Here is a 55,934-nt window from a genome sequence, read left to right as displayed (position 1 = left end):
TCGGCGGCCTGCGCCCGGGCGACGCGTTCACCGTCGCCGGCCACCCGCTGACGGTCGCGGCCGTCTCCGGGGACGCCTCCTACAGCCACACCCCGGTCGTCTGGACGACCCTCGCCGACTGGCAGCGGGCCGCGCCCGGCGGCGCCGGGCACGCCACCGTGGTCGCGCTGACCACCGCGAAGGGCGCCGACCTGGGCGCCGCCGACGCCGCCCTCGGCACCGAGACCCGCAGCCGGGACGACGCGCTCGCCGCGATCGGCTCCTACACCTCCGAGAACGGCTCGCTGCAGCTGATGCGGGGCTTCCTGTTCGCCATCTCGGCGCTGGTGATCGGGGCGTTCTTCACGGTCTGGACGATCCAGCGCAGCGGTGACATCGCCGTCCTCAAGGCGCTCGGCGCCTCCACCCGCTACCTGCTGCGCGACGCGCTGGGCCAGGCCGTCGTCCTGCTGCTGCTCGGCACCGCCCTCGGCACGGCCCTCGCCGCCGGCCTCGGAGCGCTGATCGGCTCCGCCGTCCCGTTCGTCCTGGACGCGCCGACCGTGCTGGTGCCCGCCGTCGTCATGATCGCGCTCGGCGCGGTCGGCGCGGCCCTGTCCGTGCGCCGCATCACCTCCGTCGACCCGCTGACCGCCCTGGGGAGTGCCCGATGACCCTCGTTCTCGACCACGTCACCCTCACCTACCCGGACGGCGACGGCCGGCTGACCGCCCTCGACGACGTCTCGCTGACCGTCCCGAAGGGCACCGTCACCGCCGTGGTCGGCCCGTCCGGCTCGGGGAAGTCCAGCCTGCTGGCGGTCGCCGCCACGCTGATCGCCCCGGACTCCGGCCGGGTGGCGGTGGACGGCACGGAGACCACCGGCCTGGACCGCACCGCGCTGACGGCGCTGCGCCGCGACCGGATCGGCATCGTCTTCCAGCAGCCCAACCTGCTGCCCTCGCTCACCGCCGTCGAGCAGCTCCAGGTGATGGCCCACCTGGACGGCCGCGCCCCGCGCACCGCCCTCCCCCGGGCGCTGGAGCTGCTGGACGCCGTCGGCCTGCGCGACCGGGCGGCCCGCCGCCCGCACCAGCTCTCCGGCGGTCAGCGCCAGCGCGTCAACATCGCCCGGGCCCTGATGAACGACCCCACCGTCCTCCTGGTCGACGAGCCCACCAGCGCCCTCGACCACGAACGCGGCGCCGCCGTCCTGGACCTGCTCACCACCCTCACCCACCAGCGCGCCACCGCCACCGTCCTGGTCACCCACGACCGCACCCACCTGACGGCGGTCGACCAGGTGGCCGAGGTCAACGACGGAAGGCTGACGGTATGACCTACTTCTGGGCGGCCAGCACGTCGTCCACCGACAGCTTCACCGATGCTCCGATGGACTCCGGCAGTTCGAACGTCTGCCCGGGGTGATGGACGGCGTGCACCCGGTACTCGCCGTTCTGCGGATCGGTGAGCACCATGATCCGCTGGTTGGTCCGGTCGACAATGAGATACACCGGAACGCCCGCCGAGGCGTACGCGGCGGGCTTCCGCTTCAAGTCATCACTGAGATCGGAGGAGGTCACCTCGACGACCAGGCGGAAGATGGCCGGATCGTAGCTGTTGTGCTCGATCAGCTTGTCGTCACTGTTCGCATCGACGATCGCCAGGTCCGGAATCGCGAAGCCGGATGGGCCGTCGGGCAACCAGATGCCGATGCCCTGGAACACTTCGGTTTCACCGTCGTCCAGTCCTGCTGCGAGAAAGACGCGGTCGAGCCGCTTGACCGACCGGCCGTGCTTCATGTTCGGCGACGGCGTCACGGTGATCTGGCTCCCGATGATCTCGACCCGATAGCCGGCGAACTGCTCGGAGATCAGCTCGGCGACTTCGAGCAGCGTGGGCTGCTCGAACGGTTCTTCCACTGCGGCGGCGGACACGAAATCCTCCTTGCTGCCGATGTCGAGAACACCATCGTAGAAGGCGGTCCCGTTCCACCGCCCAATCTCAGGATCTTCGCCCGAACGGGTGGTTCACCCCTACCGGGCCCGCAGGCGCAGGCCGGTGCGGGGCTCCTCCGCCGCCTCCTGCTGGTCCTCGGCCCACAGGGAGCGGACGTGGCTGAGGTGGCGGGTCATGCAGGACTCGGCGGCCGGGGCGTCGCCGGCGATCATCAGGTCGAGCAGCTCCAGGTGCTCCTCCGCCGAGGAGACCAGCTCGCCGCGCTCGGCGAGGCGGTTGAGGCCGTAGAGGCGGGAGCGCTTGCGCAGGTCGCCGACGACCTCCACCAGGCGGGCGTTGCCGGCCAGGCCGAGCAGGTCGAGGTGGAACTGGCGGTCAGCCTCCAGGTAGCCGATGAGGTCCTGCTTGCCCGCGGCGGCGACGATCGCCTCGGCCTGCGGGCGCAGCGCCTCCAGCTGGTCGGCGTTGGCCGTGCGGGCCACCCGGCCGACGGTGGGGACCTCGATGAGGGCGCGGATCTCGGTGAAGTCGTCGAGGTCGCGCTCGGTGAGCTCGGTGACCCGGAAGCCCTTGTTGCGGACCGCCTCGACCAGGCCCTCGCGGGCGAGGTCGAGCATGGCCTCGCGCACGGGGGTGGCGGAGACGCCGAAGTCGGCGGCCAGGGCGGGCGCGGAGTAGACGACGCCGGGGCGCAGCTCGCCGGAGATGAGGGCGGCCCGCAGGGCGTGGGCGACCTGGTCGCGCAGCCGCTCCTGGACGGAGATCAGGGTGCGGGGTTTGAGGTCGGCCATGGTGTTCCTCCGGTGAGTGCAGAACACCAGCGTACAATGTCACGTTACGTTGAGTGTGCAACATCCCGCGATTCGGACGACCCGTCAGCGCTCGCGACGCACGACGAACCCATGGTTGCAGGGCCGCCGCCCGGTGACAATGGCCGGCGGCCCACTATCCGATACGCCTCAGCCCCGGAGCACCCGGATCAGGCTGGTCGCGCTGGACGCCCCGTACCCGGCCGCGACGCCCCGCCGGAAGAGGTCGGCGAGCGCCCGCGGCAGCGCGCCGTCCACCCCGGAGGACTCCACCGTGTGCAGCACGTGCTCGACACTGGCGAGGCCCATGGTGAGCCGGTCGACATCGCCCTCGTGGTGGCCGGCGGCGATCCGCGGCGCGTAGAAGGCGAGGAAGCCCGGCATCGAGGCGGCGGTCGAGGTGGCGTAGGGCAGGAACTCGTCCGCCGGGATGCCGTTGGCCTCGGCGACGGCGGTGGCGTGCAGGTAGCCGGCCAGCGAGGTCCAGAAGAGGTCCATCTGGATCTGGTAGTACAGCTGGGCGAGCCCGGGGTCGTCGCCGCGGTAGTCGGCGCCGGTCAGCACCTCCAGGGCGGCGCGGTGCCGCCGGAACAGCTCGACCGGGCCGCTGTAGAAGGTGGACGAGCCGGGCTCGCCGATCCCCGACGGCGGCACCTGCACCCCGCCGGTGAGGTGTCCGGCGCCGCGCCCGGCCAGCCACCGGGCGGCCTCGCGGGCCCGGTCGGGGGTGTCGGAGCTGAGGTTGACGACGGTCCGGCCGGCCAGTTCCGCCTCGGCGGCGGTCAGCACGGCGAACACCGCGTCGTAGTCGGTGAGGCTGAGCACGACCAGGTCGTTGGCCGCGACCGCCGCGGCCGCGCTCGGCGCGAGGACGGCGCCGCGGGCGACCAGCTCGGCGGCGCGCCCGGCGCTCCGGTTCCAGACCGTGACGGCGTAACCGGCATCGAGGTAGGCGCCGGCCATGGCCCGGCCCATCGGACCGAGGCCGATCAGCGTGACGGACGGCGTGCTGTGCTGCTGCTGAGGCATGGCGGACATGGGATCCCCTCCGGAGAGTGACTAGAACGAACGCTCTATCCAGGGCGTGACGCTAGCACAGCAATGGAACGAACGCTCTATTCATGTCCGGGCTAGACTCGGCCCGTGAACGCCGTGAACCCCGTGCAGACGCCCACCACCGGCACCCGCGAGCGGATCGTCCGGGCCACCTCCCGGCTGCTCCAGCGCCAGGGGTTCGAGGGCACCGGCGTCAAGCAGATCTCCCGCGAGGCGCAGGCCACCCTCGGCTCCGTCTACCACTTCTTCCCGGGCGGGAAGCAGGAACTGGCCGCCGCGGCGATCCGCCACGGCGACCAGGAGTTCGCCGACCTGCTGCGCGAGGGGCTGGACAGTGCCGACGACCCGGCCGAGGCGGTCGTCGCCTGCACCCGTCTGCTCGCCGAGGCCCTGCGCGCCTCCGACTGGCAGGACGGCTGCCCGATCACCACCACCGCCCTGGAGACGGTCGGCCGGGCCCCGGTCATCGAACAGGCCGTCACCGAGGCCTTCGCCCACTGGCGCGCCCTCGTCGAGGAGAAGCTGCACGGCGCGGGCATCGCCCTGACCGACGCCCGCGAGCTCGCCGCCACCGTCATCAACACCCTGGAGGGCGCCGAACTCGCCGCCCAGGTCGCTCGCAGCGAGGAGCCCCTCCACCTCACCGGCCGTCACCTGGCCCGCCTGATCGACACCTACCGGTAGCGCGCGACCGCAGCGCCCCGGACACACGAAGAAACGGCCGACGCGGCGGGGGATCCCGTCCCACCACGTCGGCCGCTCGTCCGGCCGGTCACTTCGACGACCACCCCCCGTCCAGGGCAATGGGTCCGGGGGCGGTGGGCCGGCGCAGCGCCGAGGCGCCCGCCCACCGTGCGTCGGGCCCCACAGCGGGCCCCGTGCCGGCCGGAGACTCAGCCCGCCTCGCGGCGGTACGCCTCCGCCGCGACCGCGAGGTCCTCCCAGGCCATTCCGACGCTCTTGAAGAAGCGCGGCCGGTCGGCCGGCACCGGCGCCGCGCCGTTCACCAGTTCGGCCAGGTTCCACAGGGTGTCGGCGCCGGTGATGCCCGCCATCAGCAGGTCGCCCGCCTCCCGCAGCGCCACCGCGCGGGCCTCCACGTAGAGCGCGGACCGGGCGACCAGCACCTCGTCCACCTCCCGCGCGTCCACCTCGTGCGAGCCGACCGCCGCCACCGCCGCGTGGTCGGGGACCAGCGCGCCGTCGAACAGCGGGGTGCGCGCGGTGGTGCAGCAGACCACCAGGTCGGCGTCGGCCACGTCGGCCGGGGTGCCGACGGCCGCCGCCACGCCGTGCGCCCGGGCGTACCGGGCCAGCGCCTCGGCGGGCTGCTCGCTGCGGGCGACCACGGTCACCCGGGTCAGCGGGCGGACGGCGAGCAGCGCGTCCAGGTGGCCGTAGGCCTGCGGGCCGGAGCCGAACAGCACCAGGTGCCCGGCCCGCGGCACCGCCAGCCGGTCCAGCGCGACGGCGGTGACCGCGGGGGTGCGCAGCGAGGTGAGCGCGATGCCGTCGAGCAGGGCGAGCGGCTGCAGGGTCGGACCGTCGAGCAGCAGGTAGCTGCCGGTGATCCGGGGCAGCCCGACGGCCGGGTTGGCGGGGGCGACCCCGGCGATCTTCACCCCGGTGTACCGGGCGGAGGCGGCCGGCATCATCAGCAGTTCCCCGGCGGGCACCGGCACGGCCGAGCGGGCCGGCGCGGCCTCCGGGTCCAGCCCGTCGCGCAGCACCCGTTCGATCGCCCCGGCCGCCTCGGCGGGCGTCAGCCCGACGGGGGCCGCGGTGAGGACCTCCGCCGGGCCCGGCGCGGCGGGCTGGAGCGGCTCAGCCGCCGCGCCGGGCGCGTCCGGGGGTGACACGGCGGCCTGCGCCGTCCCCGTTCCCCCGTTCACAGCAGGAACCCCGTGCCCAGGGTGTCCTGCGGGTCGAGCACGAAGCGGTGCTCGCCGGTGCGGTGCGCGGTGCCGGTCACCTCGGTGACCACACCGTCGCCCCACGGGTCGCCGCCGGCCAGCACCCGCCCGCCGAAGACGGTCCCGACGATCGACTCGTGGCGCAGCTCCTGGCCGGGCGCGAGCCGTCCCTCGGCGGCCAGGATCGCCAGCCGGGCCGAGGTGCCGGAGCCGCAGGGCGAGCGGTCGATCTGGCCGTCCGCGAAGACGGTGACGTTGCGCTGGTTCACCCCGCCGTCCTCCGCGGGGAGTTCTTCGTGCAGGACGACCCCGTAGACGCCCGACAGCCGCGGGTCCACCGGGTGGCGCACCGCCGGGGAGCCGGCCAGGGCGGCCCGGATCTCCCGGCCGGCCGCGGTGAGTCCGGGCAGCTGCCCGAGGCTCACCGAGAGGCCGAGCGCGGCGGCCGGCACCGAGACGTAGCAGGCCCCGGAGTGCGCGACGGCCACCTCGACGGTGCCCCGGGAGGTCTCCACCGGCAGCTTCAGCTCGCTCACCCAGGCGGGCACGTTGCGGAACGTCACCCCGGTGGTCCGCCCGGCGGCCCGGTGGACCAGCGCGGTGACCCGGCCGGACGGCACGTCGATCCGCACCCGGGCGACCCCGTAGTCGGGCGCCGCGACGAGGCCGGAGTCGACCGCCCAGGCGCCGAGCGCGATGGTGCCGTGACCGCAGGCGGTCGAGTAGCCGTCCTTGTGCCAGAACAGCACGCCGAGGTCGGCCTCGTCGTCGTCCGCGGGCACCAGGAAGCCGCCGTACATTCCGGCGTGGCCGCGCGGCTCGCGGGTGAGCAGCTGCCGGACGTCGTCCAGCGCGCTCGGCCGGGGCGCGGTCGCGGTGCCGCCGGCGCCGATCGCGATCGCGCGGCGCTCGGCGACGCCGTCACCGGGGATCACCGGCGCTCCGGCGACGACGATCCGGAACGGCTCCCCGGCCGTGTGGTAGTCGACGGTGTCGATGTGCAGGGCCTCGGCGGCGGGCTGCGCCGTCATCAGGCACCCCCGGCCGGCAGCAGGGTGACGGTACGGCCCTGGGTGTAGAAGTCCAGCGCCGCCTGCCCCTGCTCGCGGGCACCGTGGCTGGCGCCCTTGGCGCCGCCGAACGGCAGGTGGAAGTCGACGCCGCTGGACGGCGCGTTGACCCGGATCATGCCCGCGTCCAGCCGGTCGGCGACGGCCAGCGCCGCGTCCAGGTTCCGGGTGTGCACCGAGGCGGCCAGGGTGTACGGGGTGTCGTTGGCGAGCGCGATCGCCTCGTCCAGATCGGCCGCGGCGTGCAGCACGGCGATCGGGCCGAAGAACTCCTCGCGGCGCAGCGGGTGGTCGTCCGGCACCCCGGTGACCAGGGTCGGGTCCAGGAACCAGCCGTCCCGCTCGGGCACGCCGCCGCCGGCCAGCACCTCGGCGCCGGCCTCCCGGGCGGAGGCGACGGCCGCGGTGATCTCGTCCCGGGAGGCCGCGCTGATGACCGGGCCGCAGGCGGTGTCGTCGACCTCGCCGAGCGCCTTGACCAGCGCGGCGCGCAGCGGCTCGTAGGCCGCGCCGACCGCGATGACCCGGCTGGTGGCGGTGCACTTCTGCCCCGCGTAGCCGGCGATCGCCGCGGCGACGTGGGCGGCGGCCTGGTCGATGTCGGCGTCCGGCAGGACGAGCGCGGCGTTCAGCCCGCCGAGTTCGGCCTGCACGGGGATGCCGCGCTCGGTGGCGGTGCGCACGACCTGCCGGCCGACCCCGGTGGAGCCGGTGAAGGAGACCACGTCGGCCGCGGCGACCAGGGTGCCGCCCTCGGCGCCGCCGCCGGGCAGCACGGTGAGGACGTCCTCGGGCAGCCCGGCCCCGGCGATCAGCTCGGCCAGCCGCAGCGCGCAGCCGATCGCCTCCGAGGACGGCTTGAGGACGACGCTGTTGCCGACGGCCAGCGCCGGGGCGGTCTTCCAGCAGGGGATCGCCAGCGGGAAGTTCCAGGGCGTGATCAGCCCGGCGACCCCGTACGGGCGGCGGCGGGTGAGCAGCAGGCCGGGCCCGCCGGCGGTCTCGTGCACCTCGCCGGTGGCCGCGAACGGCGCCTGGGCGTAGTAGCGCCAGATCGCGACGGTGCGGGCGACCTCGCCGCGCGCCTCGGCGATCGGCTTGCCGACCTCGCGCACGACCAGCCCGGCCAGTTCCTCGGCGTGCGCCTCGACCGCCTCGGCGATCCGGGTGAGCACGGCGGAGCGGGCGCCGGCGCCGGCGGCGAGCCAGCCGGGCTGCGCGGCCCGGGCGCGGGCGACGGCGGCCTCGACGGCTTCGGTGCCGGGGCGGGGCGCCTCGGCGACGAGGTCCGCGGGGTCGGCGGGGTTGTACGAACGGATCGTCACTTCGGTCAGCCCTTCGGGGGATACGACGGGGTCGGGACGAGAACGGGGGGGCGGGATGGGGGGACGCGCGCGGCGGGGTCAGAGCAGGAAGCCGGCCGGGAACGGGTCGGCGGGGTCGAGGAAGTACTGGGCGGTGCCGGTGAGCCAGGCCCGTCCGGTGACGGTCGGCACCACCGCGGGGCGCCCGGCCACCTCGGTCTCCTCGACCAGGCGGCCGATGAAGGTGGTCCCGATGAAGGAGTCGTTGCGGAAGTCCCGGTCGAGCGGCAGCTCGCCGCGCGCGTGCAGCTGGGCCATCCGGGCCGAGGTGCCGGTGCCGCAGGGCGAGCGGTCGAACCAGCCGGGGTGGATGGCCATCGCGTGCCGGGAGTGCTCGGCGGTGGAGCCGGGAGCGAGCAGCTGGACGTGGTGGCAGCCGTGGATGGACGGGTCCTCCGGGTGCACCGGGCGGTCCGGGCCGGCGTTGATGGCGTCCATCAGGGCCAGGCCGGCGTCCAGGATGTCCTGCTTGCGCTCCCGCTCGAACGGCAGGCCGAACTCGGCGAGCGGCAGGATCGCGTAGAAGTTGCCGCCGTAGGCGAGGTCGTAGGTCACCGTGCCGTGGCCGGGGACCTCGATCTTGCGCTCCAGCGCCTGCGCGTAGGACGGCACGTTGCGGATGGTGACCGCCTTGGCCGCGCCGTTCTCCACCGCGACGTCCGCGACCACCAGGCCGGCCGGGGTGTCCAGCCGGACGGTGGTGACCGGCTCGACGACCGGCACCATGCCGGTCTCCACCAGCACGGTGGCCACGCCGATGGTGCCGTGGCCGCACATCGGCAGCAGGCCGGAGACCTCGATGTAGAGCACGCCCCAGTCGGCGTCCGGCCGGGTCGGCGGCTGCAGGATGGCGCCGCTCATCGCGGCGTGGCCGCGGGGCTCGTACATCAGCAGCGTCCGGAAGTCGTCCAGGTGCTGCTGGAAGTGCACCCGGCGCTCGGCCATGGTGGCGCCGGGGATGACGCCGAAGCCGCCGGTGACGACCCGGGTGGGCATGCCCTCGGTGTGCGAGTCGACGGCGTGGAAGACGTGACGGCTGCGCATCTGCTGACGCTCCGTGGGGTGGTGGGGTGAGGGTGGGGTGGACGGGTCCGTGCCCCGGCGGGCGGGTGTCCGGTGGGGCCGGCTGCCGCCGCAGCCGGCCGGTCCGGACACCGGAACCACGTCGTACGGGTCAGGCCAGGCCCTCGGCCAGCGCCTTCTCGGTGGCCGCGCGGACGGCCGCCTCGATCTCCGGGGTCAGCGGCAGGCGCGGGGCCCGGGTCGGACCGCCGGGGCGGCCGGCGATGTCCATGGACAGCTTGATCGCCTGGACGAACTCGGTCTTGGAGTCCCAGCGCAGCAGCTGGTGCAGCGCCTTGTACAGCGGCAGCGCGGTGCCCAGGTCGTGGGCGACGGCGGCCTTGTACAGCGCGACGCTCGCCTCGGGCAGCGCGTTCGGGTAGCCGGCGATCCAGCCGACGGCGCCGGCCAGGGCCAGCTCCAGCAGCACGTCGTCGGCGCCGATCAGCAGGTCGAGGCCGGGGGCCAGCTCGGCGATCTCGTACGCCCGGCGGACGTCACCGGTGAACTCCTTGACCGCCACGATCGAGCCCTCGCCGTGCAGTTCGGCGAGCAGCGACGGCACGAGGTCGACCTTGGTGTCGATCGGGTTGTTGTAGGCGACGATCGGCACACCGGCCTTGGCGACCTCGGCGTAGTGGCCGCGGACGGCGTCCCGGTCGGCGCGGTAGGCGTTCGGCGGCAGCAGCAGGACGGAGCCGGCGCCGGCCTCGGCGGCCTGCTCGGCCCAGCGGCGGGACTCGGCGCTGCCGTAGGCGGCGACGCCGGGCATCACCCGGGAGCCGTCGCCGGCCGCCTCGACGGCGACCTCGACGACCTTGGCCCGCTCCTCGGCGGTGAGGGTCTGGTACTCGCCGAGCGAGCCGTTGGGGACGACGCCGTCGCAGCCCGACTCGATCAGCCAGCGGACGTGCTCGGCGTAGGCGTCGTAGTCGACGGAGAGGTCCGGGCGCAGCGGGAGCGTGGTGGCGACCATGATGCCGCGCCAGGGCCGGGTGGTGTCGTGCGGGGTCTGGGACACAGGTGACTCCTTGGTGAGGTGTGACATTTTATTAGGGAGCGCGCAGCGGAGACAAGAGTCCCCGCCGGACGATTTCGGACAGACCCGGCGGGCGGCGCCGGACGGGCCGGACCGTGCGGGCCCGGTCCTCGACCGGCCGGGCCCGCCCGGGGCTCAGTCCTCGCGGTCCGGTTCGGCCGCGAGCTGCCCGAGCGGAACGGGGCAGGAGAACGGCCTGCTGTCCGCGCGGGACTCCTGCGGGACGGCGCCGCCGCCCGCCAGGCAGGCCACCGCCGGACCGCACATCCGGCCCTGACACCAGCCCATCCCGGCCCGGGTCAGCAGCTTGACGGTGCGTGCGTCGCCCGCGCCGAGCTCGTCCACCGCCTCGCGGATCCGCCCGGCCGGGACCTCCTCGCAGCGGCAGACGTCGGTGTCCTCCCGCAGCCACTCGGTCCAGCCGGGGCCGGGCCGGTGGGCGGCGGCCATCAGCTCGGCGAAGGCCCGCAGCCGGGAGCGCCGGCGCAGCAGCGCGGTGCGCACCGGCCGGCCGGCCACCGCGTGCGCGGCCAGCTCGCCCTCGGTGATCGCCAGGTCGGCGCCGCCGACCCCACAGGTCTCGCCGGCCGCCCAGAGCCCGCGGACGGTGGTCCGCAGGCGGGCGTCGACCGCGAGTGCGGCCGTCCCGTCGGGCGTGGTGCGGGTGGCCGCGCCCGACTCGGTGGCCAGCTCGATCTGCGGGACCAGGCCGTGACCGACGGCGAGCGCGTCGCACTCGATCCGCCGCTCACTTCCCGGTACCGGACGCCAGGCGGCGTCCAACCGGGCCACCGTGACGGCGGTGACCCGGTCCGTTCCGTGCGCCTCCACGACCGCGCTGCGCGGGCGCAGCCGCACCCCGTGGCGCAGCAGCGCGGAGCCGTGCCCGGCGCCCTCGACCAGCTTGGCCGGAACGGCGGCCAGCACGCCGGGGCGCCGGGCGTAGCCGAGGTACGCGGTGGCCTCCACCACCGCGGGGACCTCGGCACCGGCGGTGACCAGGGAGGAGGCCGCCGCGAGCAGCAACGGGCCGCTCCCGGCCACCACGATCCGCCGGCCGGGCAGCACCAGACCGGCCTTGAGCATGGCCTGCGCGCCGCCGGCGGTGACCACCCCGGGCAGCGTCCACCCGGGGAAGGGCAGCTGCCGCTCGTACGCGCCGGTGGCGAGCAGGACGGCGGCGGACCGGACGGTGGCCCGGTCGTCGGCGTCCGGGCCGGTGGTGGCGTGCAGACGCCAGTCGCGCTCCCCGGCCCGCTCCAGCGCCCACACCTGGTGGCCGGCCAGCAGGTCGACGCGGCCGGCCGCACGGTGGGCGGCGAGCCGGTCGGCGAGGCCGGTGTAGACGGACCAGCCGTGGTGCAGCCGGTCGGGGCGGGCCGCGCCGAGGCCGGGGGCGGGGTGGCGGTAGTACTGCCCGCCGGTGCTCCGGCCGGCGTCGACCAGGGCGCAGCGCAGCCCGAGGTCGGCGGCGGTCACGGCGGCGGCGAGGCCGGCCGGGCCCGCGCCGACCACCGCGAGGTCGTAGGGGCGCGGACCGCCGGGCAGGGGCTCAGACGTCGAGGTCGGCACGGCCGTGGCCCTCCTGGGTGGTGACGGTGGTGCCGGGCTCGGCCGGCAGCAGGCAGGTGCGCTGGTTGGGCCGCCCGTCGACGGTGGCCAGGCAGTCGAAGCAGGCGCCGATGCCGCAGAACGCCCCGCGCGGCCTGCCGCCGACCCGGGTGGTGCGCCAGGCCAGCACGCCGTCGGCCCACAGGGCGGCGGCGATGGTCTGCCCGGGCAGCGCGGGCACGGGCCGGCCGTCGAAGTCGATGGTGTGCGCGGGCCCGGGTTCGGCCCGGACCAGCTCCGCGGGGGTGCGGCTACGGCGCATGGGTGGGGGTTCTCCGTTCAGCTCATGAGCCGATCGTGGGGTGGTCGGGCCTCGGCCGCAGGGGCTCGGCCGCCGGCCTCGGCGGGAGGCTCAGGCGTCGTCGCCGGCCGGGAAGCGGTCGGCCCGGAACGGCGCGAGGGCCAGGTCGGGCTCCTTGCCGGTGAGCTGCTGGGCGATCAGCAGCCCGGTGGCCGGGGCCAGGCCGATGCCCGCGCCCTCGTGGCCGCAGGCGTGGTACAGCCCGGGCACCCGGGGGTCGGCGCCGATCGCGGGCAGGTGGTCCGGCAGGTAGGGGCGGAAGCCCCGGTAGGCGCGCATCACGCTCACCCCGGCCAGTACCGGGAAGAGCGCGGCCGCCTGGGCGGCCAGCCGGTGCACCACCTCCACCGAGAGCGTCCGGTCGAAGCCGACCCGCTCGCGGCTGGCGCCGATCAGCACCGGCCCGCCGGGCGTGCCCTCGACCACGGCCGAGGTCTGCAGCGCGGCGGAGCCGCTGGCCACGTCGGCCACGTAGTCGGCGGCGTACACCTTGTGCCGCACGATCCGCGGCAGCGGCTCGGTGACCAGCACGAACCCGCGCCGCGGCAGCACCGGGAGGTGGACGCCGGCCAGCGCGGCCAGCTCACCGCCCCAGGTGCCGGCGGCGTTGACCACGGCGGCCGCGTCCAGCCGCCGCCGCTCGGTCTCGACGCCGCGCACGGCGCCGTCGGCCCCGAGCCGCACGGCCCGCACGGCCTCGCCGGTGTGCAGCCGGGCCCCGGCCCGGCGGGCGGCGCGCAGCAGGTGGGCGGCGGCCAGCGCGGGCTGGACCTGGGCGTCCTGGGGGTAGTGGAAGCCGCCGGCCAGGCCGGGCGCGAGGTGCGGCTCCAGCTCGGACAGCCGCTCGCCGGGGATCTCCTCGGCGAGGACGCCGACCGCCGTCTGCCCGGCGGCGAAGGCGCGCAGCGCCTCCTGGCGGGCGGGGGTTCCGGCGACGACCAGGCCGCCCTTCGGCTCGTACTCGACGGCGGCGCCGAACGCGTCGGAGAGTTCGCGCCACAGGCCGGCCGAGTACAGGGCGAGGTCGAGCTCGGGGCCGGGCTCCTTGTCGGAGACCAGCAGGTTGCCCTCGCCGGCGCCGGTGGTGCCGCCGGCGACCGGGCCGCGGTCGACGACGTCGACGGCGAGGCCGGCCCGGGCGGCGTAGTACGCGCAGGCGGCGCCGACGACGCCGGCACCGACCACCACGACGTCGGGGAGTCTCTGGGAGTGGGACACGGCAGTAATATGTCACATGCCATCGATACTGCCAAGACCGCCCGCCCGGAACGGACGAAAGGCACCGAAAAGCCCCGGCCCGCCGCTCGGGAGCGGCGGGCCGGGGCTCGCGGGTTCAGCTCGCCGGCCGGCTCAGGTGATGTCGTCCATCTGCTCGTGACGGGCGGCCGGCACCTGACCGGAGGCGGTCGGCGTGCCCGACGCCTCGATCGCCTCGGCCTCGGCGACCGGCGCCACCGAGAGGTCGACGGGCGAGGCCTCCTCGTCGCTCAGCGCGAGGTCCGGGTTGCGCCGGGCCTTGCGCCGGTCGTTCAGCATCGCCACCCCGACCGCGATGAAGTACAGGCCCCAGATCGGCGCGGCCAGCGCCAGCATGCTCAGCGGATCGGCGCTGGGCGTCGCGAAGGCCGCGAACACGGTGATGCCCATCACCATGCCGCGCCACCAGCCCAGCAGCCGCCTGCCGGTGACGATGCCGACCAGGTTCAGCATGACCAGCAGCAGCGGGAACTCGAAGGCCAGGCCGAAGACCAGCACCAGCCGGGTGGCGATGTCGAAGTAGTCCGCGGGCGGCAGGATCGGCGTGGTCTCCTCGGGGGTGAAGGAGAGCAGCACGTCGACGGTCAGCGGCAGCAGCAGGATCGCCAGCGTCACACCGGCCAGGAACAGCGGCGCGCCGCACGCCATGAAGATGATCGTGTACTTGCGCTCGTGCTTGTGCAGGCCCGGCGCCACGAAGGCCCACAGCTGGTACAGCCAGACGGGGACCGTGGCGACCACACCGGCGGTCAGGGCGACCTTGAGCATCCAGTTGAAGCCCGCGGTCAGACCGATGGTCGAGACCTCCGCACAGCGGCCCGTGGGCGCCGCGAGGAACTCCGGTGTACACCGCTGGATCGGCTTGAGCAGCAGCGTCTCGATCTGCTTGTGGAAGATCAGCGCGATGATCGTGAACACCACGATCGCCAGGACCGACTTGACCACCCGGTTGCGCAGTTCCCGCAGGTGGTCGGCGAGGGCCATCCGTCCCTCGGGATCCTTGGGCGTCTTCGACGCCTTGGTGAGCTTGCTCAACCCCGGTCCTCAACTCGTGCGTCGGGGCCCGCCGGTCGACGGGCCTCCAGTGGTCGCGCGTGCCGCGCGCTCAGCGCGCCCCGCCGTCCGCAGCGGACTGCCCGGTGGGCTGCTCGGTCACCGGGCGGGCGGTCGCGGACGCGCCCGGGGCGGACTGGATGGTCCTCGCCGCAGCGCCGTCGGCCGCCTCCGGGGCGGGCGGGGCCGGGCTGTCGGCGCCGTCGGTGCGCATCGCCTTGGCCTCGCTCTTGAGGATCCGTGCCGACTGGCCGAGCGAACGCGCCAGCTGCGGCAGCCGCTTGGCGCCGAAGAGCACAATGGCAATGACCGCGACCAGGAGGATCGCGGTGAACGAGACCCGCATGCTCGACCACCTTCAGTCTCGGCGGCACCGACCGGCCGCCCGCTGCGGGGATGGTAACCGCTGCGGATGACGCCCTGACGACGGCCGCCCGAACAGGACAGCGGCCCCCGTTCGCGTTCAGGAGCCAACTGAGAGCGTAACGCGCCCCTGCCCCCGAGCAGCAGCCCCCGGTGCCCCCGTTCCGCTTTCCCGGCGGGCGGGACCGGTCAGGAGCGGCCCGCCGCCGAGGCCGCGAGGTCCCCGGCCGCCTCGGCCAGCGCCCGGGAGGCGGCGTCCACGCCCTTGGCCAGCGCCCGCACGTCCAGCCAGAGCCGGACCGCGAGGGCGCCGAGCACCAGCAGGCCGGCGGTGGCGAGGAGGACGGCGGCGACGAGCATCCAGGACATGTCCCCCACCTTAGGCCCTCGTCGCCGGCCCCCCGCTCACCCCTCGGCGGGCACCAGCCGCATGGTCCGCACCCCGGCCCCGGTCAGCGCCGCGACGATCTTCTCGCCGGCGGGCTTGCGCACCGCCGCCCCGCACAGCGGGCACCCGAAGCTGTAGTGCGCCTGCGCCGCCGTGCGGCCGAACGTCAGGCGGAACGCCTCGACCGGCAGCTCCACCTTCTCCCGGCACTCCGAGCAGTACACCTTGAACCTGGTACCCGGCTCCACGGCTCAGACCAGCCCCTCCCCGTAGTGCGCCAGCGCCTCCAGCGCCGCCGCCCGCGCCTGCCCGGCCAGCTCCGGCGGGGAGACGATCCGCCCGTCGCGGCCCAGCCGCAGCGCCAGCGGGCGCAGCTGCGAGGGGTCGGCGCTGCGCAGGGTGATCCGCAGTCCGCCGTCGGGCAGTTCCTCGGCCCGGTCGTGGGTGTAGTACTCGGCGACCCAGCGGCCGCCGGAGGAGACCTCGACGACGACCTCGGGATCGTCGGCGGAGGGGTTGACCAGCCCGCCGGAGAGGTCGCGCGGCTCGCGCTTGGGCGGGTCGGCGGGGACGTCCAGGACCCTGATCTCGGCGACCCGGTCGAGCCGGAACATCCGGTGGTCCTCGGAGGTCCGGCACCAGGCCTCCAGGTAGGTGTGGCCCTCGGTGAGCAGCCGGATCGGGTCGACCTCGCGCTCGGTCATGCCGCCGCGGCCGTGCGAGTAGTAGCGCAGCCAGAGCCGGCGGCCCTCGCTGAGGGCGCGGTCGATGTCGGCGAAGACGTGGCTCTCGGCCTCGAAGGTGACGCCGACCCGGGCGCTGCCCTCGGCGCTCTCCCCCGCCGCGTTCTCGATCTTGGCGACGGCCCGGGTGAGCGCCTCGCGGTCACCGGCCCGCAGGCCGGGCAGGCCGGCCACCGCACGGGCGGCGACGAGCAGCGCGGTCGCCTCGTCGGCGGCCAGCCGCAGCGGCTGGGCGACGTCGTCGACGTTGTGCCACCAGATCCGCTCGCCGTCGGTGTCGATGTCGAGCAGGTCGCCGCCGCGGAAGCTGGTGCCGCACATCGGCAGGACGTTGAGGTCGCCGATCAGTTCGCGCTCGCTGATGCCGAAGGCGCGGGCCACCTCGGCCACCTCGGCGCCGGGGCGCTCGCGCAGATAGGTGACCAGCGAGAGCATCCGCCGGGTCTGGTCGATCGCGTTGCTCATGCCCGCACACCCTCCACCACACTGCCGGCCACCGCGCGCAGCCGGTCGATGACGTCGGCCCGCAGTTCCTCGGGGCCGACCACCAGCACGTCCGGCCCGAACTCGGCGAGGTCGGCGCCGAGCCCGTTGCCGTACGGGATCTCCAGCTCGTCCCAGCTGTCGTCGGCCCGCCGGGTGGTGACCGCCTTGGTGCGCAGCGGGAAGCCCGCGCCGCGGCGGACCCTGACCACGGCGGTCGCGGTGGCGCCCTCGCCGGCGAACTTGGCGACCGTGGCGCGGACGTCGACGTGCTCGGGCACGGTGCCCAGGAAGGCGCCGGAGCGGGCCCGGACCTTGCCGGTGATCCGGCTGAGCCGGAACACCCGGGCGTCCTCGCGGTCGCGGTCCCAGCCGGCCAGGTACCAGTGGCCGCGCCAGCACTCCAGGGCCCAGGGTTCGACGCTGCGCTGCTCGACGGCGGCGGCGCCGGCCTTGCGGTACTCGAAGGTGACCGGGCGGCGGTCGCGGGCGGCGGTGAGCAGCGGTTCGAAGGCGGCCTCGCGGGCCGGGATGCGCGGTTCGAGGGCGGGGCGGCGCTCGGTCTCGGTGAAGGGGATGCCGGCGGCGCGCAGCTTCTGGAGCGCGCCGCTGGCGGCGCCGCTCATCTTGGCCTGCTGCCAGACCCGGGCGGCGAGGGTGAGCGCGGCGGCCTCCTCGGCGTCGAGGGCGATCTCCGGCAGGCGGTTGCGGTCGGCGCGGGCCAGGTAGCCGAGCTCGCCGTCGAGGGCGTTCTCGTCGACGTCGATGACCAGTCCGAGTTCGCGCAGGTCGTCCTTGTCCCGCTCGAACATCCGGTTGAAGGCTTCCTCGCTGCTGTTCTGCCAGGCTTCGCGGTAGGCCTCGATGGACTCCCGCAGCTCCTTCTTGGAGAGCGGACGTCTGGTGTTCATCAGGCACAGGGCGAGATTCATCAGCCGCTCTGCCTTGGCGATCGCCATCGCTGACCCTTCCGGTGTGCCGCGCAGCGCGCGGGGTGCGCCCGCCGGGGCGTCGTGGACCCGGCGGGACGACCGTACCGGTAGCGGTACGCACGGCAAAAGCCGAGTCCGCGAAGACGTGGGGCCGCACCCCGGGGTCGGGGTGCGGCCCTGGTGATCAGCGTCCTCAGACGGAGATCAGGTCGACCACGAAGATCAGGGTCGAGCCCGCCGGGATGAGCGGGCTGGGCGACTGGTTGCCGTAGGCCAGGTGCGGCGGGATGACCAGCTCGCGGCGGCCGCCGACCTTCATGCCGGCGACGCCCTGGTCCCAGCCCTTGATGACCCGGCCGCCGCCGAGCGGGAACTTGAAGGTGGAACCGCGGTTCCAGCTGGCGTCGAACTCCTCGCCGGTCGCATAGGTCACGCCGACGTAGTGGACCTCGACGACCTGGCCGGGCTTGGCCTCCTCGCCGGTGCCGACGGTGATGTCGCGGATCTTCAGCTCGGCCGGCGGGTCGCCGACCGGGAAGTCGATCTCGGGCTTGCTCACTAGTGCCTCATCTCACGGTTGGTTCGTTCCATGACCAAGCAGCGGGCGCCCGCACCCCGGTCCGTTCCCGGACCACGGTACGGGCGCCCGCCGCCCGTCCGGGGCCGGCCACGCGGCCGGCCCCGGAGGTCACACGCACACCATTGTCACCCGAAAGTGGATCAGCCCTGACCCGCATCGAGGATGTCGACGACGAAGACCAGCGTCGAGTTCGGCGGGATGTCGCCCTGCGCCTGGTCCTTGTAGCCGAGCGAGGCCGGGATGACCAGCTCGACCCGGCTGCCGATGGTCTGGCCCTCCAGGCCCTGGTCCCAGCCGGCGATGACCTGGCCGCCGCCGAGCGGGAAGGAGAACGCCTGGCCCTTGCTGAGCGAGGAGTCGAAGACCTTGCCGTCCTTGTACAGCGCGCCGGTGTACTGGACGAGGATCTTCTCGCCCTTCTCGACCTTGCGGCCCTCGCCCTTGATGAGGACGTGGCTCTTGAGCTCGGTCGGGTCGGCCGCGCCGGGCACCGGGGTGATGTCGGCGGGCTTCTTGCCGTTGTCCTTGACCTGCGGGAAGTCCGCGGGCGGCGGGGTCACGGTGCCGCTGACGACGGCGTCGGGGGCGTTGCTGTTGCGGATGTCGATGACGAAGATCAGGTTGTCCTCCGCCCCGATCGACATGCTCGGGTTGCCCTGGGCGCCGAAGGCGGCGGCCGGCGGGGCGACGACCAGCAGCCGGGAACCGGCCTTCTTGCCGATGACGGCCTGGTCGAGCGCCGGGATGAGCGCGTCGGTGCCGGCCTGGAAGATCTGCGGCTTGCCCTTGTCGTCGTACGAGGACGGGATGTCCTTGCCGGTGTTCCAGTCCTTGCCGGTGTAGTCGACGGAGGTCCAGGAGTTCTTCTCGACCTTGGGGCCGTTGCCCTCGGAGAGGACCTTGACCACGAAGCTGCCGTCGGCCTGCTCGGCGGGCACCTCGATGGTGGCCTTGGTGCCGTAGTCGCCGGTGACGTTGGGCAGCACCTTGGCGCTGTCCTTGATCGGCGGGACCGGCGGGACGGTCGGCGTGGCCGGGGCGGACTTGGCGGTGTCCGGCTTGGCGGCGGCGTCGTCCGACGAACCGTCCTTGTTCACCAGGTACAGGGTGACGGCGCTGCCGATGAGCAGCACGCCGAGGACCGTACCGAGGATCACGCCGAGCTTGCCGACGTTGCCCGGGTTCTCGTCGTACCCGGCCTCGGAGGTGTCCTGGCGGCGGACGGTCGAGGCGAAGATCTGCGGGGCCTCGTCGGTCTTCGTCCCCGCGGCCCGCGGCGCCTCCCCGGACCCGCCCCACCCGGCCTGCTGCTTCAGGATCGCCGGAGGAACGATGATCGACTCGCCGTCGCCCGGGAGCGGGCCGCCGGGCCTCGAATCGGCCGGGTCTCCGGCGGAGTTACCGTGCGCGGTGCCGGACCCGCCCGGGCTCGACGCTTTCTCAGACATGACTCCCCATCCATCTCGCCACGAGGTCTTCGAGGTCTACGGCCGGCGTGGTGGCGCCGGGGTGCTGTCGCACTGCCCGCCCGGACCCCGGACGCCGGCGGCGCCTACCACAGTGCGAGGGCAGTATGACAGGTCAGGATGAGGGCGGGCGCTTGCCCGTGCGAGCGCCCGCCCAAGCGTACGGAATCCCCCCGGGCCCGAACCAGCCCGTCCCGGGGATCCCCGGGATCACCGGGGCGTCACACGGCCTCCAGGACGTCCACCACGAACACCAGGGTCGAGTTCGGCGGCACCGAGCCCTGCGCCTGGTCCTTGTAGCCGAGCGACGGCGGCACCACCAGCAGCACCCGGCTGCCGACGTTCTGGCCGACCAGGCCCTTGTCCCAGCCCTCGATGACGCTGCCGGTGCCGATCTGCAGCGCCTGGGCGCCGCCGTGGCTCCAGGAGGAGTCGAACTGCTGGCCGTTGGCCCACAGCACGCCGGTGTACTGCACGACCAGGGTCTGCCCGGACTTGACCTGCTTGCCCTCGCCCTTGATCAGCACGGCCTGCTGGAGGTCGGTCGGCGGGGCCTGCCCGGCCGGCACGGTGATGGTGACGGCGGCCTTGCCGTTGTCCTTGACCTGCGGCAGGTTCGCCGGCGGCGGCGTCATGGCGCCGGACAGCGTGGAGTCCGGCGGCAGGCTCTCGACGATGTCGAGCACGAAGACCACGGTGTCACCGGGGCCGACGCCGAGCTGGGTGGAGCCCTGGGTGCCGAACGCGGCGGCCGGCGGGGCGACGACCAGCAGCCGGCTGCCGACCTTCTTGCCGATCACGCTCTGGTCGAAGGCCGGCACCAGCTGCCCGCTGCCCGCCTGGTAGAGCTGCGGCTTGCCGCCGGAGTCGTAGGAGCTGGGCAGGTCCTTGCCGGTGGTCCAGTCCTTGGCGGTGTAGTTGACCGTCACCCAGTCGCCCTTGTTGACCGCCGAGCGGTCCCCCTCGCTGACGGTGTTCACCACGAACTGCCCGCTGGGCTGCTGGCCCTCGGGGAGGGTGATGGTGGCCTTGCTCCCGAAGCCACCGCCGGACAGCACCGGCATCGGCGAGGCCTCGTTCACCGGGGCGGGCACGGTGGGCGCGGCGGTCGGCGACGCGGTGGGCGTGGCCTGGCCGGCCGGCTTGGTGGAGCTGCTGCAGGCCACCGCCAGCAGCAGGGGCAGGGTGAGAAGCAACCCGGCGGTGCGGCGCACGGCGTTCCTAACTGTCGGTCAAAGTCGGCTCTCCGGACTCCGGCTCCGGACTCGACGGACAGCGTATGCGCAGACGGTGTCCGGTCCCGGTAGGCACCACCGGGACCGGACACCGCGAAGATCACACCGACGGGAGCGCCGTGCGCGCGCCGCTCCCCCGTCCGCGCGCCGGTCACATCCCGGCGATGAGCTTCTCCACCCGCTCGTCGACCGACCGGAACGGGTCCTTGCAGAGCACGGTGCGCTGCGCCTGGTCGTTCAGCTTCAGGTGCACCCAGTCGACGGTGAAGTCGCGGCGCTGCTCCTGCGCCCGGCGGATGAAGTCGCCCCGCAGCCGGGCCCGGGTGGTCTGCGGCGGGATCGACTTCGCCTCGAAGGTCTTGAGGTCGGTGGTCACCCGCTGGGCCTGGTTCTTGCCCTGGAGCAGGTAGAACAGGCCGCGGCGGCGGTGGATGTCGTGGTAGGCGAGGTCGATCTGGGCAACCCGGGGGTTGCTCATGCTCATCTGGTGCTTCTCGCGGTAGCGCTCGATGAGCTTGTACTTCATGATCCAGTCGATCTCGGTGGCGACCCCGTCGAGGCGCTCGGTCCTGACCGCCTCCAGGGTGCGGCCCCACAGGTCGAGGACGCGGGCGATGGTGCCGGTGTTGATGCCCTTGCGGTCGGCGAACTCCAGGGCCTTGGTGTAGTACTCCTCCTGGATGTCGAGCGCGCTGGCCTCGCGGCCGTTGGCGAGCCGGACCTGGTGGGTGCCGGTGAGGTCGTGGCTGACCTCGCGGATGGCCCGGATCGGGTTCTCCAGGGTGAGGTCGCGCATCACCACGCCGGCCTCGATGAGCCGCAGCACCAGGTCGGTGGAGCCCACCTTGAGCAGGGTGGTGGTCTCCGACATGTTGGAGTCCCCGACGATGACGTGCAGCCGGCGGTAGCGCTCGGCGTCGGCGTGCGGCTCGTCGCGGGTGTTGATGATCGGGCGGGAGCGGGTGGTCGCCGAGCTGACGCCCTCCCAGATGTGCTCGGCGCGCTGGCTGACGCAGTAGACCGCGCCGCGCGGGGTCTGCAGCACCTTGCCGGCGCCGCAGATGAGCTGCCGGGTCACCAGGAACGGGATGAGCACGTCGGCCAGCCGGGAGAACTCGCCGTGCCGGGCCACCAGGTAGTTCTCGTGGCAGCCGTAGGAGTTGCCGGCGGAGTCGGTGTTGTTCTTGAAGAGGTAGACGTCCCCCGCGATGCCCTCCTCGTGCAGCCTCCGCTCGGCGTCGACCAGCAGGCCTTCGAGGATGCGTTCGCCCGCCTTGTCGTGCGTCACCAGCTCGACGACGTCGTCGCACTCGGGGGTGGCGTACTCGGGGTGGGAGCCCACGTCGAGGTAGAGGCGGGCACCGTTGCGCAGGAACACGTTGCTGCTGCGGCCCCAGGAGACTACGCGGCGGAAGAGGTAGCGGGCGACCTCGTCCGGGGACAGCCTGCGCTGCCCGCGGAACGTACAGGTGACGCCGTACTCGTTCTCCAGCCCGAAAATTCGGCGGTCCATGGGCCATCCATTCTCTGATGGGAGCTGTCCGAAACCGCCTCCGCGAAAGCCCGTCCGGGCCGCCGCAGGGGCACCGGGGTCCCGTGCGGCCGCCGTCACCGGCCGCCCGCACGGGACCCCGTGGGCACTACTGGTCGGAGTCGCCCGGCGGGGTGACCGCCGGCTTCCCCTTCCCGTCCGTGTCGTCGGAGTCGTCCGACTCGGCGGACTGGTCGCCGTCGAGCAGCCGGGCGAGCTGGCCGCCCAGGATCCGCTTGAACTTGCGCTGCTGGAAGCGCTGGCGGTCCAGGACCGCCACCTCCAGCTGGTCGGGGGTGAGGGCGCGCGGGGTGCCGCCGTTGGGGTCGCGGGCGAGCGAGTCCACGGCGAGCTTGACGGCCTCGGTGAGCGAGAAGCCGGCGCGGTGCCGCTGGCCGAGGTAGTTGCCGATCGAGTCGGCGTTGCCGCCGACCACCACGTAGTTCTTCTCGTCGACGACCGAGCCGTCCGGGGTGAGCCGGTAGATCTGGTCGTCCGCGTCGGTGCGGCCGACCTCGGCGACGATCAGCTCGACCTCGTAGGGCTTCTCGCCGACCGAGGAGAAGATGGTGCCGAGCGTCTGGGCGTAGACGTTGGCCAGGCCCCGGGCGGTGACGTCGGCCCGGTCGTAGGTGTAGCCGCGCAGGTCGGCGTAACGGACGCCGCCGATGCGCAGGTTCTCGAACTCGTTGTACCGGCCGACCGCCGCGAAGGCGATCTTGTCGTAGATCTCGGACACCTTGTGCAGCGCCCGGGAGGTGTTCTCGGCGACGAAGACGATGCCGTCGGCGTAGGTGAGCACGACCACGCTGCGACCGCGCGCGATGCCCTTGCGGGCGTACTCCGCGCGGTCCGCCATGGCCTGCTGGGGGGAGACGTAGAACGGTGTCGACACCGGCGGTCGTCCCTTCCTTCCTCAGTTGATGGCTAGAGCAGCGGGGCCTGCGGCCCGTTGGGCTGGGTCAGGCGCTGGTCGGTGATGGAGACGGCGATCTCGGCGACCTCGGCCTCGGTGAGCCGGCGGAAGCCGTCCTCGGTGATCAGCGAGACGATCGGGAAGATCTTGCGGGCGAGGTCGGGGCCGCCGGTCGCGGAGTCGTCGTCGGCCGCGTCGTAGAGGGCCTGGACGACCATGGTGGAGGCCTGCTGGGCCGTGAGGTCCTCGCGGTGGAGCTTCTTCATCGAGCCGCGGGCGAAGACCGAGCCGGAGCCGGTGGCGGCGAAGCCGCGCTCCTCGGAGCGCCCGCCGGTGACGTCGTAGGTGAAGATCCGGCCGCGGCCGAGGTCGAGGTCGTAGCCGGCGAACATCGGCACCACCGCGAGGCCCTGCATCGCCATGCCGAGGTTGCCCCGGATCATGGTGGTGAGCCGGTTGGCCTTGCCCTCCAGCGAGAGCACGGTGCCCTCGATCTTCTCGTAGTGCTCCAGCTCCAGCTGGAACATCCGGACCATCTCGATCGCGAGGCCGGCGGTGCCGGCGACGCCGACCGCGCTGTACTCGTCCGCGGGGAAGACCTTCTCCATGTCCCGCTGGGCGATGACGTTGCCCATGGTCGCCCGGCGGTCACCGGCGAGGACCACGCCGCCGTCGAAGACCGCGGCCACGATGGTCGTGCCGTGCGGGGCCTCGATGACGCCCTCGGGCAGGCTGCGCCGGCCGGGGATCAGCTCGGGCCGGTGGGCCTCCAGGAAGTCGAGGAACGACGAGGACCCCGGGGTCAGGAAGGCAGCCGGTAGACGCCCGGTGCCACGAGTGTTGGCTTCCACACGATTCCTTCCAGGTAGCTTGAAGCGCGCACTGCCCGCACCCTACCGGCCGGACGATCACTGTCCAGCACGGCGGAGGGCCGGATCGGACGGACGGACGGCTCCCGCCGCCCGTCCGCCGTCGTCGGTCGCGACCGTGAATTCCCGGAATGCCGCCGGGCAGCCGCCCGGAGCCCGACCGGGATTACTGTCCGCCCTTTTGCACGAACTGCCGCACGAAATCCTCGGCGTTCGATTCCAGGACCTCGTCGATTTCGTCCAGAACCGCGTCGACGTCGTCGCTCAGCTTTTCCTGGCGCTCCTTGAGGTCCTCGGAATTCTGCGCTTCCGCGGCCTGCTCCTCGACCTCCTCGGAGGAGCGGTTCGCCCGCTGCTGGCCGCCGCCGGTGTCCTTGCTCGCCATTTACCTCACCCCGCTCGATCGTCTGGCACGGTTTGGTCGTTGCTTGCTGCCCCGACCCTATACACAAGGTGCGACAACCCGCTTCCGGTTTGCCGGTGGAGCTTCCTGTCCAACGCCCGCCGGTACCCCAGATGATTCCCATTCGCCCGGCGTTCACCCGTGGTGATCGGGAACTCACCGGGCTATCCGCCGGACAGCACCCGCAGCAGGTCCTCCGCCGTGCGGCAGCGGTCCAGCAGCTCCTTGACGTGGTTGCGGGTGCCGCGCAGCGGCTCCAGGGTGGGCACCCGCTGGAGCGAGTCCCGGCCCGGCAGGTCGAAGATCACCGAGTCCCAGGACGCCGCCGCGACGTGCTCCGCGTACTGCTCCAGGCAGCGGCCGCGGAAGTAGGCCCGGGTGTCCTCCGGGGGCTTGCTGACGGCCCTGGTGACGTCCTCCTCGGTCACCAGCCGGTCGAAGCGCCCGCGGGCCACCAGGCGGTTGTAGAGGCCCTTGTCGGGCCGCACGTCGCTGTACTGGAGGTCGACCAGTTGCAGCCGCGGGTTGTCCCACTCCAGGGCGTCGCGGCTGCGGTAGCCCTCCAGGATCTCCCGCTTGGCGATCCAGTCCAGCTGGCGGGAGAGCGACATCGGGTCGCGCTCCAGGCGGCCCAGCACGTCCTCCCAGCGGGCCAGCACGTCCACGGTCTGCTCGTCGGCGTCGGTGCCGAAGCGGTCCTCGACGTACTTGCGGGCCAGCTCGAAGTACTCCAGCTGGAGCTGCACGGCGGTGAGCCGGCGGCCGCTGCGCAGCGTGACCAGGTGCTTCAGGGTGGGGTCGTGGGAGACCCGGTGCAGGGTGCGCACCGGCTGGTCGACGGCCAGGTCGGAGGTGATGAAGGCGTCCTCGATCATCGCCAGGACCAGCGAGGTGGTGCCGAGCTTGAGGTAGGTGGAGATCTCGGAGAGGTTGGCGTCCCCGATGATCACGTGGAGCCGGCGGTACTTCTCGGCGTCGGCGTGCGGTTCGTCCCGGGTGTTGATGATCGGCCGTTTGAGGGTGGTCTCCAGGCCGACCTCGACCTCGAAGAAGTCGGCGCGCTGGCTGATCTGGAAGCCGTGGGCGGAGCCGTCCTGCCCGATGCCGACCCGGCCGGCGCCGGTGACCACCTGGCGCGAGACGAAGAACGGGGTGAGGTGGCGCACGATGTCGGCGAACGGGGTGGCCCGCTTCATCAGGTAGTTCTCGTGGGTGCCGTAGGAGGCGCCCTTGTTGTCGGTGTTGTTCTTGTACAGGTGGATGTTCTGCCCGTTGGGCAGCTCCAGCGCGCGCTGTGCGGCGGCCGCCATGATCCGTTCGCCGGCCTTGTCCCAGAGCACGGCGTCGCGCGGGTTGGTCACCTCGGGCGAGCTGTACTCGGGGTGCGCGTGGTCCACGTAGAACCGCGCGCCGTTGGTGAGGATGACGTTGGCGAGGCCGATGTCCTCGTCGGTCAGCTGGCTGGCGTCGGCGACGTCCCGTGCGAGGTCGAAGCCCCGGGCGTCGCGCAGCGGATTCTCCTCCTCGAAGTCCCAGCGGGCCCGCCGTGCCCGGTGCATCGCCGCCGCGTAGGCATTGACGATCTGGGACGAGGTGAGCATGGCGTTGGCGTTGGGGTGCCCGGGCACGGAGATCCCGTACTCGGTCTCGATGCCCATCACGCGCCGTACGGTCATGCGGCCCTCCTTGCCCGGTGCGCCGCCCCCGGCGGGCGGTCCACACTGACGTACCGCTGAACAACACCGACGCCGGCCGTCTGCCCGCGAACGGTGGGTCGAGCCTAGAACGCCTCGCCGACCGGCGGGCCCCGAGACGCGCCGTCCGGCTGCGGGGCCGCGAGGCGCCACAGCCGGACGGGGTGCGTGCGTTCCGGGAGGCCCGGAGCGGTTCGGCTACAGGTACTGCCCGGTGTTGGCGACAGTGTCGATGGAGCGGCCGGACTCGGCGCCCTGCTTCCCCGTGACCAGGGTGCGGATGAAGACGATCCGCTCGCCCTTCTTGCCGGAGATCCGGGCCCAGTCGTCCGGGTTGGTGGTGTTCGGCAGGTCCTCGTTCTCCTTGAACTCGTCCACGCAGGCGTTGAGCAGGTGGGAGACCCGCAGACCGCGCTGGCCGTGGTCGAGGTAGTCCTTGATGGCCATCTTCTTGGCCCGGTCGACGATGTTCTGGATCATCGCGCCGGAGTTGAAGTCCTTGAAGTACAGGACCTCCTTGTCACCGTTGGCGTAGGTGACCTCCAGGAAGCGGTTCTCCTCGGTCTCGGAGTACATCCGCTCCACCACCGACTGGATCATCGCCGCCACCGTGGCCTCAACGGAGCCGTCGTGCTCCTTGACGTCGTCCGGGTGGAAGGGCAGCGAGTCCTTCAGGTACTTGGAGAAGATGTCCTTGGCGGCCTCGGCGTCCGGGCGCTCGATCTTGATCTTGACGTCCAGGCGGCCCGGCCGCAGGATCGCCGGGTCGATCATGTCCTCGCGGTTCGAGGCGCCGATCACGATGACGTTCTCCAGCCCCTCCACGCCGTCGATCTCGGCGAGCAGCTGGGGGACGATGGTGTTCTCGACGTCCGAGCTCACGCCGGAGCCGCGGGTGCGGAAGAGCGACTCCATCTCGTCGAAGAAGACGATGACCGGGGTGCCCTCGCCGGCCTTCTCGCGGGCCCGCTGGAAGACCAGGCGGATCTGCCGCTCGGTCTCGCCGACGTACTTGTTGAGCAGCTCGGGGCCCTTGATGTTGAGGAAGTAGCTCTTCCCCTGGGGGCGGCCGGTGACCTCGGCGACCTTCTTGGCCAGCGAGTTCGCCACGGCCTTGGCGATCAGCGTCTTCCCGCAGCCGGGCGGGCCGTAGAGCAGGACGCCCTTGGGCGGGCGCAGCTCGTACTCCTTGAAGAGCTCGGCGTGCAGGTAGGGCAGCTCGACCGCGTCGCGGATCAGCTCGATCTGGTTGGCCAGGCCGCCGATCTGGCGGTAGTCGATGTCCGGGACCTCTTCGAGGACCAGCTCCTCGACCTCGGCCTTCGGCACGACCTCGTACACGTAGCCGGACCGCGGTTCCAGCAACAGGGCGTCCCCCGCCCGGAGGGTGATCTCGCGCAGCGGTTCGGCGAGGCGCACCACCCGCTCCTCGTCGGTGTGGCCGATGACCAGGGCCCGCTCGCCGTCCTCCAGGACCTCCTTGAGGGTGACGAGGTCGCCGATGCGCTCGAAGGCCATCGCGTCCACGATGTTGAGGGCCTCGTTGAGCATCACTTCCTGGCCGCGCCGCAGCTCGTCGAGGTCGACGTTGGGGCTGACGTTCACGCGGAGCTTGCGGCCGCCGGTGAAGATGTCGGCGGTGCCGTCCTCGTTGGAGCTGAGGAAGACGCCGAATCCCGCCGGGGGCTGTGCCAGCCGGTCCACTTCCTCCTTGAGGGCCACGATCTGGTCGCGGGCCTCACGCAGGGTGGAGGCGAGCCGTTCGTTCTGGGCGGTCACGCCGGCCAGGTTGGTCTGGAGCTCGACGATCCGCTCTTCGAGGATTCTCGAATTGCGCGGCGAGTCGGCGAGCTTGCGGCGCAGCACGGCGATTTCCTGCTCAAGGTACGAGACCTGAGCGGCCTCGTCGGAACCACGAGCGGGCCGGCCGGTGCTGCGGTTGTAGTCGTCATCGTGGGCTGCCACGGTCCTCACCTCCTCCGGGGAGCTGGACGCTTCCAGACCCTACCTGGGACCAGGGGTCCCTAAACCCCTAGATCAAGAAAGATGGAACGGGCGTGTCCGATCTTCGCCCTCGCGTGCTTCCCCTCTGCTAGGGGGATACCCACCGCGCACGGGCCAAAGCGGGCCAGATGTATCGTCGAACGAGTCGATATCCGATCGGGACCGACACCCGGGGTCCGATCGTTGTACGAATGGCGGGAATGCCCCAGGACGGGGCGTCCCGGGACAGAAACGGCGGACAATCATCATGTCGGTGAGCGAGTCGGCGGCTGCCGGGCCGCTGGAGGTGTGGATCGACCAGGATCTGTGCACCGGCGACGGCATCTGCGCGCAGTACGCGCCGGAGGTGTTCGAGCTGGACATCGACGGCCTCGCCTATGTGAAGGGCGAGGACGACGAGTTGCGCCAGCAGCCGGGCGAGACGGTGCCGGTTCCGCTGACGTTGCTTCAGGACGTGGTGGACTCGGTCAAGGACTGCCCGGGCGACTGCATCCACGTGCGCCGGGCCGCGGACGGCGTGGAGGTCTACGGGCCTGACGCCGAGTAGGCGGCGCCGGGTTCGAGCGCCCGGAGGCGGGCGGGCGACCTCAGGTGAGGCTGAGCGGGGCGGCGGTCCGGGAGCTTTCCCAGCCGCCGCCCTTGCGCGTCCAGGTGAGGTCGACCGAGATGTCGGGCGCGAACCGCGGCACGTCGTCGCCGGAGTAGCCCTGGGCGTGGGCGGTGACGGTGCCGTCGGAGCGCAGCGCGAGGCGGCTGACGGTGAGGTTCTCGCGCTCGGAGAGCAGGGTGGCCAGCACGACGGGTCGCCCGCCGGGGCCGGGGCCGAGCAGGTAGACGGCGTCGGGCGGGGTGCCGTTCTCGGCGGCGCAGTGCGCGGCGGCGACGGTGCCGGGGCGGCCGTCGCCGAGGTCGGCGGAGAAACTGACGGCCACGGTCACCGGGAACGGTCCGCAGTCGAGCGGGAGTTCGGCCTTCGCCGGGTCGGGGGCGGCGGCCGCGGGAAGGGCCCTGGGGGTGGCGGGCACCGGCCCGGGGGTACCGCTCGCGGGGCCGGCGGCGAGCGCGGCCACCACCACGGCGGCGCAGCCCGCCACCGTCACGGCCCAGTGCCAGGGGGCGGTGCGCCCGTGCCGGGGGCCGCCGCGGCCCGTGGTGGTCTGCTGTCCAGCCGTCGTCCCGACCGCGGTCTCCACCAGGCGTCCCCTCCAGTGGTGGTCTGTGTGAGCGAGCATCGTCCCACACCCGCGTCACCGGGCGGTGGCGCGGGTGTGCGGGAACGCGGAAGGGGTGGTACGGCGCTGCCGTACCACCCCTCCGGGAGGTGTCTCAGCCGAGGCCGGCCTGCTCGGCGGCCTCGGCGCGGGCGGCCGCCCGGGCGGCGGCGCGCTCCTGCAGGGTGGGCTCGGGGGCCCCGTTGTCGTAGTCCTCGCCGTAGGCGCCCTTGGCCGGGCGGCGGCGGCGCAGCGGCGGCTCGACGCCGTCGGCGAGCCGGCGGGCGGTGAGCAGGAAGCCGGTGTGGCCGATCATCCGGTGGTCCGGGCGGACGGCCAGGCCCTCCAGGTGCCAGGTGCGGACCATGGTCTCCCAGGCCTGCGGTTCGGTGAAGGTGCCGTGCTCGCGCAGTGCCTCGACGGTCCTGGACATCTGCGTGGTGGTGGCCACGTAGCAGCAGATGAGGCCGCCGGGGACGAGCGCATCGGACGCGACGTCCAGGCACTCCCAGGGGGCGAGCATGTCGAGGATGACGCGGTCGACGTCGGTCTCGACGAGGTTGTCCTGGAGGTCGCCGACGGTGAGCTTCCACGCCGGGTGCGGCCCGCCGAAGTAGCGCTCGACGTTGCCCTGCGCGATGTCGGCGAAGTCCTGGCGGCGCTCGTAGGAGGCGAGCATGCCGGTGTCGCCGACGGCGCGCAGCAGGTAGGTGGAGAGCGCGCCGGAGCCGACGCCGGCCTCGACCACGCGGGCGCCGGCGAAGATGTCGGCCATCGCCAGGATCTGCCCCGCGTCCTTGGGGTAGATCACGGCGGCGCCGCGCGGCATGGACAGGACGTAGTCGGGGAGCAGGGGGCGCAGCGCGAGGTACGGGACGTTCCCCGTGGTGCGCACGACCGTGCCCTCGGGGGCGCCGATCAGCTCGTCGTGGGGGAACGCACCCTTGTGGGTGTGGAACTGGTTCCCGGCCTGGAGCGTGAACGTGTAGTGGCGGCCCTTGGGGTCGGTCAGCTGGACCTGGTCCCCGACCTGGAAGGGCCCTCGTCGGCGGGCGGCACCGGTCGGTTCGGACATGCGGACAATCCTAAGGGAAGCGAACCGTCCGCCTGACCAGGTGATCCGCTCAGCGGCCGGTGACGGCGGCGGTCAGCCGCTGTTCGATGTCGGTGAGCGCGGCCACGCCGTAGGTGCGGCCGTCCTCCTCGACGACCAGGTACTCCCCGGCGGGGGTGGCCCGGACGGCGCGCAGCAGGTCCTCGCCGGCCAGGTCGGCGGAGAGCCGCAGCCCGGGTTCGAGGTCACGGGCGAGCGGGCCGACGCTGACCCAGGGGCGGCGGTGCTCGGGGACGGAGCGGACGGCGGCCTCGCGGACGATGGCGATCGGCTCGCCGCGGCCGTCGACGACCACCACGGCGCCGGCCTGGGCCTCGCGGGCGCGGCGCATCGCCTCGCCGAGCGGGGTGTCGGCGGTGACCTCGACGGCCCGGCGGGCGAGGTCACGCAGCCGCAGGCCGGGCAGGACCTCCTTCAGCCGGGCGTTGCGCAGCGCGCCGCCGGCGCCGTTCCAGATGATCGCGGCGAGCACGGCGGCAAGCACGGCGTCGACCAGGGTGTCGGTGCGGCTGCGGTCGAGCGCGCGGGCCGAGCTGATCAGCGGCAGGCCGACCAGGACGGCGAGGGCGAGGGCGCGCCCGGCCCAGGCCGCGGCGACGGTGCCGGCCATCGGCCGGCCGGTGACGCCCCAGACCACGGCGCGCAGCATCCGGCCGCCGTCCAGCGGCAGGCCGGGCAGCAGGTTGAAGGCGGCGACGACGAGGTTGGAGACCATCAGGCCGGTGAGCAGGACGCCGGGGACGGTGGAGAGCTCGACGGCCTGGAGGGCGAGGTAGAAGACGCCGCCGAGGACGAGGGAGAGCAGCGGGCCGACGAAGGCCAGCCAGAACTCCCGCCAGGGGCGTTCGGCCTCCTTCTCGATCTCCGAGACGCCGCCGAAGAACTGGAGCTGGATGCGGCGGACCCCGAGCTTGTAGCGCAGGGCGACCAGGGTGTGGGCGAGCTCGTGGACCAGCACCGAGCCGTAGAAGGCGACGGCGAAGGAGAACGCGACCAGGTAGCGGGCGGCGCCGAGGTCGGGCAGCACCCGGTCGAGCTGGCCGCCGAAGACCCAGGTGATCAGGGCCGCGATGAGGAACCAGGACGGGGTGACGTAGATCGGCACGCCGAAGGGGCGGCCCATCAGGATGCCGCCGCGGGGTTCGGGTTCGCGGGGCGGCGGGGACCCCGGCCGGGTGCCGCCGCCGTGCGGCGGCTGGTCGGAGGTCTGCTGCCCCCTGGAGTCGCTCACCGTGTTCCCTTCGTCGTCGGCCCCCGCAGCGCGCCGCGCGCCGGTGCGCCCACGCTACGTGATCGGGGAGGCCGTCCGGCGTCCGCCCCTCGCCCTCCCCCCTGGGTTCATACCCCGTGGCGACCGCTTTGCGGCAGCAGCGTGGCAGCGGGATGACAGCGCAGGGCAATAGGGTCTGGGGTATGCAGACCGAGACCAGCAGCCCCGCGCCGGCCCCGCCCCGCCCGGCGGCGGCCCCGAGCGGGCTGTCCCCGTCGCGCGCGGGCGACTTCCTCACCTGCCCGCTGTTGTACCGGCTGCGGGTGATCGACCGGCTGCCGGAGCCGCCGAGCCCGGCGGCGACCCGGGGCACCCTGGTGCACGCGGTGCTGGAGCGGCTGTTCGACTCGCCGGCGGCCGAGCGCACGCCGGAGCGGGCGCTCGGGCTGCTGCGCCCGCAGTGGGAGCGGCTGCTGGGCGAGCGCCCCGAGCTGGCCGGGCTGTTCCCGGAGGATCCGGACGGCGCGGCGCTGACCGGCTGGCTGGCGGACGCGGAGAAGCTGGTCGCCCAGTGGTTCCGGCTGGAGGACCCGACCCGGCTGCACCCGGTGGAGCGCGAGCTCTACGTGGAGACGGCGCTGGAGTCGGGGCTGCTGCTGCGCGGCTACATCGACCGGGTGGACGTCGCTCCCACCGGTGAGGTCCGGCTGGTGGACTACAAGACCGGCCGGGCGCCCTCGCGGGACTTCGAGGGCAAGGCGATGTTCCAGATGAAGTTCTACGCGCTGGTGGTCTGGCGCTGGAAGGGCGTGATCCCCAAACGGCTGCAGCTGGTCTACCTGGGCGGCGGCGGGGACGTGGTCAGCTACGACCCGGACGAGGCGGACCTGCTCGCGGTGGAGCGCAAGCTGCTGGCGCTGTGGGAGCGGATCGGCCGGGCGGTGGCCACCGGCGACTTCCCGGCGACCCGCAACCGGCTCTGCGACTGGTGCGACCACCAGGCCAGCTGTCCGGAGTTCGGCGGCACGCCCCCGCCGTACCCGCTGCCGCTGGCGCGTACGTCCGACGAGGTCGATCCCACGGGGGATCCGACGAGCAAGGAGTCGTAGGGTGACGATCCGAGTGCTGCTGGTCGACGACCAGCCGCTGCTGCGCACCGGTTTCCGGATGATCCTGGAGGCCGAGTCCGACCTGGTGGTGGTCGGCGAGGCCGGCGACGGCCAGCAGGCGCTGGACCAGGTGCGGGCCCTGCAGCCCGACGTGGTGCTGATGGACATCCGGATGCCGCGGATGGACGGCGTGGAGGCGACCCGCCGGATCGCCGGTCCGGGGCGCGACGGCCCGGCGAAGGTGCTGGTGCTGACCACCTTCGACCTGGACGAGTACGTGGTGGAGGCGCTGCGCGCGGGGGCGAGCGGCTTCCTGTTGAAGGACGTGCCGGCCGAGGAGCTGGTGCAGGCGATCCGGGTGGTGGCGGACGGCGCGGCGATGCTGGCCCCGTCGATCACCCGCCGGCTGCTGGACATGTACGCCACCAAGCTCCCCTCGGGCGAGGAGGCGCCGCCGCAGGCGCTGAACGCGCTGACCGAGCGGGAACTGGAGGTGCTGAAGCTGGTGGCGCGCGGGCTGTCCAACGCGGAGATCGCGGCGGAGCTGTTCGTCAGCGAGACGACGGTGAAGACGCACGTCGGCCATGTGCTGACCAAGCTGCAGTTGCGCGACCGGGTGCAGGCGGCGGTGTACGCCTACGAGAGCGGCCTGGTGCGCCCGGGCACGCTGTAGGCGGCGACGGCGCGGCCCGTGGGTTCCTCCCGGCCGGGAGGAACCCACGGGCCGCCGTGCCGTGCCGCGCTACTTGCCGGACCGGCCGATCTCCCAGAAACGGAAGAAGCCGGTGGTGTCGACGGTGGACTCCACGCCGGTGATGTTGGAGCGCGAGGTGAAGAACGCCTTGTTCTGGAACAGCGGGACGAGCGGGGCGTTGGTGGCGACGATGCTCTGGATCTGGGCGTAGGCGCCGGTCGCGGCGGCCCGGTCGGTCTGCTTGAGGGTCTCCGGCACCAGCTTCTGGCTGATCTGCGGGTCGTCCCAGCCGTGGTGGTAGGCGCCGCCCTCGACGATCAGCGGGGCGACGTAGTTGTCCGGGTCCGGGTAGTCCGCGAACCAGCCGATCGTGTACAGCTGGTACTTGCCCTCGTTCCAGCCCTTCTTGTAGGTCTCCCAGTCCGGCTCCTGCTGGACGGTGATCTGGAACAGCCCGCCGGCCTCCAGCTGCTTCTTCAGCGCCTCGGGCTCGGCGGCCTCGGCGCGCGAGCGCGACCAGGTGAGGGTGAGCTTGACCGGGGTCTGCACCTTGGCGGCGGTGAGGATCGCCTTGGCCTTGGTGACGTCCTGGTCGCCGTAGCGGTCGAAGAAGGCCGTGTTGTGGCCGGTGACGCCGGCCGGGACCATCGAGTACAGCGGCTGGACGGTGCGCGCGAAGACGTCGCGGGCCAGCGCCTTGCGGTCGATCAGCTGGGCGGCGGCCTGGCGGACGGCGAGGTTGCCGGCGGTGGCGTCCTTGGTGTTGAAGACCAGGTAGCGGGTGTCGTTGCTGTCGCCCTCGACGACGTGCAGGTCGGTCTTGCCGCCCTGCTGGTCGGAGAGGATCTGGGCCGCGGTGTTCGGCTCCAGGCTGTTGTCGGCGAGGTCGACCTCGCCGCTGTCCAGCGCGGACTTGAGGTCGGCCGGCTTGTCGAAGTAGCGCAGGGTGAACTTCTTGTTCCGCAGCTTGGCGTCGCCGGTGTACTTGTCGTTCGGCACGAGCACGACCTTCGCCGGGCCGCCCTTGGCCATCGCCTCGACCGAGTCGATCTTGTACGGGCCGGACCCGATCTGCTTGTCGTTGGGCAGCGCCTTGTCGAGCGGGTAGACCTCCTGGTCGACGATGGCGCCGGCCGGGCCGGCCAGCTTGGCCGGGAGGGTGGCGTCCGGCTGGTTGAGGTGGAAGACCACCTCGCTGTCGTTGGGCGCCTCGACGGACTTGATCGACGACAGCAGCGCCGCCGGGCCGCCCGGGTCGTTGATCTTCAGGGTCCGCTGGACCGAGTGGACCACGTCGGCGGCGGTGAGCGCGTGGCCGTTGGAGAACTTCAGCCCGGTCCTCAGCGTGCAGTGGTACTGGGTGGCGTCCCCGGCGGTGAACTCGCAGGACTGCGCGGCGTCCGGGCTGGGCGCGCTGGAGGCGGCCGGGTAGCTCAGCAGCGACTGGAAGGTGTTGCGCATCAGCAGCCAGGAGCCGGCGTCGTAGGCGGTGGCCGGGTCCAGGGCGGTGGTCAGCGCGGTGGTGCCCATGGTGATGGACTTGTCGCCGTCCCCCTTGACGGCGTTGGTGACCGAGCCGCAGCCGGCCACCGTGGCGGCGACGATTCCGGCACAGCCGAGCACGGCCAGTCGTTCAGCTGAAGTCTTCACGGGTCGCGTCCTTCTGGGTGCGGTCCGGCTGCGACCGCGGGCACGACGGGGGTGCCCGTCAGCGGCGGTGCCTGGGCTCGGGGGTGGAACGAACCCGAGTAGCGTGCCATATCGAACACACACCCCCGGCACCCGCGCAGGTGACGGTTGGGACACGGCCGCGGGGCCCTGGTCAGGCCTGTCCGACGAGTTGTCAGGCAATGCCCGTTTTCTCCCGTGGCGCTCCCCCGGCCCGGCCGCCTCCGTCCGCTTACCGGTGGGTCCTGTCGCTCCGCAATGAGACGACAATCACACTCGCGAGGCCACCAGGGAGCGCAGCAGCTCCAGGTCGACCTGCTCCAGCGAGGAGACCACCAGACGCCCCGGCGCCGGCTCGATCGGCGTCACCGAGGGCACCGCGATCACCGGGCAGCCGGCCGCCTCGGCGGCCCGCACCCCGGTCGGCGCGTCCTCGACCACCACGCAGCGGGCCGGGTCGGCGCCCAGCCGGCGGGCCGCCTCCAGGTACGGGTCCGGGTGCGGCTTGGTGCGCGGCACCTCGTCCCCGGCGACCGAGAACGCGAAGTGCTCGGCGCCCAGCGAGCGCAGCACGATGTCGATGATGTGCCGATGCGAGGCGGACACCAGCGCGGCCGGCACGCCGTGCGCGGCCAGCGTGTTGAGCAGCCGCTCGGCACCCGGCATCAGCGGCACCCCGCCGCCCAGCAGGTCGACGAAGCGCTGGTTGATCAACACGGTCAGGTCGGCCGGCGACAGGTCCACGCCGGTGCTGCTCAGCAGGTGGTCGATCACCCGGGTCATCGGGCCGCCGACCACGTGGGCGCGGTCCTCGGCGCTCAGCTGGTGGCCCAGGTCGGCGAAGAGCGAGAACTCGGCCTGCCACCAGAAGTCCTCGGTGTCGACCAGCGTCCCGTCCATGTCCAGCAGCACCGCCTGGAGGCCCCGGTCGTCGCCGCCGAGGGTCTGGGTGGCGGTGGAGATGGTGGTCATGGCGGGATCCTTCCGTCCGTGCCCGGATCGGCCCCGGGGATGGCACGGGCCGGCCCGCAGGTGAGCGGACCGGCCCGTTCAGGGTCATCAAGAATACGCCCGGGCCGCCCGGATCGGGCGAACGATGCGCGACACGGGCGTTACCGGGCGTTGAAGTACTTCGCCTCGGGGTGGTGGATCACGATCGCGTCGGTGGACTGCTCCGGGTGCAGCTGGAACTCCTCGGAGAGCACCACGCCGATCCGCTCGGGCTTCAGCAGCTCGGCGATCTTGGCGCGGTCCTCCAGCTCCGGGCAGGCCCCGTAGCCCAGCGAGAACCGGGCGCCGCGGTACTTGAGCGCGAACATGTCCCTGACGTCCTGCGGGTCCTCGTCGCCGAAGCCCAGCTCGTAGCGGACCCGGGCGTGCCAGAACTCGGCCAGCGCCTCGGCCAGCTGGACGGACAGGCCGTGCAGCTCCAGGTAGTCGCGGTAGGAGTTGTTCGCGAACAGCTCGTTGGCCGCCTCGGAGATCCGGTTGCCCATGGTGACCACCTGCAGGCCGAGGACGTCGCGCACCCCGGCCTCCTCCGGACGGAAGAAGTCCGCCAGGCACAGCCGGCGCCCGCGCCGCTGGCGCGGGAAGGTGAAGCGGGTCCGCTCGGTGCCGTCCTCGTGGAAGACGATCAGGTCGTCGCCCTTGGAGTTGGCCGGGTAGTAGCCGTAGACCACGGCCGCCTCCAGCCAGCCCTCGGTCTGCAGCCGGTCCAGCCACATCCGCAGCCGCGGGCGGCCCTCGGTCTCCACCAGCTCCTCGTAGGACGGCCCCTCGCCGCTGCGCGCCGCCTTGAGGCCCCACTGGCCCTTGAACAGCGCGTCCTCGTCCAGCCAGGAGGCGTAGTCGGCGAACGGCACGCCCTTGACGATCCGGTCGCCCCAGAACGGCGGCTCGGGCACCCGGTTGTCCACTGCCACGTCGGAGCGGATCTGGCCGAGGTTGACCTCCTCCGGCTCCTCGACCTCCACCCGGGCGTGCCGGCGCTGCTTGAGCTCCGGCAGGACGGCGCCGGGCACGCCGCGCTTGACCGCGATCAGCGCGTCCATCAGCCGCAGGCCCTCGAAGGCGTCCCGGGCGTAGCGGACCTCGCCCTCGTAGATCTCGTGCAGGTCCTGCTCGACGTAGGCGCGGGTCAGCGCCGCGCCGCCGAGGATCACCGGGAACTGCGCCGCCAGCCTGCGCTGGTTCAGCTCCTCCAGGTTCTCCTTCATGATCACGGTGGACTTGACCAGCAGGCCGGACATCCCGATGACGTCCGCGTTGTGCTCCTGCGCGGCGTCCAGGATCGCCGAGACCGGCTGCTTGATGCCCAGGTTGACCACGTTGTAGCCGTTGTTGGACAGGATGATGTCGACCAGGTTCTTGCCGATGTCGTGGACGTCGCCCTTCACGGTGGCCAGCACGATGGTGCCCTTGCCCTCCGCGTCGGACTTCTCCATGTACGGCTCCAGGTGGGCCACCGCGGTCTTCATCACCTCGGCGGACTGCAGCACGAACGGCAGCTGCATCTGGCCGGAGCCGAACAGCTCGCCGACCACCTTCATGCCGGACAGCAGGGTGTCGTTGATGATCTCCAGCGCCGGGCGGGCCGTCAGCGCCTCGTCCAGATCGGCCTCCAGGCCGTTCCGCTCACCGTCGATGATCCGCCGCTGGAGGCGCTCCTCCAGCGGCAGCGCCGCCAGCTCCTCCGCCTTGGACGCCTTGACCGAGGCCGAGGAGACGCCCTCGAACAGCTCCAGCAGGCGCTGCAGCGGGTCGTAGCCCTCCCGGCGGCGGTCGTAGACCAGGTCGAGCGCGGCCTCGCGCTGCTCCTCCGGGATCCGCGAGATCGGCAGGATCTTGGAGGCGTGCACGATCGCCGAGTCCAGGCCGGCCTCCACGCACTCGTGCAGGAAGACCGAGTTGAGGACGACCCTGGCGGCCGGGTTGAGGCCGAAGGAGATGTTGGACAGGCCCAGCGTGGTCTGCACCGCGGGGCGGCGGCGCTTCAGCTCGCGGATCGCCTCGATGGTCTCGATGCCGTCCCGGCGGGACTCCTCCTGGCCGGTGGCCAGGGTGAAGGTCAGGCAGTCGACCAGGATCGAGCCCTCGTCGATGCCGTAGTCCGCGGTGAGCTCGGCGATCAGCCGCTCGGCGATCTCCACCTTCTTGTCGGCGGTGCGGGCCTGGCCCTCCTCGTCGATGGTGAGCGCGATCAGGCCGGCGCCGTGCTCGCGGGCCAGCGAGGCGATCCGGCCGAAGCGCGACTCCGGGGCGTTGCCGTCCTCGTAGTTGACCGAGTTGAGCACCGCACGGCCGCCGAGCGCCTCCAGGCCCGCCCGCAGCACCTCCGGCTCGGTGGAGTCCAGCACGATCGGCAGGGTCGAGGCGGTGGCCAGCCGGCCCGCGATCTCCTTCATGTCGGCGACGCCGTCGCGGCCGACGTAGTCCACGCACAGGTCCAGCAGGTGGGAGCCGTCCCGGATCTGGTCGCGGGCGATCTCCACGCAGGCCTGCCAGTCGCCGGCCAGCATCGACTCGCGGAACTTCTTGGAGCCGTTGGCGTTGGTGCGCTCGCCGATCGCCAGGTACGAGGTGTCCTGGCGGAACGGCACCGACTGGTACAGCGAGGCGGCGGCCGGCTCCGGGCGCGGGTCGCGCGCGGCGACCGGCCGGCCCTGCACCCGCTCCACCACCTGGCGCAGGTGCTCGGGCGTGGTGCCGCAGCAGCCGCCGACCAGCGACAGCCCGTACTCGCGGGTGAAGACGTCGTGCGCGTCGGCCAGCTCGGCCGGGCTCAGCGGGTAGTGCGCGCCGTCCTTGCCCAGCACCGGCAGACCGGCGTTCGGCATGCACGACAGGCCGATCCGGGCGTTCTTCGCCAGGTAGCGCAGGTGCTCGCTCATCTCGGCCGGGCCGGTGGCGCAGTTCAGGCCGATGTAGTCGACGCCCAGCGGCTCCAGGGCGGTCAGCGCGGCACCGATCTCCGAGCCGAGCAGCATGGTGCCGGTGGTCTCCACGGTCACCTGGACCAGCACCGGCAGGTCCACGCCCGCCTCGGCCAGCGCCTGCTTCGAGCCGAGGATCGCGGCCTTGGTCTGCAGCAGGTCCTGGCTGGTCTCCACCAGCAGCGCGTCCGCGCCGCCGGCGATCAGGCCGGCCGCGTTCCGCCGGAAGCCCTCGCGCAGCGTCTCGTACGGCGCGTGGCCGAGGGTCGGCAGCTTGGTGCCGGGGCCGATCGAGCCGAGCACCCAGCGCAGCCGGCCGTCCTCGGCGCCGTGCGCGTCGGCGGCCTCGCGGGCCAGCCGGGCGCCGGCCTCGGAGAGCTCGAAGACCCGCTCGGAGATGTCGTACTCGCCGAGCGCGGAGTGGTTGGCGCCGAAGGTGTTGGTCTCCACGCAGTCCACGCCCACCGCGAAGTAGGCGTCGTGCACCGAGCGGACGATGTCGGGCCGGGTGAGGTTGAGGACCTCGTTGCAGCCCTCCAGGTTCTGGAAGTCCTCCAGCGTGGGGTCCTGGGCCTGGAGCATGGTTCCCATCGCCCCGTCGGCGACCACCACACGGGTGGCGAGTGCCTCGCGCAGCGCGTTCGCGCGGCTCTGCTGGGTGACGGACGGGGTGGCTGCGATGGCCATGGGGCTTCTCCCTGGGTGCGACGGCTGTCGGCTTTGCGAACCCGCTGGATCGGGAACGCACGTGGCCAGGGTATCCGGCCCGCGCCCGGGGGTGACCACCCGTTCCGTATCCTGAGCGCTCGGGCCGGCAGGGGGGAACCAACGGCATGACCGCATGGCGGACGGTGATTCGAGACGGGGTGCGCGGGGCGCTGCGCCGCACCGGGGCCCGGGCGGCGGCGCTGCGGGCCCGCTGGCGCCGCTGGTCGCGGTGGCGGAAGGCGCTGGTGGTGGCGGGTGCGCTGCTCGCCGTGACGGCCGTCCCGGCCGGCTCCGCGGCGCTCGCGCTGCGGCTGCAGTACGCCGGCGACCCCTCCCCCGAGGCCCGCACCCGGGGCCGCGACGCGGTGTGGCTGGGACACGCCTGGGTCGACGGCCGGAAGGGTGACGCCGACATCGCCGCACTCGTCCGGCGGCTGGCCGGCACCGGGATCCGCGACCTGTACGTGCACACCGGTCCGCTGGAGCACGACGGCTCGCTGCCGCCCGCCGTGCACCCCCGGGCGCACTGGTTCACCGACGCCGTGCACCGGGCGCTGCCCGGGATCCGGGTGCAGGGCTGGCTGGGCGACGAGGTGAAGCCGGAGAAGGACGCGCTCGACCTGGAGGACGCCGCCACCCGCGCCCGGGTCACCGCTTCCGGCGCCCAGGTGCTGGACCAGGGCTTCGACGGCGTGCACCTCGACATGGAGCCGATCCGGCCCGGCTCGAAGGGCTGGCTCGACCTGCTGGAGCGGCTCCGCCCGGTCACCGCCGGGCGCGGCGCCGTGCTGTCGGTGGCGGCCCCGCAGATCGACCCGCTGCCGTACCAGCACGACGTGGGCATCGCGCTCACCGGCCACGGCAAGTGGTGGGACCAGGCGTACTTCGCCGCCACCGCGCGCCGGGTCGACCAGATCGCGGTGATGACCTACGACTCCGGCATGCCGACCGCGGGGCTCTACGGCGGCTACAACGCCTACCAGACCGAACTCGCCCTGGAGGCCACCCCGGAGGACGTCGACCTGCTGATGGGCCTGCCGTTCTACTGGGAGGACCAGTGGGGCCACTGGGGGAGCGCCGAGACGGTGACCGCCGGGATCCGGGGCATCCGGCTGGGCCTGGGGCGGTACGACCTGCACCGGCGCAACTTCGGCGTCGGCCTGTACGTGGACTTCGCCGCCACCGAACAGAACTGGGCCGACTACCGGCGCGACTGGGTGCGGTAGCGGCTATCCGGCCATCCGGTGGGCGAGCGCGGCCAGGAAGCGGTGGACGGCGGCGCCCTCGCCCGTCACGTAGTGCGAGACGCCCCGGTACAGCGGCTGGTAAACCTCGCCGCGTTCGGTGACGGTGAGGGTGCAGCCGCCGCCGGCCGCGGTCAGCACGAACGTCCAGGTGCCGCCGTAGGGCAGGCCGGGGTCGGCGATCCCGGTCACCAGGCGGTGCGGGGCCTCGCTCTCCACCACCTCGTGGACGGTGTGCCCGTGCCGGCCGTCCTCCCGCCAGCGCGGGCGGCCGGCGGCGGTCGCGGGCAGCCGCTCCACGTGCGCCACGTCCGGGCGCCAGGCGGGGAAGAGGTCGACGTCGGTCAGCACGTCCCAGACCTCGCGGGGCGGCCGCGCCAGCTCCAGGCCGCCCCCGCTGACGTGCTCCACCGGCAGCCGCCGCCCCGCGGCCCACAGCGCCGCCACCGCCCCGGCCGTGCCCGCCACCAGCGCCGCCGCCCCGGCCCCCGCCCACCGCCGTCCGCTCATCGCCGGCTCCTCGCAGCCGTGCCGCCCGGCGCGGTTCCCTCGCCCGCCTCCGGGCCCTGTTCCCATCATCGCGCCGTCCGCGGGCCGCGGCGCGGGCAGGCGGCGGGCGGCCCCGGATAACCGGTGGATCGTGGCCGCCGCCTCGCACAGACTGTCCCGGTGGCCCGGCGGAACGGCGCTTCAAAGCCCGTAGGCTGGGCAGGTAGGGAACCATGGAGCGAGGCGTTCCATGGGTGACGAGAGGTTCGACCGTCGGCATCCGGCCCGCCGGCGCCCGGCCAGTCCCGGCCGGGCGGGGCGGAAGCGGCCGACCGGAGGGAGACACTGGGTGATCGAGCTGGAAGATGTTCCCGAGTTGATCGACCCGGTGATGGTCTGCGCCTTCGAGGGGTGGAACGACGCGGGCGACGCCGCTTCCGCGGCTCTGGCGCATCTGGACGAGACCTGGGGCGGCAAGGTGTTCGCCGCGCTCGACGCGGAGGACTACTACGACTTCCAGGTCAACCGGCCGACCGTCTGGCTGGACGGCGGGGTGCGCCGGATCACCTGGCCGACCACCAGGCTCTCGGTGGTCCGGGTGAGCGAGCCCAAGACCCGGGACGTCGTCCTGGTGCGCGGCATCGAGCCGAGCATGCGGTGGCGCTCGTTCTGCAACGAACTGCTCGGCTTCGCGCACGAGCTGGGCGTCGAGCTGGTGGTGATCCTGGGCGCGCTGCTCGGCGACACCCCGCACAGCCGCCCGGTGCCGGTCAGCGGCGTCACCTCGGACCCCGAGCTGGCCCGCCGGCTCGAACTGGAGGAGAGCCGCTACGAGGGGCCGACCGGGATCGTCGGGGTGCTGCAGGAGGCCTGCACGCACGCCGGAGTGCCGGCGGTGACGCTGTGGGCGGCGGTTCCGCACTACGTCGCGCAGCCGCCGAACCCGAAGGCCACCCTGGCGCTGGTCAACAAGCTGGAGGACCTGCTGGACCTGCGGATCCCGCCGGGCGAGCTCGGCGAGGACGCCCGGGCCTGGCAGCTGGGCGTGGACCAGCTGGCCGCCGAGGACAGCGAGGTCGCCGAGTACGTCCAGCAGCTGGAGGAGGCGCAGGACACCGCCGAGCTGCCGGAGGCCTCCGGCGACGCGATCGCCCGCGAGTTCGAGCGCTACCTGCGGCGCCGGGAGAACGTGGGGCCGACCGGCGAGAAGCCGGTCGCCGGGCACGCCACCGCGGAGCGGCCCGCCGATCCGGAGCCGCCGTCCGCCCGGGAGAGCCAGGACGGCGCCGAGGAGGAGTGAGCCGGCCCGGCCCGCGCCGGACGGACGACGAAGGGGCGCCCGGGACCGCACTGGTCCCGGGCGCCCCTTCCGGTGCCCGCTACGGGGCCGGGTCCGTCACAGGGCCACGCCGAGCAGCGCGTCCACGGTGCGGGTGACCAGGCCGGGGGCGCCGGTGTCGTCGCCGCCGCCGGCCTGCTGCGCGGCCGCCCAGCGGTCCACCGCGGCCAGCGCGGCGGGCGCGTCGAGGTCCTCGGCGAGCGCCGCGCGGACCTCGGCGAGCAGCTGTCCGGCGGCCGGCCCGTCCGGGCGGGAGACGGCGGCGCGCCAGCGGGCGAGCCGCTCGACGGCCTCGTCGAGGGTGGCCTTGGTCCACTCCCAGTCCTCGCGGTAGTGGTGCGAGAGCAGGGCGAGGCGGATCGCGGCCGGGTCGACGCCCTCGCGGCGCAGCGCCGAGACGAAGACCAGGTTGCCGCGGGACTTGGACATCTTGTGGCCGTCCAGGCCGACCATGCCGGCGTGCACGTACGCCCTGGCGTACGGGTGGCCGCCGGTGGCGACCTGGGCGTGCGAGGCGCCCATCTCGTGGTGCGGGAAGGAGAGGTCGCTGCCGCCGCCCTGGATGTCGAAGGACATGCCGAGGTATTGCAGCGCGATGGCGACGCACTCGATGTGCCAGCCGGGGCGGCCGTGGCCGAGCTCGGTGTCCCAGGCGGGCTCGCCGGGGCGGGCGGCCAGCCAGAGCAGGGCGTCCAGCGGGTGGCGCTTGCCGGGGCGGTCCGGGTCGCCGCCGCGCTCGGCGAAGAGCGGGGCCATGGCCTCGCGGGTGAGGCCGGAGACCTCGCCGAACCGCGGGTCGGACCCGACCGAGAAGTAGATGTCGCCGTCCAGCTCGTAGGCGGCCCCGCTCGCCAGGAGCTTCTGGACCAGCGGGACGATCCAGGGGATGGACTCGACGGCGCCGATGTAGTGGGCCGGCGGGAGCAGCCGCAGCGCGGTCATGTCCTCGCGGAAGAGCGCGGTCTCGCGCTCGGCGAGGGCCACCCAGTCCTGGCCGGTCTCGACCGCGCGCTGCAGCAGCGGGTCGTCGACGTCGGTGACGTTCTGCACGTAGAGGACGTCGTGGCCGGCGTCCTTCCACACACGCTGCACCAGGTCGAAGGCGTTGTAGGTGGCGGCGTGGCCCAGGTGGGTCGCGTCGTAGGGCGTGATGCCGCAGACGTAGATCCGGGCGGTGCCGTCCTGCGGCACTACCTCCCGGATGCCTCCCGTCGCGGTGTCGTGGATACGGAGGGGGAGCCCCTGACCAGGCAGGGCGGGAACCTCGGAGGCGGGCCAGGCATGCATGGCATTGACTTTAACCGTGAGAACATTTGAAAGCCTAACCAGTCGCCAAGATCGACTGGATTCGCTTCCCCGTGCGGTCCGGACCGTCCCGGATCGACGGTGCCCGGCGCCGTCGGGCGCCGGGCAACGGCCCGGGTCCGCCCCGCGCACGGCCTCGCGGGGCGGACCGGGCGGACGGGCCGCCCGGCCGGCCCTGCCGCCGACCGGGCGTCCGTGACCCTCCGGTCACACGGCCGGAGCCGCTACAACCGCTGCCAGAGGGCCGGCACGTTCGGCGGCTCCCACCCGACGAAGGCGGTGTGCGCCTGGAGGCACACGTAGGAGACGCCGGCGTAGGTGACGCGGTCGCCCGCCTTGTAGGCGGTGCCCGCGGCCCAGGTGCCGCCGCCGGTCTGGGTCGGCGTCGGCGTGGTGGGCGTGGTGGTCGGGGTGCCCGACGAGGTCGGGGTCTGCGCCACGTTGAGCACGAAGTCGTACGTGCCCTCCTTGGCGGACCCGACCTGGCGGACGTTCATCAGCAGCCGGGCGTCGTAGATGGTGTCCGTGCTGTTGCGCGGCTCGCCCGGGAAGTACAGCTGGGTGGTGATCACCGGCCGGCCGGGCGCCTGGAGCTTGACGTGGATGTGCCGGGTGCGGCCCGGGTAGAGGCCGGGCACGATCGTGGTGAGGCTGAAGGCGCCCTGGGCGTTGGTGAACTGGTGCCCGCGGAAGGTGAAGCCGACGTTGTCGTAGTCACCGTTCACGTCGGCCTGCCAGAAGTCCATCAGGACGTTGCCGATCGGCTGGCAGGCCCGGCCGAAGACATAGCCGCTGACGGTGAGCCGGGTGCCCGGGGTGCTGTCGGTGATGAGCGAGGTGCGCAGCGGGGAGTTGGGCTTGAAGTAGGGCCCCTCGGTCTGCTCGATGGTCGGGGCGTCGCCGTCGTGGCACTCGGGGGTGAGGTCCAGCAGCTCGCCGCTGCCGACCCGGTCGCGGGCCAGCGCGACGCCTCCGCCGACCAGCAGCGGAGCGGTGCCGAGCACGGCGGCGGCCCTGAGGACGGTCTTGCGGCTGATCCGGCGGTCGATCGGACCGTCCGTCCCGGTGAGAGGCTCTTCGGACGCGGGCATGCGCCGACTCCTTCGGTGTGAGTGTGGGGGATCTGGTGGTTCTGTCCGGGGACGGCCCTTGCCATGGTGGGGGCATGACAAGGACCGGGCCGGCGGGCCGCCCGCTCGCGCCGGGCGGTCCGCCGGTGGCCAGCAGTCAAACTACGGGCCGCCAGGAGCCGCCGCGATGGACGTGATCCGGGGATCGTGGTGATTTCCTCCGACCTTCGCCCGGAACTCCCCCGGCGTCATCCCGGTCTCCCGGCGGAAGAACCGGCAGAAGTACGCCGGATCGCCGAATCCGGCCTCCCTGGCGACCTGCCGCACCGTCAGTTCGGTGCACGCCAGGAGCCGTTTGGCCTCCAGGGTCTGCTGCTGGCGGATCAGCCGCCCCGGGGTGCGGCCGGTCGCCTGCTTGACCATCGCCTGCAGGTGGCCCGAGGAGACGCCCAGCTCGTGCGCGCAGGACGCGACCGAGCGCTGCACCCCGCCCGGGGTGGCGATCAGCCGGGTGAAGGCGGCCGCGAGGTCCCCGGTGCGGCCGGGCAGCGCGCCCGGGCCGCCGGGCGAACAGGCCCGCAGGGCGCGCACCACGAGGATGTGCAGGCTCGCCCGCAGCACGCCCGGGTAGCCGGCCGGGCGGGCCCGGTACTCGGCCTCCATGTCCGCGAGCAGTCCGGCGATCGGGGCGGCCTGTTCACCGAGGCGCACCGCCGGGCGGGAGGCCAGGGTGCGCAGCGCGGCGAGGTCCTGCGGGTGGGAGAGCAGGAAGTCCTCGTTGAACAGCACGACCTGCCCGGTGAGGTCGTCCGCGTCCGCCCAGTAGTGCACCTGGCCGGGGGCGATCACGCACAACTGCGGGGGCTGCACCGGCCGCTGGACGAGGTCCAGGACGTGGGCGCCGCGCCCGCCGGTGACGAAGACGATCTCGTAGAAGGCGTGCCGGTGGGGGAAGCCGGCCCGGGACAGCGGGCCGATGGCGTCGAAACTGCCGATCGCGAACGGGAGCAGATGCGGCAGCGGGACCTGGAGGCGATGCAGCGGCAGGTCCAGGTGGGGGGTGGTCCGTCGCTCGTCCATCGTCGCAGTGTGGGGCCCCGGCGGGGCACCGGTCCAGACCATTACCGGCTGAGCGGGCCGGTGGACCGTCGGATCCGGGGGGCGGCCCGCCTTCGAACCCTCGGTCCGGCGGGCCGCCCGGCCGTCAGATCGGCGGCCAGGGGATGGACGGCCAGTCCTCGGAGGGCAGCGGATGGGTGCCGGTGGCGAGCAGCGCGGCCACCCGGGCCCGGGCGGCGTCCAGCTCGGCGGCGGTCAGGTGCGGGGCCAGCCGCTCCCCCAGCGCGCCGTCCAGCTGCCCGGCCAGCCCGGCCAGCACCTCGGCCGCCTCGGCGGGCAGCGGCTGCCCGGCCCAGCCCCAGAGCAGGGTGCGCAGCTTGCCCTCGGTGTTGAAGGTGACGCCGTGGTCGATGCCGTAGAGCCGGCCGTCGGCGGCCGGGATCAGGTGGCCGCCCTTGCGGTCGGCGTTGTTGAGCACGGCGTCCAGCACCGCGAGCCGGCGCAGCCGCACGTCGTCGGGGTGGACCAGCAGCGCGGTGCGCCCGTCGCCGACCTCGGCCCGGACGATCGGCAGCCAGCCGTCCTCGGGGCCGCCCGGGTCCTGGAGCGCGAGCAGCGGGGCGGCGTGCGGGTCGGGCTCCACCCACAGCTGCACCATGCCGGGGCCGTGCGGGCCCTCGCGCAGCACGGTGGGCGGGACCAGGCCCCAGCCGGTGGCCGCGGACAGCTCGTAGGCGGCCACCTCGCGGCCGGCCAGGGTGCCGTCGGGGAAGTCCCAGAGCGGGCGCTCGCCGGCGACCGGCTTGTAGACGGCCTGGGCCGCGCGGCCGTCGGCGGCGGTGACGGTGCAGTAGAGGGCCGCGTTGGAGGCGTCGGTGAGCCGGCCGTGCACGGTCAGCGCGCCCTCGCGCAGCAGCCGCAGCGCGCCGGGCGCGTCGGCGGCGAGGGCGGCGGCCTCGGCCGGGTCGGACCGCGGCGGCTCGGGCGGCTCCGCGGGCCGCGCGGCCGGCGGGTTCAGCGCCGGTACCCGTTCGCGCGCGGGCACAGGTGGCCCTCCGGGTCGAGCGGCAGGTTGCAGAACGGGCAGGGCTTGCGGCCGGCCGCCACGAGGTCCAGCGCCCGCTTGGCGAACACCCGGGCCATCGCGCCGGACAGGCGCACCCGCAGCATGTCGGGGCCGTTCTCGTCGTCCTCGAAGACGGCGGCGCCCTCGTCCCCGCCCTCCTCGTCCTCGACCAGCGCCTGGGCCTCGACGACCAGGCAGCCGTCCACGCTGTCCCAGGCGAGCGCCATCGTGCCGACCCGGAACTCCTGCTCCAGCGGCAGGTCCAGCGGCGCGGTGTCGAGCAGGTCCTGCGGGGCGGCGGCCGGGATGGTGGCCTCGCCGCCGCTGCGGCGCAGCGCCTCGTCGAGGACCTCCTCGATCCGCTCGGCGAGCGCGGCGACCTGGGTCTTCTCCAGCAGCACGCTGGTGATCCGCCCACGGGCGCTGGCCTGTAGGTAGAACGCCCGGGCGCCGGGCTGGCCGACGGTGCCGGCCACGAACCGTTCGGGCTGGTCGTAGAAGAAGACCTGACGGGTCACGCTCTCGCTCCGGGTCGTATCGATCGTCGTGGGCGTCCGCGGACGCCGCTGGGGTCGGTCGGGGGTCGGGGCTGGGTGGTCCGGAGCGCCCGGGCCGGCGGCGCGGGCACCCACTGGTCACCCTACGACCTCCGGGGCCGCACCGGGGAGCCGAGGCCCGGACGGAGGGTTCAGGCCGTCCCGGTGGAGCCGCCGACGACCGCGTCCCCGCTCCGGGCGCCCGGGGCGGCGGGCCGCGGGGCGAGCGCGGCGAGGTCGCCGGTGTCGCCCATCCGCAGGACGAAGGGCCGGCGCGCGGTGTAGCGGATCGCGGTGACCGAGCAGGGGTCGACGTTGATCCGCTGGAAGTGGTCGAGGTGCAGGCCGAGCGCGTCGGCCACCACCGCCTTGATCACGTCGCCGTGCGAGCAGGCGAGCCAGACCGCGTCCTCGCCGTGCTCGGCGGCGACCTTCTCGTTCCACTCGCGGACCGCGTTCACGGTGCGGTGGCTCAGCTCGCGCAGCGACTCGCCGCCGGGGAAGGCGGCGGCCGCGGCGTGGTCCTGGACGGTGCGCCACAGCGGCTCCTCGGCCAGCTCGACCAGCGGCCGGCCGGTCCACTCGCCGTAGTGGCACTCGCCGAGCCGCTCGTCCAGCGCGGGGCCGGCCAGGCCGGGGCGGGCGGCGATCAGCGGCTCCAGGGTCTGCCGGCAGCGCTCCAGCGGGCTGCTGACCACCTGGGCCAGCGGGACCGGGTCGAGCCGGCCGGCGAGGGCCGCGGCCTGCGCGCGCCCGGTGTCGTCGAGCTCCACCCCGGGCGTCCAACCGGCCAGGATTCCGGCGGTGTTCGCGGTGGAGCGGCCGTGGCGGACGAGCAGCAGGGTGGGCATGGGGCCTACCCTACGGCCTTCCGCGCCGGGGCGGGCCGGCGCCCGGGAGCCGGACCGGGGCCGGACCGGGGGGCGTGCCCCCGTCGCGGCGGATGTTTCGGACCGGCGCGAGAGGTGACAATGGCCCGCATGATCGTCCACTGCGCCATCTACCGCGACGGCCGACCGGTCGCGACGCCCGCGGACCCCGCCGGCAGCCTCGCCGCCGCGCGGAAGGCGGGCCCGGGCGGCTTCGTCTGGATAGGCCTGTTCGAGCCCACCGCCGAGGAACTCGACCGGGTCGGCGCCGAGTTCGGCCTGCACCCGCTGGCCGTCGAGGACGCGGTCGGCGCCCATCAGCGCCCCAAGGTGGAGGCGTACCAGGACTCGCTGTTCGTGGCGCTCAAGACGCTCGGCTACCACCCCGGCGGCCACGCGGTGACCAGCGGCGAGGTGATGCTCTTCGTCGGCGAGGAGTTCGTGATGACCGTCCGGCACGGCGCCGACAGCCCGCTGGGCACCCTGCGCGCGGAGCTGGAGCAGCAGCCGGAGGTGCTGAAGTTCGGGCCGAGCGCGGTGCTGCACTCGGTCTGCGACCGGGTGGTGGACGGCTATGTGGACGTCGCCGTCGGCATCCAGGCCGACCTCGACGAGCTGGAGGCGGACGTCTTCGCCCCCGGCCGGGTGGGCCGCGACATCGCGAGCCGGATCTACGGCTACAAACGGCAGCTGGTGACCGTCCGCCGGGCCACCGGGCCGCTGGCCGACCCGATGCTGCGGCTGGAGCGCGGCGGCGTGCCGTACGTCCGGGCCGAGGCGCTGCCCTACCTGCGGGACGTCTCCGACCACCTGGCCCGCACCAACGACCAGGTGGAGGCGATGGACCGGCTGCTCTCGGACATCCTGTCGGCCAACCTCGCGCAGGTCAGCGTGCAGCAGAACAACGACATGCGGAAGATCTCGGCCTGGGCGGCGCTGGCCGCCGTGCCGACGATGATCGCCGGCGTGTACGGGATGAACTTCGAGCACATGCCCGAGCTGCACCAGCCCTGGGGCTATCCGGCGGCGGTCTCGCTGATGGTGGTGGTCTGCGTGCTGCTCCACCGGGTGTTCAAGCGGCACGACTGGCTCTGACCCCCCGGCCCGCCCACGGCGGGGCGGGCCGGGGCGGGCCGGCGGCGGGGCGGCGGCGTCAGGCGAGGCCGGCGCGCTCCAGGGCCTCGACGCCGGTGCGCAGCGCCGTGATCCGCTCGTCGAGGGTGAACCCGGCCGGGGCCAGGGTGAGGGTGGTGACGCCCGCGTCGGCGTAGGCCTGCATCCGGTCGGCGATCCGGGCGGTGCCGCCGATCAGCGAGGTGGCGTCGATGAGCTCGCGCGGCACGGCGGCCGCCGCGCCCGCGTGGTCCCTGGCCAGGTAGCGCTCCTGGACCTCGTCGGCGGCCTGCTCGTGGCCCATCCGGCGGGCGAGCTGGTTGTAGAAGTTCTTCTCCTTGCTGCCCATGCCGCCGATGTAGAGCGCCGTGTACGCGCGCTGCGAGTCGATCCCCGCCTCGATGTCCTCGCCGACGGCGATGGCGACGGTCGGGCAGACGTCGAAGCCCTCGAACTCCTTGCCCGGCTCGGCCCCGGCCTTGGCCCGGCCGGCCTTCAGCGGGTCCAGCGAGAGGGCGGCGTGCGCGGGGTCGAAGAAGATGCCCAGCCAGCCGTCGGCGATCTCGCCGGTCTGCTCCAGGTTCTTCGGGCCGATCGCGGCGATGTACAGCGGGATGCGCTCGCGCACCGGGTGCACGGTGAGCTTGATCGGCTTGCCGGGGCCGCCGGGCAGCGGCAGCGTCCAGTGGGCGCCCTCGTGGACCAGCCGCTCGCGGGACATCGCCTTGCGGATGATGTCCACGTACTCGCGGGTGCGGGCCAGCGGCTTGTCGAACTTCACGCCGTACCAGCCCTCGGAGACCTGCGGGCCGGAGACGCCGAGGCCCAGCCGGAAGCGGCCGCCGGAGAGGGTGTCCAGGGTGGCGGCGGTCATCGCGGTCATCGCCGGGGTGCGGGCCGGGATCTGGAAGATGGCCGAGCCGACGTCGATCCGCTCGGTCCTGGCGGCGACGAAGGAGAGCACGGTGGCCGCGTCCGAGCCGTAGGCCTCGGCGGCCCAGCAGACCGCGTAGCCGAGCCGGTCCGCCTCCTGGGCGACGGCGATGTTGTCGGCGTCCATGCCGAGTCCCCAGTAGCCGAGGTTGATGCCGAGTCGCATGGGCACTGCCTTCCAGTCGGGTTGCTCGGGAGCGCGACGACGCGTCCGCGCGACATGCTACTGGCCAGTAGCGGTGGTGCGGGTCACATTCCGACCCCCGGCCGCCGTGCTCCCGTCCGGTGCCGCCGACGATGATCGTCCTGCGGGTCTGCACACCTGCCCGTTCACCGGCCGCTACGCTCAGCCGACGTGGGGCGCCGCGTCCCACCTGCGGGTTTGCCCCCCGCGCGCACGCCGCCCCGCAGCGTTGTGCCACCGCACCTTCGGCCAGTGAGAGGGCCCGTCCGATGGAAAAGCGTCACCTCGGCCGCACCGGGCTGCAGGTCTCCCGGCTCGGCCTCGGCACCATGACCTGGGGCCGCGACACCGACGAGCAGGAGGCCGCCGAACAGCTCAAGGAGTTCGTCGACGCCGGCGGCAACCTCGTCGACACCGCCGACGTCTACGCCGACGGCGACGCCGAGTACCTGCTCTCCCGGCTCACCGAGAGCCTCGTCCCCCGGTCCGAGCTGGTCATCGCCACCAAGGCGGGCAGCGTACCGGCCTGCGGGCGCCGCTTCGACGGCTCGCGCGGCCATCTGCTCGCCGCGCTCGACGCCTCGCTGCGCCGGCTGGGCACCGACTACGTCGACTTCTGGCAGGTGCACGCCTTCGACCCGGCCACCCCGGTCGAGGAGACCCTGAGCGCCCTGGACATCGCCGTCTCCTCCGGCCGGGCCCGCTACGTCGGGGTCTGCGACTTCAGCGGCTGGCAGCTCGCCAAGGCCGCCACCTGGCAGCACGCCCACCACGGCCGGGTCCCGCTGGCCGGGGCGCAGCTGGAGTACTCGCTGCTCCAGCGCGGCATCGAGCGCGAGGCGCTGCCCGCCGCCCGGGACGCCGGGGTCGGGCTGCTGGCCGGCTCCCCGCTCGGGCGCGGCGTGCTCACCGGCAAGTACCGGCACGGCCTGCCGCAGGACTCCCGCGGCGCCTCGCCCTCGCTGTCCGGATTCGTCCAGCCCTACCTCGGGGAGCGCGCCCGGCGGATCGTGGACGCCGTCGCGACCGCCGCCGACGGGCTCGCCAGCAGCCCCCTGGCGGTCGCGCTCGCCTGGGTCCGGGACCGCCCCGGGGTGGCGAGCGCGCTGGTCGGGGCCCGGACCGCCGGGCAGCTGCAGGCGGCGCTGTCGGTGGAGGCGCTTACGCTTCCGGAGGAGATCCGCGGTGCGCTCGACGACATCTCGGCGCCGGTCCACCGCTACCCCGACCAGGGGTGGAGCGAGCTGTGAGGCCCGTCCGACCCCGCGACCCGGGCCTGCCCGAACCGACCGACCGCCGGACCGGCCGCCCCGCGCGGCCCCGGACCGGCCCGACCCGGCCGACCGCCCGCACCACGGGCGGGCGGCGCCCAGCATGTGGAGTTGAGCTTTTGTGGAGCGGACGATGACGGACGCGGAGAACGGCGCTCCGGAGGAGACCCCGGCGGGTGCGGGCGTCGTTCCCGGGCAGGCGTCGCCTGAGCCGGAGGCAGCGGGCGCGCCGACGGGCGGACCGGCGGATGCCGGACCGGCCGACCCGGCGGACCGGGCCGCGGCGGTCGCAGCGCTGGCGGAGCGGGTGCGGTCGGTCGGCCGGTCCGCCGGGGGCGCCGACGCCCCGGCGCCCGGGGGCCCGGCCGCGGGCGCGCCCGCCGGTCCGGTGACCGACGAGCAGCGGGCCCGGGCGCTCGCGGACACCGCCGCGGTGCTGGCCGAGGGCGGCGCCCCGGCCCAGCTGGCCGGCGTCGCCGTGGCGGTGTTCGGTGACGGCGCGGCCGGGCAGCTCCGCGAGGACCCGTGGGCCGTGCTCGCCCTGCCCGGCGTCCGCCCGGAGCACGCCGACGGCTTCGCCCGCGGCCTGCTCGGCCCGGCCGCCGGCCCCGGCGACAAGCGGCGCGCCCAGGCCCTGGTCGGCTGGCTGCTGGAGCAGGCCACCCTGCGCGGGCACTCGGCCCTGGAGGTCGCCGAGGTGGCCGCCGGGCTGGAGCGCCTCGGCGTGCCGGACTCCGCCGCCGCCATCCAGGCCGCCGTCCTCGACGGCCGGGCGATGCCGTTCCAGGAGGAGCTCACCGGCGCCGAGGCGCACGCGGCGGGCGGGGGCGACGAGGACGAGCCGCCGACCCGCACCCTGCTCGCCCTGGAGCGGCTGGCGCTGGCCGAGGAGAGCCTGGCCGACGGCCTGGTCCGGCTGATGTCCACCTTCGTGCCCGGCGAGGACCCGGCGGAGGGCGCCGGGGAGGACGACGGCGCCGATGACACCGACGCCGACGGCGACGCCGGTGAGGAGCCGGAGGCCGCGCAGGCCGCCGAGGAGGTGCCCGCCGCTCCCGGGCCGGCCGCCTGGGAGGCCGCCGCGGCCGCCGCCCCGTCCTCCTCCGCGACCGCCCTGGTGCGGGCCGCCGCCGAGAGCGCGCTCGTCCTGCACACCGGCGGCGAGGCCGCCCGCGCCGAACCGGCCGCCCTGCTGGCCGCCGCGGCCGGCCTCGGCCTGCGGGCCTGGGCCGTCACCTGGACCGACCACGGCCGGGACACCCTCGCCGCGCTCCCCCCGCTCGCCGACGCCGCCGCCCCGGCGCCCGTCGCCACCCTCGCCGACCTGCTCGCCGGCGCGGCCGGCCCCGGCCGGTCCGCCGACGGCACGCTCGCGCTGGACGTGCTGATCGTGCTGGACGCCCCGCTGCTGGACGTCGAGCTGGCCGCCACCCTGCTGGAGTCGCTCGCCGACGGCACCCGCCTGGTGCTCAGCGGCGACCCGGGCCAGCTCTGGTCGGCCGGCCCCGGCCGCTTCTTCGCCGATCTGCTGGCCGCCCGGGTCTGCCCGGCCGTCGCCTCCCGCACGCCCGACTTCGGCCCGATCGGCGAGCTGGTCTCCGGCGTCGGCATCGGCGAGCTCCAGCCGGTCGAGGCGCCCGGCAAGGAGGTGGTCATCCTGACCGCCAAGGACGGCGCCGAGGCCGTCCACCGCGCCCTCCAGCTGCTCACCGACTCCATCCCGCGCGCCCTCGGCATCCCCTCCGAGCAGGTCGTGCTGCTCACCCCCGGGCACGGCGGCGCGGCCGGCACCCGGGCGCTGAACGCCGCCGCCAAGGCCCGGCTCAACCCGGGCCCGGGCCGCTTCGGCGGCTTCGACCCCGGCGACCGGGTCGCCGACTCCCCCGCGCCCGGCCACACCCGGCCGGCCCGGGTGGTCGACGGCGACGCCTCCGGCCTGCACCTGGAGTACCCCGACGGCTCGCGCCGCACCGTCCCGCCCGCCGAGGCCGGAAAGCTGCGGCACGGCTGGGCGCTGACCGTCCACCAGGCGGTCGGGCGGCGCTGGCCGGGCGCGGTGGTGGTGCTCCCGGACGACGCGGGCGCCGCGCTCACCCGGCAGTGGGTGTACACGGCGTTCGGCCGTGGCGAGCGTCACCTCTCGGTGGTCCACGCCGCCGGACCGGCGCTCCCGCAGGCCGTCGCCGAGCGCCCGGCCGCTGCCCGCACCACCCGGCTGCGGGCGATCCTGGCGGAGAACGCGGCCGAGTCCTCCTGACCTCGGGCCCGGGTACCGGAACGGCCGGAGGGCCCCCACGGACGCGTGGGGGCCCTCCGGCCGTCCGCGGGCCCGACGGGGGCACCCCGCCGGGCCCGTCGTCCCGTGCGAGGAACGTCCGGAACCATGCGCCCGGGGCACCGTCGCGCGGCGCCCGCCCCCGCCGCCCCGCGCGACGGGCGCGCGGGGGCCGGGGCCGCGGGGTCAGTCGTCCGGGTCCTCGTCGTCGTAGACCTCGCTCACGTCGAAGCGGCAGATCAGCAGCTGCGGGTCGGCGTGCTCGAAGGGCTCCGGCAGCCACTCCCCCGGCTCGCTCGGCTCGGCGGCCGCCACCCAGAGCGTGGAGTCGGCCTCCTCCAGCCCGAACTCCTCGCTGCGGGCGGCGATCTCGTCCGGCTCGAACTCGCCGAACAGCACGCCGATCGCGGCGTTCACCCCGCCGCCGTCCTGGCCGCCGCCCGGGGTCAGCGAGTCGTCCAGCCGCTCCGCCTGCGCACGCAGCCGCTTCGGGTCGACGACGTGGTAGTCGCGGCGGATCAGCACGCTGATCGCCTCGGGCTGTTCGGGGCCGTGGTACCCGCCCGGGCCCTCGTCGCCGGGGACCTCGAAGGGGGTGACCTCGTCGTAGACCTCGTACAGGAGTTGGTCGTACGCGATGGCCGCCGTCGCGAGCTGCTCGTAGGCGGTGGACACAGCGGAATCGTCCGCTGCGCTGTGGCTTGACACCGCTTCCAGATGACGGTCGATGGCGGCCTTGACCGCCTCGGCGGCGGCGCGTACCTCGGCAATGGTGGGCTGCGCGGCATCAGACATGGAGCAGACGCTATCTCCCCTCGGTGCCGGTACGCACAGCGGTTGTCACCTACACCCGCGATTTCACCGCAACTTCCCCCGCGATGTCCGTTCCGCGTGGTTCTGTCCCCCGGGGTGCCGCCCTGCCGCGCGCGCCCGGCGCCCGCGCGTCCGTCCGCGCGGGCCCGTCCGGGTGCCGCTTCGCCCGGCGCGCCGGGGGTATGCCGGCCCCAGGGGCAACGGAACTGATGCGCTGTCAGTGCGGCGCGCGCCGGGCGGCCGAAAATACCCGGGCCCGTTGCCGGAGGCAGGCCGTAGGCTTGCTCGCAGGCGTCCCACAGGAGGAGCGTTTTGACCCCACCGAAGCCCGTCCGGCAGCCGGAGTACGAGTACCAGTCGCTGCGCATGCCGCGCGGAACGTCCCGCAACGCGGCACGCCAACTACTCACCGATCATGCCGAGTACGGGCACTGGGAGCTGGACAGGCTCCGCCTGTTCCCGGACGGCAGCCGCACGGTGCTGCTGCGCCGGCGGATCATCCGGCAGGTCAGGAGCTGGTGACGGCGGACGCGCGGGGGGGGGGGCGCCCCCCCGGGCGGGGGGGGGGGGCGGGCGGCCCGGGGGGGGGGGGCGGGCGGGGGGGGGGGGGGTGGGCCCCCCCCGCCGGCCCCCGCGCCC

General features: G+C 73.8%; 53 protein-coding genes and 1 pseudogene (1 of these 54 running past the window's edge). 12 read left to right on the top strand and 42 right to left on the bottom strand.

Annotated features, from left to right (window positions below):
• Window positions 1-653: the 3' portion of an ABC transporter permease gene (locus ACF1AK_RS33080; protein WP_391502527.1), read on the top strand. Its footprint begins 424 nt before the window's first position; 653 of the gene's 1,077 nt are visible here — the last part of the coding sequence; its start codon lies off the left edge, out of view; it ends in the stop codon at window positions 651-653.
• Entirely contained in the window at window positions 650-1,318 is a 669-nt protein-coding gene (locus tag ACF1AK_RS33075) for an ABC transporter ATP-binding protein (protein WP_391502509.1), read from the top strand. The genes ACF1AK_RS33080 and ACF1AK_RS33075 overlap by 4 nt, the downstream gene beginning before the upstream one ends.
• Window position 1,319: 1 nt before the next feature.
• Here ACF1AK_RS33075 and ACF1AK_RS33070 read toward each other — a convergent pair whose 3' ends face one another.
• The 3 genes from ACF1AK_RS33070 to ACF1AK_RS33060 form a co-directional block, all read right to left on the bottom strand.
• The gene (locus ACF1AK_RS33070; protein WP_391502508.1) at window positions 1,320-1,916 is read right to left on the bottom strand and encodes a Uma2 family endonuclease; all 597 of its coding nucleotides are present in this window, start codon (window positions 1,914-1,916) and stop codon (window positions 1,320-1,322) included.
• Between the two features lie 99 nt (window positions 1,917-2,015).
• The gene (locus tag ACF1AK_RS33065) at window positions 2,016-2,729 is read right to left on the bottom strand and encodes a GntR family transcriptional regulator (protein ID WP_391502507.1); all 714 of its coding nucleotides are present in this window, start codon (window positions 2,727-2,729) and stop codon (window positions 2,016-2,018) included.
• Between the two features lie 168 nt (window positions 2,730-2,897).
• Window positions 2,898-3,776 carry an NAD(P)-dependent oxidoreductase gene (locus ACF1AK_RS33060; protein WP_391502526.1) on the bottom strand — a complete coding sequence of 293 codons (879 nt, stop codon included), beginning with the start codon at window positions 3,774-3,776 and terminating at the stop codon, window positions 2,898-2,900.
• Window positions 3,777-3,890: 114 nt separating this feature from the next.
• On the opposite strand from ACF1AK_RS33060, the gene ACF1AK_RS33055 reads away from it, so the two are divergent.
• Complete coding sequence (locus tag ACF1AK_RS33055) at window positions 3,891-4,487, top strand: TetR/AcrR family transcriptional regulator (RefSeq protein WP_391502506.1); 597 nt, start codon at window positions 3,891-3,893, stop codon at window positions 4,485-4,487.
• 209 nt (window positions 4,488-4,696) lie between these two features.
• Here the strand turns inward: ACF1AK_RS33055 and ACF1AK_RS33050 are convergent, their stop codons facing one another.
• From ACF1AK_RS33050 to arc, 24 genes and pseudogenes are all read right to left on the bottom strand, one after another.
• Window positions 4,697-5,569, bottom strand: coding sequence for an ornithine cyclodeaminase family protein (locus tag ACF1AK_RS33050; RefSeq protein ID WP_391502525.1), 873 nt, complete (start codon window positions 5,567-5,569; stop codon window positions 4,697-4,699).
• A gap of 122 nt (window positions 5,570-5,691) precedes the next feature.
• Window positions 5,692-6,747 (bottom strand): proline racemase family protein, encoded by a 1,056-nt coding sequence (locus ACF1AK_RS33045; protein ID WP_391502505.1) that lies wholly within the window; start codon window positions 6,745-6,747, stop codon window positions 5,692-5,694.
• Window positions 6,747-8,111, bottom strand: coding sequence for an aldehyde dehydrogenase family protein (locus tag ACF1AK_RS33040; RefSeq protein WP_391502504.1), 1,365 nt, complete (start codon window positions 8,109-8,111; stop codon window positions 6,747-6,749). The genes ACF1AK_RS33045 and ACF1AK_RS33040 overlap by 1 nt, the downstream gene beginning before the upstream one ends.
• 78 nt (window positions 8,112-8,189) lie before the next feature.
• Entirely contained in the window at window positions 8,190-9,194 is a 1,005-nt protein-coding gene (locus ACF1AK_RS33035; protein ID WP_391502503.1) for a proline racemase family protein, read from the bottom strand.
• Window positions 9,195-9,324: 130 nt separating this feature from the next.
• Window positions 9,325-10,188: a dihydrodipicolinate synthase family protein gene (locus ACF1AK_RS33030; protein WP_391502524.1), complete on the bottom strand. Its 864-nt coding sequence runs from the start codon at window positions 10,186-10,188 to the stop codon at window positions 9,325-9,327.
• A gap of 198 nt (window positions 10,189-10,386) precedes the next feature.
• The gene (locus ACF1AK_RS33025; RefSeq protein WP_391502502.1) at window positions 10,387-11,823 is read right to left on the bottom strand and encodes an NAD(P)/FAD-dependent oxidoreductase; all 1,437 of its coding nucleotides are present in this window, start codon (window positions 11,821-11,823) and stop codon (window positions 10,387-10,389) included.
• Window positions 11,804-12,124 carry a (2Fe-2S)-binding protein gene (locus ACF1AK_RS33020; RefSeq protein ID WP_380284285.1) on the bottom strand — a complete coding sequence of 107 codons (321 nt, stop codon included), beginning with the start codon at window positions 12,122-12,124 and terminating at the stop codon, window positions 11,804-11,806. The genes ACF1AK_RS33025 and ACF1AK_RS33020 overlap by 20 nt, the downstream gene beginning before the upstream one ends.
• Window positions 12,125-12,214: 90 nt before the next feature.
• Window positions 12,215-13,381, bottom strand: coding sequence for an NAD(P)/FAD-dependent oxidoreductase (locus ACF1AK_RS33015; RefSeq protein WP_391502501.1), 1,167 nt, complete (start codon window positions 13,379-13,381; stop codon window positions 12,215-12,217).
• 132 nt (window positions 13,382-13,513) lie between these two features.
• Complete coding sequence (tatC, locus tag ACF1AK_RS33010) at window positions 13,514-14,404, bottom strand: twin-arginine translocase subunit TatC (protein WP_391502523.1); 891 nt, start codon at window positions 14,402-14,404, stop codon at window positions 13,514-13,516.
• Between the two features lie 121 nt (window positions 14,405-14,525).
• The gene (gene tatA / locus ACF1AK_RS33005; protein ID WP_391502500.1) at window positions 14,526-14,819 is read right to left on the bottom strand and encodes a Sec-independent protein translocase subunit TatA; all 294 of its coding nucleotides are present in this window, start codon (window positions 14,817-14,819) and stop codon (window positions 14,526-14,528) included.
• 206 nt (window positions 14,820-15,025) lie between these two features.
• Window positions 15,026-15,205: a hypothetical protein gene (locus ACF1AK_RS33000; RefSeq protein ID WP_391502499.1), complete on the bottom strand. Its 180-nt coding sequence runs from the start codon at window positions 15,203-15,205 to the stop codon at window positions 15,026-15,028.
• Window positions 15,206-15,241: 36 nt separating this feature from the next.
• Window positions 15,242-15,472: a hypothetical protein gene (locus ACF1AK_RS32995; RefSeq protein ID WP_387679971.1), complete on the bottom strand. Its 231-nt coding sequence runs from the start codon at window positions 15,470-15,472 to the stop codon at window positions 15,242-15,244.
• A 3-nt stretch (window positions 15,473-15,475) separates the two neighbouring features.
• Window positions 15,476-16,432, bottom strand: coding sequence for a helix-turn-helix transcriptional regulator (locus tag ACF1AK_RS32990; protein ID WP_380294324.1), 957 nt, complete (start codon window positions 16,430-16,432; stop codon window positions 15,476-15,478).
• Window positions 16,429-17,409 (bottom strand): helix-turn-helix transcriptional regulator, encoded by a 981-nt coding sequence (locus ACF1AK_RS32985; RefSeq protein ID WP_391502498.1) that lies wholly within the window; start codon window positions 17,407-17,409, stop codon window positions 16,429-16,431. Before ACF1AK_RS32985 ends, ACF1AK_RS32990 begins: the two co-directional genes overlap by 4 nt.
• Before the next feature lie 166 nt (window positions 17,410-17,575).
• Window positions 17,576-17,941 carry an FKBP-type peptidyl-prolyl cis-trans isomerase gene (locus tag ACF1AK_RS32980; RefSeq protein ID WP_344321862.1) on the bottom strand — a complete coding sequence of 122 codons (366 nt, stop codon included), beginning with the start codon at window positions 17,939-17,941 and terminating at the stop codon, window positions 17,576-17,578.
• A 161-nt stretch (window positions 17,942-18,102) separates the two neighbouring features.
• On the bottom strand, window positions 18,103-19,410 hold the full coding sequence (locus ACF1AK_RS32975) for an FKBP-type peptidyl-prolyl cis-trans isomerase (protein WP_391502497.1): 1,308 nt from the start codon (window positions 19,408-19,410) through the stop codon (window positions 18,103-18,105).
• Between the two features lie 239 nt (window positions 19,411-19,649).
• Window positions 19,650-20,642, bottom strand: coding sequence for an FKBP-type peptidyl-prolyl cis-trans isomerase (locus ACF1AK_RS32970; RefSeq protein WP_391502496.1), 993 nt, complete (start codon window positions 20,640-20,642; stop codon window positions 19,650-19,652).
• A gap of 172 nt (window positions 20,643-20,814) precedes the next feature.
• Complete coding sequence (pafA, locus tag ACF1AK_RS32965) at window positions 20,815-22,176, bottom strand: Pup--protein ligase (protein WP_391502495.1); 1,362 nt, start codon at window positions 22,174-22,176, stop codon at window positions 20,815-20,817.
• Between the two features lie 127 nt (window positions 22,177-22,303).
• A complete protein-coding gene (gene prcA / locus ACF1AK_RS32960; RefSeq protein ID WP_391502494.1) occupies window positions 22,304-23,089 on the bottom strand; it encodes a proteasome subunit alpha in 786 nt (261 codons plus the stop codon).
• A 32-nt stretch (window positions 23,090-23,121) separates the two neighbouring features.
• On the bottom strand, window positions 23,122-23,916 hold the full coding sequence (gene prcB, locus ACF1AK_RS32955; protein ID WP_391502522.1) for a proteasome subunit beta: 795 nt from the start codon (window positions 23,914-23,916) through the stop codon (window positions 23,122-23,124).
• A pseudogene (locus ACF1AK_RS32950) lies at window positions 23,913-23,990 on the bottom strand (recombination endonuclease VII); the annotation flags it as partial. The gene prcB and the pseudogene ACF1AK_RS32950, both read right to left, overlap by 4 nt.
• Before the next feature lie 155 nt (window positions 23,991-24,145).
• Entirely contained in the window at window positions 24,146-24,364 is a 219-nt protein-coding gene (locus ACF1AK_RS32945; RefSeq protein ID WP_380298058.1) for a ubiquitin-like protein Pup, read from the bottom strand.
• A 182-nt stretch (window positions 24,365-24,546) separates the two neighbouring features.
• Window positions 24,547-26,058 (bottom strand): depupylase/deamidase Dop, encoded by a 1,512-nt coding sequence (gene dop, locus ACF1AK_RS32940; RefSeq protein ID WP_391502493.1) that lies wholly within the window; start codon window positions 26,056-26,058, stop codon window positions 24,547-24,549.
• A gap of 216 nt (window positions 26,059-26,274) precedes the next feature.
• On the bottom strand, window positions 26,275-28,041 hold the full coding sequence (arc, locus tag ACF1AK_RS32935) for a proteasome ATPase (RefSeq protein ID WP_350545465.1): 1,767 nt from the start codon (window positions 28,039-28,041) through the stop codon (window positions 26,275-26,277).
• Window positions 28,042-28,327: 286 nt separating this feature from the next.
• On the opposite strand from arc, the gene ACF1AK_RS32930 reads away from it, so the two are divergent.
• Window positions 28,328-28,627, top strand: a complete 300-nt coding sequence (locus ACF1AK_RS32930; RefSeq protein WP_380298060.1) for a ferredoxin — start codon at window positions 28,328-28,330, stop codon at window positions 28,625-28,627.
• A gap of 40 nt (window positions 28,628-28,667) precedes the next feature.
• On the opposite strand, the gene ACF1AK_RS32925 is transcribed toward ACF1AK_RS32930, so the two are convergent.
• The 3 genes from ACF1AK_RS32925 to ACF1AK_RS32915 form a co-directional block, all read right to left on the bottom strand.
• Window positions 28,668-29,312: a hypothetical protein gene (locus ACF1AK_RS32925; RefSeq protein WP_391502492.1), complete on the bottom strand. Its 645-nt coding sequence runs from the start codon at window positions 29,310-29,312 to the stop codon at window positions 28,668-28,670.
• A 94-nt stretch (window positions 29,313-29,406) separates the two neighbouring features.
• A complete protein-coding gene (locus tag ACF1AK_RS32920) occupies window positions 29,407-30,366 on the bottom strand; it encodes a tRNA (adenine-N1)-methyltransferase (protein WP_391502491.1) in 960 nt (319 codons plus the stop codon).
• A 49-nt stretch (window positions 30,367-30,415) separates the two neighbouring features.
• Window positions 30,416-31,636: a site-2 protease family protein gene (locus ACF1AK_RS32915; protein WP_391502490.1), complete on the bottom strand. Its 1,221-nt coding sequence runs from the start codon at window positions 31,634-31,636 to the stop codon at window positions 30,416-30,418.
• A 182-nt stretch (window positions 31,637-31,818) separates the two neighbouring features.
• Between ACF1AK_RS32915 and ACF1AK_RS32910 the strand changes: the two genes are divergently transcribed.
• The gene (locus tag ACF1AK_RS32910; RefSeq protein WP_391502489.1) at window positions 31,819-32,724 is read left to right on the top strand and encodes a RecB family exonuclease; all 906 of its coding nucleotides are present in this window, start codon (window positions 31,819-31,821) and stop codon (window positions 32,722-32,724) included.
• Window position 32,725: 1 nt separating this feature from the next.
• Window positions 32,726-33,397 carry a response regulator transcription factor gene (locus ACF1AK_RS32905; protein WP_148647703.1) on the top strand — a complete coding sequence of 224 codons (672 nt, stop codon included), beginning with the start codon at window positions 32,726-32,728 and terminating at the stop codon, window positions 33,395-33,397.
• A 69-nt stretch (window positions 33,398-33,466) separates the two neighbouring features.
• Here the strand turns inward: ACF1AK_RS32905 and ACF1AK_RS32900 are convergent, their stop codons facing one another.
• The 3 genes from ACF1AK_RS32900 to metH all read right to left on the bottom strand — a co-directional run bounded on the left by ACF1AK_RS32900 (window position 33,467) and on the right by metH (window position 39,708).
• Window positions 33,467-35,068, bottom strand: a complete 1,602-nt coding sequence (locus ACF1AK_RS32900; protein WP_391502488.1) for an ABC transporter substrate-binding protein — start codon at window positions 35,066-35,068, stop codon at window positions 33,467-33,469.
• Window positions 35,069-35,356: 288 nt separating this feature from the next.
• Window positions 35,357-36,058, bottom strand: a complete 702-nt coding sequence (locus ACF1AK_RS32895; protein ID WP_391502487.1) for an HAD family hydrolase — start codon at window positions 36,056-36,058, stop codon at window positions 35,357-35,359.
• A gap of 140 nt (window positions 36,059-36,198) precedes the next feature.
• Entirely contained in the window at window positions 36,199-39,708 is a 3,510-nt protein-coding gene (gene metH, locus ACF1AK_RS32890) for a methionine synthase (RefSeq protein ID WP_391502486.1), read from the bottom strand.
• Window positions 39,709-39,854: 146 nt separating this feature from the next.
• On the opposite strand from metH, the gene ACF1AK_RS32885 reads away from it, so the two are divergent.
• Entirely contained in the window at window positions 39,855-40,955 is a 1,101-nt protein-coding gene (locus tag ACF1AK_RS32885; protein ID WP_391502485.1) for a hypothetical protein, read from the top strand.
• A gap of 3 nt (window positions 40,956-40,958) precedes the next feature.
• Here ACF1AK_RS32885 and ACF1AK_RS32880 read toward each other — a convergent pair whose 3' ends face one another.
• Window positions 40,959-41,483, bottom strand: coding sequence for an SRPBCC domain-containing protein (locus tag ACF1AK_RS32880; RefSeq protein WP_391502484.1), 525 nt, complete (start codon window positions 41,481-41,483; stop codon window positions 40,959-40,961).
• 328 nt (window positions 41,484-41,811) lie between these two features.
• Here ACF1AK_RS32880 and ACF1AK_RS32875 point away from each other — a divergent pair, with 328 nt between their 5' ends.
• Window positions 41,812-42,762: a PAC2 family protein gene (locus ACF1AK_RS32875; protein WP_380295576.1), complete on the top strand. Its 951-nt coding sequence runs from the start codon at window positions 41,812-41,814 to the stop codon at window positions 42,760-42,762.
• A gap of 96 nt (window positions 42,763-42,858) precedes the next feature.
• Here ACF1AK_RS32875 and mshC read toward each other — a convergent pair whose 3' ends face one another.
• From mshC to ACF1AK_RS32845, 6 genes are all read right to left on the bottom strand, one after another.
• Window positions 42,859-44,088, bottom strand: coding sequence for a cysteine--1-D-myo-inosityl 2-amino-2-deoxy-alpha-D-glucopyranoside ligase (gene mshC / locus ACF1AK_RS32870; protein ID WP_391502483.1), 1,230 nt, complete (start codon window positions 44,086-44,088; stop codon window positions 42,859-42,861).
• A 242-nt stretch (window positions 44,089-44,330) separates the two neighbouring features.
• The gene (locus ACF1AK_RS32865; RefSeq protein WP_391502482.1) at window positions 44,331-45,197 is read right to left on the bottom strand and encodes a carbohydrate-binding protein; all 867 of its coding nucleotides are present in this window, start codon (window positions 45,195-45,197) and stop codon (window positions 44,331-44,333) included.
• 141 nt (window positions 45,198-45,338) lie between these two features.
• Complete coding sequence (locus ACF1AK_RS32860) at window positions 45,339-46,256, bottom strand: helix-turn-helix domain-containing protein (protein ID WP_391502481.1); 918 nt, start codon at window positions 46,254-46,256, stop codon at window positions 45,339-45,341.
• Window positions 46,257-46,380: 124 nt separating this feature from the next.
• A complete protein-coding gene (locus ACF1AK_RS32855; RefSeq protein WP_391502480.1) occupies window positions 46,381-47,280 on the bottom strand; it encodes an SCO1664 family protein in 900 nt (299 codons plus the stop codon).
• Window positions 47,250-47,819 (bottom strand): DUF3090 domain-containing protein, encoded by a 570-nt coding sequence (locus ACF1AK_RS32850; protein WP_391502479.1) that lies wholly within the window; start codon window positions 47,817-47,819, stop codon window positions 47,250-47,252. Before ACF1AK_RS32850 ends, ACF1AK_RS32855 begins: the two co-directional genes overlap by 31 nt.
• Window positions 47,820-47,989: 170 nt before the next feature.
• The gene (locus ACF1AK_RS32845; protein ID WP_391502478.1) at window positions 47,990-48,688 is read right to left on the bottom strand and encodes a histidine phosphatase family protein; all 699 of its coding nucleotides are present in this window, start codon (window positions 48,686-48,688) and stop codon (window positions 47,990-47,992) included.
• A 120-nt stretch (window positions 48,689-48,808) separates the two neighbouring features.
• Between ACF1AK_RS32845 and ACF1AK_RS32840 the strand changes: the two genes are divergently transcribed.
• Window positions 48,809-49,801, top strand: coding sequence for a magnesium and cobalt transport protein CorA (locus ACF1AK_RS32840; protein WP_391502477.1), 993 nt, complete (start codon window positions 48,809-48,811; stop codon window positions 49,799-49,801).
• A gap of 58 nt (window positions 49,802-49,859) precedes the next feature.
• Here the strand turns inward: ACF1AK_RS32840 and ACF1AK_RS32835 are convergent, their stop codons facing one another.
• Window positions 49,860-50,918 (bottom strand): LLM class F420-dependent oxidoreductase, encoded by a 1,059-nt coding sequence (locus ACF1AK_RS32835; RefSeq protein WP_391502476.1) that lies wholly within the window; start codon window positions 50,916-50,918, stop codon window positions 49,860-49,862.
• Between the two features lie 287 nt (window positions 50,919-51,205).
• Between ACF1AK_RS32835 and ACF1AK_RS32830 the strand changes: the two genes are divergently transcribed.
• Both ACF1AK_RS32830 and ACF1AK_RS32825 read left to right on the top strand, forming a co-directional pair.
• Entirely contained in the window at window positions 51,206-52,186 is a 981-nt protein-coding gene (locus ACF1AK_RS32830; protein WP_391502475.1) for an aldo/keto reductase, read from the top strand.
• A gap of 154 nt (window positions 52,187-52,340) precedes the next feature.
• Window positions 52,341-54,464, top strand: a complete 2,124-nt coding sequence (locus ACF1AK_RS32825; RefSeq protein WP_391502474.1) for an ATP-binding domain-containing protein — start codon at window positions 52,341-52,343, stop codon at window positions 54,462-54,464.
• Window positions 54,465-54,668: 204 nt separating this feature from the next.
• On the opposite strand, the gene ACF1AK_RS32820 is transcribed toward ACF1AK_RS32825, so the two are convergent.
• Entirely contained in the window at window positions 54,669-55,277 is a 609-nt protein-coding gene (locus ACF1AK_RS32820; RefSeq protein ID WP_391502473.1) for a hypothetical protein, read from the bottom strand.
• A gap of 330 nt (window positions 55,278-55,607) precedes the next feature.
• On the opposite strand from ACF1AK_RS32820, the gene ACF1AK_RS32815 reads away from it, so the two are divergent.
• Window positions 55,608-55,817 (top strand): DUF5703 family protein, encoded by a 210-nt coding sequence (locus ACF1AK_RS32815; RefSeq protein WP_037846781.1) that lies wholly within the window; start codon window positions 55,608-55,610, stop codon window positions 55,815-55,817.
• The last annotated feature ends 117 nt before the right edge of the window (window positions 55,818-55,934 follow it).

This window comes from Kitasatospora sp. NPDC015120 (assembly GCF_043080305.1).
Lineage (GTDB): Bacteria > Actinomycetota > Actinomycetes > Streptomycetales > Streptomycetaceae > Kitasatospora.
The sequence above is the reverse complement of the archived record's forward strand: the minus strand, read 5'-3'. Positions and strand labels throughout refer to the sequence as shown.

Bases quoted from the DNA above. Each gene is read 5' to 3' on its own strand.
- ACF1AK_RS32880 (WP_391502484.1), bottom strand. From the start codon at position 41,483: ATGAGCGGACGGCGGTGGGCGGGGGCCGGGGCGGCGGCGCTGGTGGCG.
- tatC (WP_391502523.1), bottom strand. From the start codon at position 14,404: ATGGCCCTCGCCGACCACCTGCGGGAACTGCGCAACCGGGTGGTCAAG.
- ACF1AK_RS32865 (WP_391502482.1), bottom strand. From the start codon at position 45,197: ATGCCCGCGTCCGAAGAGCCTCTCACCGGGACGGACGGTCCGATCGAC.
- ACF1AK_RS32925 (WP_391502492.1), bottom strand. From the start codon at position 29,312: ATGCTCGCTCACACAGACCACCACTGGAGGGGACGCCTGGTGGAGACC.
- metH (WP_391502486.1), bottom strand. From the start codon at position 39,708: ATGGCCATCGCAGCCACCCCGTCCGTCACCCAGCAGAGCCGCGCGAAC.
- ACF1AK_RS33060 (WP_391502526.1), bottom strand. From the start codon at position 3,776: ATGCCTCAGCAGCAGCACAGCACGCCGTCCGTCACGCTGATCGGCCTC.
- ACF1AK_RS32860 (WP_391502481.1), bottom strand. From the start codon at position 46,256: ATGGACGAGCGACGGACCACCCCCCACCTGGACCTGCCGCTGCATCGC.
- ACF1AK_RS33065 (WP_391502507.1), bottom strand. From the start codon at position 2,729: ATGGCCGACCTCAAACCCCGCACCCTGATCTCCGTCCAGGAGCGGCTG.
- ACF1AK_RS32820 (WP_391502473.1), bottom strand. From the start codon at position 55,277: ATGTCTGATGCCGCGCAGCCCACCATTGCCGAGGTACGCGCCGCCGCC.
- ACF1AK_RS32885 (WP_391502485.1), top strand. From the start codon at position 39,855: ATGACCGCATGGCGGACGGTGATTCGAGACGGGGTGCGCGGGGCGCTG.
- ACF1AK_RS33035 (WP_391502503.1), bottom strand. From the start codon at position 9,194: ATGCGCAGCCGTCACGTCTTCCACGCCGTCGACTCGCACACCGAGGGC.
- ACF1AK_RS33030 (WP_391502524.1), bottom strand. From the start codon at position 10,188: ATGGTCGCCACCACGCTCCCGCTGCGCCCGGACCTCTCCGTCGACTAC.
- tatA (WP_391502500.1), bottom strand. From the start codon at position 14,819: ATGCGGGTCTCGTTCACCGCGATCCTCCTGGTCGCGGTCATTGCCATT.
- ACF1AK_RS32840 (WP_391502477.1), top strand. From the start codon at position 48,809: ATGGCCCGCATGATCGTCCACTGCGCCATCTACCGCGACGGCCGACCG.
- ACF1AK_RS32975 (WP_391502497.1), bottom strand. From the start codon at position 19,410: ATGTCTGAGAAAGCGTCGAGCCCGGGCGGGTCCGGCACCGCGCACGGT.
- ACF1AK_RS32845 (WP_391502478.1), bottom strand. From the start codon at position 48,688: ATGCCCACCCTGCTGCTCGTCCGCCACGGCCGCTCCACCGCGAACACC.
- pafA (WP_391502495.1), bottom strand. From the start codon at position 22,176: ATGGACCGCCGAATTTTCGGGCTGGAGAACGAGTACGGCGTCACCTGT.
- ACF1AK_RS33045 (WP_391502505.1), bottom strand. From the start codon at position 6,747: ATGACGGCGCAGCCCGCCGCCGAGGCCCTGCACATCGACACCGTCGAC.
- ACF1AK_RS32895 (WP_391502487.1), bottom strand. From the start codon at position 36,058: ATGACCACCATCTCCACCGCCACCCAGACCCTCGGCGGCGACGACCGG.
- ACF1AK_RS32825 (WP_391502474.1), top strand. From the start codon at position 52,341: ATGACGGACGCGGAGAACGGCGCTCCGGAGGAGACCCCGGCGGGTGCG.
- ACF1AK_RS32930 (WP_380298060.1), top strand. From the start codon at position 28,328: ATGTCGGTGAGCGAGTCGGCGGCTGCCGGGCCGCTGGAGGTGTGGATC.
- ACF1AK_RS32985 (WP_391502498.1), bottom strand. From the start codon at position 17,409: ATGGCGATCGCCAAGGCAGAGCGGCTGATGAATCTCGCCCTGTGCCTG.
- ACF1AK_RS33000 (WP_391502499.1), bottom strand. From the start codon at position 15,205: ATGTCCTGGATGCTCGTCGCCGCCGTCCTCCTCGCCACCGCCGGCCTG.
- mshC (WP_391502483.1), bottom strand. From the start codon at position 44,088: ATGCATGCCTGGCCCGCCTCCGAGGTTCCCGCCCTGCCTGGTCAGGGG.
- ACF1AK_RS32945 (WP_380298058.1), bottom strand. From the start codon at position 24,364: ATGGCGAGCAAGGACACCGGCGGCGGCCAGCAGCGGGCGAACCGCTCC.
- ACF1AK_RS32920 (WP_391502491.1), bottom strand. From the start codon at position 30,366: ATGTCCGAACCGACCGGTGCCGCCCGCCGACGAGGGCCCTTCCAGGTC.
- ACF1AK_RS32910 (WP_391502489.1), top strand. From the start codon at position 31,819: ATGCAGACCGAGACCAGCAGCCCCGCGCCGGCCCCGCCCCGCCCGGCG.
- ACF1AK_RS33020 (WP_380284285.1), bottom strand. From the start codon at position 12,124: ATGCGCCGTAGCCGCACCCCCGCGGAGCTGGTCCGGGCCGAACCCGGG.
- ACF1AK_RS32835 (WP_391502476.1), bottom strand. From the start codon at position 50,918: ATGCGACTCGGCATCAACCTCGGCTACTGGGGACTCGGCATGGACGCC.
- ACF1AK_RS32990 (WP_380294324.1), bottom strand. From the start codon at position 16,432: ATGAGCAACGCGATCGACCAGACCCGGCGGATGCTCTCGCTGGTCACC.
- ACF1AK_RS33075 (WP_391502509.1), top strand. From the start codon at position 650: ATGACCCTCGTTCTCGACCACGTCACCCTCACCTACCCGGACGGCGAC.
- dop (WP_391502493.1), bottom strand. From the start codon at position 26,058: ATGACCGTACGGCGCGTGATGGGCATCGAGACCGAGTACGGGATCTCC.
- ACF1AK_RS32830 (WP_391502475.1), top strand. From the start codon at position 51,206: ATGGAAAAGCGTCACCTCGGCCGCACCGGGCTGCAGGTCTCCCGGCTC.